Origin of the sequence: Paraburkholderia antibiotica (genome assembly GCF_012927125.1) — a bacterium.
GTDB classification, from domain to species: domain Bacteria; phylum Pseudomonadota; class Gammaproteobacteria; order Burkholderiales; family Burkholderiaceae; genus Paraburkholderia; species Paraburkholderia antibiotica.
Genome location: NZ_JABBFZ010000001.1, coordinates 859,966 through 917,636 on the forward strand (window position 1 = coordinate 859,966; position 57,671 = coordinate 917,636).

The window sequence follows — 57,671 nt, forward strand, 5'->3', positions numbered from 1 at the left end:
ATCGCGCCGGCTCGGAATCAGGATGCGCACGTCGACGCCGCGCAGCACCGCAAGCCGCAGCGCCGCGAACACGGCTTCGTCGGGCACGAGGTAGGGCGTCGTGATCCAGATGCGTTCGCGTGCCGCGTTGATCGCTTCGACGAAAAAGAGCGAGCAGGTTTCCTGCTTGTCGGCCGGGCCGCTCGGCAACACGAGGCAGTGCATGGTGCCGGTGGCGGTTTCGGTGGCTGATTGGGTGGCCGTGTGGGCGGACGCTTCGGCGGGCGCTTCTGCGGTGGTTTGGGCCGCGGCTTCGGCGCGAGCCTCTGCGGTGGTCTGGGCCGAGGCTTCGGTGAGCGTTTCGGCGGTGGTCCGGGTCGCTGCCTCGGCGGTGGTTTTCGCGAGCGGTTCCACGGCTACCTGGGCGGCTATTTCCGTGAGCGTTCTGGCCGCCGCTTCGGTGGCCGCTTCTGCGGATGCATCGGCCGTGACGCCGGCGCTGTGCGGGGCCGTCTGGTCGCCCGAAGCCGCCGCCACCGCCACGTCGAGCTCGGGCAACTGCTGCGTCGCCCAATACCAGTCCTCGATGAACACGAACTGGATGCTCGTGACCGCCGGGCCGCGCACCTCGATATGCGTATCGCGCCACGGCGACAGCGGCGGCTTCGCGCCCAGATATTCGACGCCGACGTTATGACCGCCGACGAACGCGCGCTCGCCGTCGACCGACACGATCTTGCGGTGATTGCGGAAGTTCAGCTGCAGGCGGTTGACGAAGCGGCGGTTGGTCGCGAACGGATGCACCTCGACGCCGGCCGTGCGTAGCGCCGCGATGTAGCGATGCGGCAGATCGAAGCTGCCGATGCTGTCGTACAGGAAGTACACGCGCACGCCCTCGCGTGCCTTCGCGATCAGCGCATCCTTCAGCATGTCGCCGAGCGCGTCGTCGCGCACGATAAAAAACTGCACGATCACGTAATGGCGTGCGTGTTCGATCGCGTCGAGGATCGCCGTGAAGGTCGCGGTGCCGTTGACCAGCGTGCGCACGGTATTGCCGGGCAGGAACGGCATGCCGCCGAGACGCGTCAGCGAGCGCACGAGGCGCGTGCCGAGCTGCTGCGTCGGCAGTCCCGCCGACGACGCCTGGGTGTCCCATTCGCGAGGATGCGCGCGCGAGCGCAGCAGATCGTTTTCGACGCGGCGCGCATCCGCGTAACCGGCGAACTTGCTGCGGCCGAGGAACAGGTAGGGGATCAGCGTCAGATAAGGCATCGCGACCAGCGACACGGCCCACGCAATCGCGCCCTGCGAGGTGCGGGTATGGAGAATCGCGTGGCCGGCCGCGACGATGCCGAGAATATGGACAAGGGCAACCAGCGGGCCGACATAAAGCAGGTCGAATTGCATAAGCTCGCGAAAGTTGGCGAAGCGCGGTGGTTCAGGATGCGTCGGCGCAGCGCGCGGGCGCGCCGTGTTCGAGGCGAACGCGCGGGTAGTCGGCCTGGAAACCCGCCGGGCAACCGCTTCGGGGCGCTGCCCTCAGGTTGCTACTTCAGGCCGCCGCCTCGGAGCAGACGGCACGCTGCCGCCCATCTGCCGCGCCTGTACTTATACCAGTCTGCCGGCCTGCGCGAGTTGTGCCGGACTTCGCGTCCGAAACCGTGCCCGCAACCCCACCTGAACCCGCGCTCCAGAACCGGACTTCAACCGCGTTTGAAGCCCGGTTTGAAATCATGCACGCGATCATGCCCGAGATCGCGTTTCAAGCCGCGTGCGCAACGGCACGCTTCGATACAGCACGTGGCGCTCGCGCAACCGGCCGGCTCCAGCGCCAACCGACCACGCGAGCGCCGCGCGATTCACCCAGACAGCATGGCAGACTCAGACCGGCAAGTCCCTGGCCTGGATCAGGAACACGTTGTCGTCGCCGGCGCTCGTCGGCAGCCAGATCAGATCGAGGCCGCCGAATGCCGCCTCGACGTGTTCGCGCTCGTTGCCGATCTCGACGACGAGCACGCCGTCGTCGGTCAACCAGTTGCGCGCGTCGGCGATGATCCGGCGCACGATGTCCATGCCGTCCGTGCCGCCCGCGAGCGCCATCTCCGGTTCGTGCTTGTATTCGGCCGGCAGCTCCTGCATCGACGTGGCGTTCACGTACGGCGGATTGCTGAGGATCACGTCGTAGCGACGCTCGGCGAGCGGCGCGTACAGATCGCCTTCGAACAGCGCGATCCGGTCGTCGAGGTGGTAGTCCATCACGTTGCGCGTCGCGACTTCGAGCGCGGGCGCGGACAGGTCGACCGCGTCGACGTCGGCGTTCTGGAACGCATGCGCGGCGAGAATCGCGAGGCAGCCGGAGCCGGTGCACAGTTCGAGCACCGCGCCGACCTGCTCGGGATCCTCGACGTACGGCTGCAGTCCGTCCTGCAGCAGTTCGCCGATGAACGAACGCGGCACGATCACGCGCTCGTCGACGTGGAAGCGATAGCCGTGCATCCACGCTTCCTGCGTGATGTACGCGGCCGGCACGCGCTCGGCCGCGCGTCGCTCGATCACCTTCAGCACCGCGTCGATTTCGGCGGCGGTGAGGCGCGCGTCGAGGAACGGGTCGAGCAGGTCGAGCGGCAGATGCAGCGTATGCAGGAGCAGATAGGCGGCTTCGTCGTAGGCATTGGCCGAGCCGTGGCCGAACGACAGTTTGGCTTCATTGAAGCGCGACACCGCGTAACGCAGCAGGTCGCGAACGGTGGAAAACGGAAGCGTCATTGCAAGGAGTCCCGGTCAGGCAATCAGTTGTTCGAGCACGCGGCGATACACGTTTTTCAGCGGCTCGATATGGGCGACTTCGATATGTTCGTCGATCTTGTGGATGCTCGCGTTCAGCGGACCGAACTCGATCACCTGTTCGCAGATGCGCGCGATAAAGCGGCCATCCGACGTGCCGCCGGTGGTCGACAGTTCGGTATCGACGCCGGTTTCGTCCTTGATCGCTTTCGCGAGCGCGCTCGACAGCTCGCCGCGCGGCGTCAGGAACGGCAGGCCACCGACGATCCACTTGAGATCGTATTCGAGGCCGTGTTTGTCGAGGATCGCATGCACGCGCTGCTGCAGGCCTTCCACCGTGCTCGCGGTCGAGAAGCGGAAGTTGAACATCACGTCCGCGTGGCCGGGGATCACGTTGGTCGCGCCGGTGCCGCTGTGGATGTTCGACACCTGCCAAGTGGTCGGCGGGAAGTATTCGTTGCCGTCGTCCCAGCGCTCGGCGACGAGTTCCGCGAGCGCGGGCGCGAGCAGATGCACCGGATTTTTCGCCAGATGCGGATACGCGATATGGCCTTGCACGCCCTTGACGATCAGCTTGCCCGTCAGCGAGCCGCGCCGGCCGTTCTTGACCATGTCGCCGAAACGCTCGCTCGACGTCGGTTCGCCGACGATGCAATAGTCCATCCGCTCGTTGCGCGCCTGTAGCGCTTCGACGACCTTGATGGTGCCGTCGGTCGCCGGGCCTTCCTCGTCGCTCGTGATCAGGAACGCGATCGAGCCGCGGTGTTCGGGGTGCGTGGCGACGAATTCCTCGCTCGCGACCACGAAGCCGGCGATCGATGCCTTCATGTCCGCCGCGCCGCGGCCGTACAGCTTGCCGTCGCGCTGGGTCGGCTCGAACGGCGCCGAGTGCCATTGTTCGAGCGGGCCGGTCGGCACCACGTCGGTGTGGCCGGCGAACGCGAGCAGCTTGCCGCGCGTGCCGTCGACGCCGCGCTTGACGGCCCACAGGTTGGTCACGCCGTTGGATTCGATCGTCTCGTGCTCGAAGCCGAGCGCGGCCAGGCGTGCGATCAGCAGATGCTGGCAATGCTGGTCGTCGGGCGTGACGGACGCGCGCGCGATCAGTTGTTCGGTAAGGGCGAGGGTGCCGGACATGGATTCAATACAAGCCACTTTGAAATGAAAAAATGCCGGCTCGCGGTGATGCACCGCAGCCGGCAACAGCCTTTGAACGACGCGGCGTGGGGCCGCGCGTCTTGCTACCTTTTTGTTACTTTCCTGCTGCCTGTTCGACGGCGCGGGTTCCGGCGCGCTAGTTACAGCATGCCGGACGGCCCGTGTCGCGGCCGGTCTTACGTGTCGTGCCGTCCTCGCCCCGAAGCGCGTGAACGGCGCGGCCTATTACGCAAACAGCGCCGCGTAGTCGTCCGCGGAAAAACCGAGCGACTTCACGCGGCCGTTGACCACCAGCACCGGCCGCTTGATCACCGACGGCTTGTGGATCATCAGCGCGATCGCGCCCGACTGCGTTTCGGCGGCCGCCTTCATGTCGTCGGACAGACCGCGCCACGTGGTGCCGCGGCGGTTCAGCAGCGCGTCGAGCTTCACGTCCTTCAGCCAGTCCTGCACCAGCGGCTCGGTCACGCCGGCCTTCTTGAAGTCATGAAACTCGAACTCGACGCCGTGCTCTTCCAGCCACACGCGCGCTTTCTTCACGGTGTCGCAGTTCGGGATGCCGTAGACGACGGTTTTGGTGCCGCGCGCCATCAGTCGCCTCGCAGCAGCTCGTTCAGGCCGACCTTCGCGCGGGTCCTGGCGTCGACCTTCTTGACGATGACCGCGCAGTACAGGCTGTGCGAGCCGTCCTTCGACGGCAGGTTGCCGGCCACCACGACCGAGCCCGCCGGAATGCGGCCGTACGTGACTTCGCCGGTTTCGCGATCGTAAATCCTGGTGCTCTGGCCGAGGTACACGCCCATCGAAATGACCGAGTTCTCTTCGACGATCACGCCTTCGACCACTTCCGAACGCGCGCCGATGAAGCAGTTGTCTTCGATGATGACCGGGTTCGCCTGCAGCGGCTCCAGCACGCCGCCGATGCCCACGCCGCCGGACAGGTGCACGTTCTTGCCGATCTGCGCGCACGAGCCGACGGTCGCCCACGTGTCGACCATCGTGCCTTCGTCGACGTAGGCGCCGATGTTGGTGTACGACGGCATCAGCACGACGTTCTTTGCGATGAACGAGCCGCGGCGCGCGATGGCCGGCGGCACCACGCGGAAACCGCCCGCGGCGAAGTCTTCAGCGGTGTAGTTCGCGAACTTCGACGGCACCTTGTCGTAGAACTGGCTGTAGCCGCCGGCCGGCATCGGCGCGTTGTCCTCGAGGCGGAACGACAGCAGCACGGCCTTCTTCAGCCACTGGTTGACGACCCAGTCGCCGTCCTTCTTTTCGGCGACGCGCAGCGCGCCTTTGTCGAGTTGCTCGATCGCGTGAGCGACGGCTTCGCGCACTTCGGCCGGTGCGGCCTTCGGCGACAGCTCGGCGCGGTTGTCCCAGGCGGTGTCGATGATGCTCTGAAGTTGTTGCGACATATGCGTGATTTTCTGAAGAGTTGAAGTCTGAAGAGGGAGTGCGGCGCGGCTCGATCGAGGTCCGGCCGCGTCCGCTTGAGCCCGTTTGATACTAGGCGCCGAGCGAGCGGCAAAAATCGACGATCCGCTGCGCGCCTTGCGTGCATTCGTCGACGTCGGCGACGAGCGCGAGGCGCACGAAATTGCGGCCGGGGTTCACGCCGTGCGCGGTGCGCGCGAGGAACGAGCCGGGCAGAACCGTCACATTATAGTCGGCGTAGAGGCGCTGGGCGAACTCGGTGTCCGTGAGGCCGGTGCGCTCGACGTTGGCCCACAGGTAGAACGCGGCGTCCGGCAGACGCACGTCGAGCACCTCCGCGAGCATCGGCGTGACGGTCGTGAACTTCTGCAGATACTTCGCGCGGTTCTCGCGCACGTGCGTCTCGTCGCTCCACGCGACGACGCTCGCGCCCTGGAATACGGTCGAGAGCGCCGTGCCATGGTACGTGCGATACAGGAGAAATGCCTTGAGGATCCCGGCGTCGCCGGCGACGAAGCCCGAGCGCATGCCCGGCACGTTCGAGCGCTTCGACAGGCTGGAGAGCATCACCAGACGCTCGAAGCCGCGGCCGAGTTTGTGCGCCGCTTCGAGGCCGCCGAGCGGGGGATTCGCTTCGTCGAAATAGATTTCCGAGTAGCACTCGTCCGACGCGATCACGAAGCCGTAGCGGTCCGACAGCGCGAACAGCTCGCGCCAGTCGTCGAGCGTGAGCACCGCGCCGGTCGGGTTGCCGGGCGAGCACACATACAGCAATTGGGTGCGTGCCCACACGTCGGCGGGCACCGCCGAGTAGTCGCACGCGAAGTTGCGCGCCGGGTCGCTGTTGACGAAGTACGGCTGGGCGCCGCCGAGCAGCGCCGCGCCTTCGTAGATTTGGTAGAACGGGTTCGGACAGAGTACGATCGCAGGCTGCCCGCTGGGGTTGGCCGCCGTGTTGCCGTCAGCATCGCGGCGCGGATTCAGCACCGTCTGCGCGAGCGCGAACAGCGCCTCGCGCGAGCCCGCGACCGGCAGCACCTCGGTGGCTGGATCGAGCGGCGGCAGGTTGTAGCGCCGCGACACCCACTTCGCGATCGACTCGCGCAGCGGCGCCGAGCCGAGCGTGGCCGGATAGGTGGCGAGGCCGCCGAGCGAATCGACGACGGCGTCGCGGATCAGCGGCGGGGTCGGATGTTTCGGCTCGCCGATGCCGAAGCTGATATGCGCAAGGCCGGCCGGCGGCGTGACGTCCTTGAAAAGCACGCGCAGCTTTTCGAACGGATAGGACTGAAGGGAGTCGAGTAGCGGATTCACGGACGAAATGGCCTGATCGGAATGGACGCGGACGGAGGTGGGACAGCGGGGCACGCGCGCTGGCGGGCTGCGTGAGACGGCGTTTGACGGTGTGTCTATAACGACGCTCATGCGCGCGACGCACAAACCGGCGACGGGCCGGCCAGCAGCGGCGAACGGACGATTATAGCGTGGCATGCCCGCCGCGCGGCGGCCAGCGGCGGAGGTCGGGGTTCCGGGCGGCGCGGCGGTGGGCGGCGTAGCAGAAAAAACGCGCAACCATCCGGTTCGAGACGCGCAGCCGTCCGCAACCACGCGGTTCGCACACAAAAATATTCAGGAGCAGCAATGTACGTAGTCGTGCCGGCGCTCGCCGGCCAGAACCGGCGCAAGCGCGCCGTCGATGTCGCCCCCCGGAGCCTCGCCCGATGACCCACTGGCTTCGCAACGGCTGGCCGACGCTCGCGATCATGCTGGGCGCGTCGGTGTGGGGGATCGTCTGGTATCCGCTGCGCATGCTCCACGCGCTCGGCGTGACCGGCACGGCGGCGAGCGCGCTCACGAGCGCCACCGGCTGCCTGTTCGTGCTGCTGGTGCGGCGCCGCGCTCTGAAGACCGTGCGCTGGCACTGGCTGCTGCCGGCGCTCGCCGTGGCCGCCGGCGTGACGAACCTCGGCTTCGTGTGGGGCGCGATTCACGGTCAGGTGATGCGCGTGCTGCTGCTGTTCTATCTGACGCCCGCGTGGACCGCGCTGTTCGCGCATTTCATCCTGCACGAGCGGCTCACGTGGTCGGGCGCGGCGCTTGCGGCGCTGTCGCTGGCCGGCGCGATGACGATGCTGTGGTCGCCGCAGCTCGGCATCCCGGTGCCCGGTAATCTGGCCGAATGGGCCGGGCTCGCCGGCGGCATGGGCTTCGCGATGAGCAACGTGCTGATCCTGAAGACGAGCCGCGTGCTGCCGGAGATGAGGCCGGAAATGCGCACCGCCACGGTGTTCGGCGGCGCGGCGCTGCTGGGCGGGCTTGCGTCGCTGTTCGAGCCGATGTCCGCGCCGCCCGTCGGCGCGCATCTGGGCACGGCGGCGCTGCTGGTGCTCGGCCTCGGGCTGCTGCTCGCGTCGAACAATATGCTGGTGCAGTACGGGCTCGCGCATGTGCCGGCCAATCGCGCGTCGATCATCATGCTGTTCGAGCTGGTGGTGACGGCGTTATCGGCGTGGCTGTTCGCCGGCGAGGTGCCGGGCCCGCGCGAATGGGCCGGCGGCGCGTGCATCGTGCTGGCGTCGGCGCTGTCGAGCTGGGTGCATCGTACGAAGACGGCGCCGCCCGATCCGGCCATCGAAGACCTCGGCGCGCCCGGCGGTCAGGGTGGTCAAGGCGATGATGATGGACGCGGGCGCGCAAACGGGCACGGCGGCGAGCGCCGCAACGATCGGGATGGCGACGACGGCGGCCACAGCAGCGGGGCTCCGCGTGGTGACCTGAGTGACCGCATGAACGATCGCCTGAGCGACACCATGAACGACCACCCGAACGACCACCCGAACGACCACCCGAACGACCACCCGAACGACCACCCGAACGACCACCCGAACGATGGCCTGACGGGCGACCCGAAGGGCGGCAAGAATCGCCCACGCGCGATGGTATGATTCCCCCTCATTAGCCGGCGCGCGCAGTTGCGTGTGCCTGGCGCCCCAAATCGCGAAGGCTCGCGAGGTTGCGTGGGGCCGTCCCGCCGCGGCGGAGAACGACTGGCGCAACCTCGCGAGCCACCTATCTCACTTTCTTTTCCAACAGCGAAATCGCCGTGCGTCTCACCTCGATCAAACTCGCTGGCTTCAAATCCTTCGTCGATCCCACGCATTTCCAGGTCCCCGGCCAGTTGGTCGGCGTGGTCGGACCGAACGGGTGCGGCAAATCCAACATCATCGACGCGGTGCGCTGGGTGCTCGGCGAATCGCGCGCCTCCGAGTTGCGCGGCGAGTCGATGCAGGACGTGATCTTCAACGGCTCGACCGCCCGCAAGCCGGGCAGCCGCGCGAGCGTCGAACTGGTGTTCGACAACGCGGACGGCCGCGCCGCCGGCCAGTGGGGCCAGTATGCGGAGATCGCCGTGAAGCGCGTGCTGACGCGCGACGGCACCTCCAGCTACTACATCAACAATCTGCCGGCGCGGCGCCGCGACATCCAGGACATCTTCCTCGGCACCGGTCTCGGGCCGCGCGCGTACGCGATCATCGGGCAGGGCATGATCGCGCGCCTGATCGAGGCGAAGCCGGAAGAGCTGCGCGTGTTCCTCGAAGAAGCCGCCGGCGTGTCGAAGTACAAGGAACGCCGTCGCGAGACCGAGAACCGTCTGCACGACACGCGCGAGAACCTGACGCGCGTCGAGGACATCGTCCGCGAACTCGGGGCGAATCTCGAAAAGCTGGAAGCGCAGGCGGTCGTCGCGACGCGTTATCGCGAGCTGCAGAGCGACGGCGAAGAGAAGCAGCGTCTGCTGTGGCTGTTGCGCAAGAACGAGGCGGGCAGCGAGCAGCAACGCCAGCAGCGCGCGATCGAACAGGCGCAGATCGACCTCGAAGCGCAGACCGCGAAGCTGCGCGAAGTCGAGGCGGAACTCGAAACGCTGCGGGTCGCGCATTACTCGGCCAGCGACGCCATGCAGGGCGCGCAAGGCGCGCTCTACGAGGCGAACGCGGAAGTGAGCCGGCTCGAGGCGGAGATCCGCTTCATCGTCGAATCGCGTAACCGCGTGCAGGCGCAGATCGCCGCGTTGACCGCGCAGCGCGAGCAGTGGCAATCGCAGGCCGACAAGGCACAGGACGATATCGCCGACGCCGAGGAGCAACTGGCGGTCGCTGAAGAAAAAGCCGTGCTGGCCGAAGAGGACGCGGCCGCGAAGCACGACGCGCTGCCCGCGCTCGAAGCGCGCTGGCGCGACGCGCAGGCCGAGCTGAACGCCGAGCGTGGCGGCATCGCGCAGACCGAGCAGGCGCTGAAGCTCGAAGCCGCGCATCAGCGCAATGCCGATCAGCAACTGCAGCAGCTGCAGCAGCGCCAGGAGCGGTTGAAATCGGAAGCGGGCGGGCTCGATGCGCCCGACGAAGCGCAGCTCGAAGAGTTGCGCATGCAGCTCGCCGAACACGAAGAGATTCTGCAGGACGCGCAGGGACGTCTCGCCGATGCGCAGGAAGCGTTGCCGCGGCTCGATGGCGAGCGCCGCGCCGCGCAGGAACGCGTGCAGGCGGAAAGCGCGCAGATCCATCAGCTCGACGCGCGTCTCGCCGCGTTGAAGCAGTTGCAGGAAAACGTCCAGACCGAGGGCAAGATCCAGCCGTGGCTCGACAAGCACGAACTGGGCAGCTTGCCGCGTCTGTGGAAGAAGCTGCACGTCGAGGCCGGTTGGGAAACCGCGCTCGAAGCGGTGCTGCGCGAGCGCCTTGCCGCGCTCGAAGTATCGAATCTCGACTGGGTCAAGGCATTCGCGACCGACGCGCCGCCCGCCAAGCTCGCGTTCTACGCGCCGCCGGCGGCCGGTCAGGCACCGGCCGCGGGTGCGCTGCGCTCGCTGCTGTCGCTGGTGCGCATCGAGGATGCGGGCATTCGCGCGGTGCTCAACGACTGGCTCGGCCTCGCGTTCGTCGCCGACGATCTGCAGCAGGCGCTGTCGATGCGCTCGCAGTTGCCCGAAGGCGGTGCGTTCGTGGTCAAGGCGGGCCACGTGGTCACGCGCGTCGGCGTGCAGCTGTATGCGGCCGATTCCGAGCAGGCCGGCATGCTCGCGCGTCAGCAGGAAATCGAAAACCTCGGCCGTCAGGTGCGCGCGCAGGCGTTGCTCGCCGACGAGGCGAAGGCCACGGCGATTCGCGCCGAAGCCGCGCATACGCAGGCCGCCCAGGCGCTCGCCGAAATGCGCCAGCAGGCCGAGCGCGCGACGCAGCGCGTACACGCCTTGCAGATGGACGTGCTGAAGCTGACCCAGGCGCACGAGCGTTACACGCAGCGCAGCACGCAGATTCGCGAGGAACTCGAAGAAATCGCCGCGCAGGTCGAGGAGCAGCGCGCGCTGCGCGCCGAATCGGAAGCGAATTTCGAGCGCCACGACGGCGAGCTCGCCGAATTGCAGGCGCGTTTCGAAGATCATCAACTGGCGTTCGAAGCGCTCGACGAAGAGCTGACGACCGCCCGCGGCGGCGCGCGCGATCTCGATCGCGCCGCCACCGACGCGCGTTTCGCCGCGCGCAACATGGCGAACCGCATCGACGAGCTGAAGCGCAGCATCCAGGTCGCGCACGAGCAGAGCGAGCGCGTCGCGGGCTCACTCGAAGACGCGCGCGCCGAACTCGAAACGATCAACGAGCAGACCGCGCACACGGGCCTGCAGGACGCGCTCGACATTCGCACCGCGAAGGAAGAAGCGCTGCGCGCCGCGCGCGTCGAACTCGACGACCTGACCGCGAAGCTGCGCTCGGCCGACGAAACGCGTCTGACCGCCGAGCGTGCGTTGCAGCCGTTGCGCGACCGCATCAACGAATTGCAGCTGAAGGAGCAGGCCGCGCGGTTGAGCGGCGAGCAGTTCATCGAGCAACTGGAAGCGGCGGGCATCGACGAAGCCGAATTGCAGGCGAAGCTGACGCCGGACATGAAGCCGTCGTACCTGCAAGGCGAAGTCACGCGCATCAACAACGCAATCGTCGCGCTCGGTCCGGTCAACATGGCCGCGCTCGACGAGTTGAAGGCCGCGACCGAGCGCAAGAGCTTCCTCGATGCGCAATCGGCCGACCTGACGAGCGCGATCGAAACGCTCGAAGACGCGATCCGCAAGATCGACGCCGAAACGCGCACGCTGCTGCAAAGCACGTTCGATGAAGTGAACCGTCATTTCGGCGAACTGTTCCCGCGTCTCTTTGGTGGCGGCCAGGCGAAGCTGATCATGACCGGCGAAGAAATCCTCGACGCCGGCGTGCAGGTGATGGCGCAGCCGCCGGGCAAGAAGAATTCGACGATTCACCTGTTGTCGGGCGGCGAAAAAGCGCTGACCGCGACCGCGCTGGTGTTCGCGATGTTCCAGCTGAATCCGGCGCCGTTCTGTCTGCTCGACGAAGTGGACGCGCCGCTCGACGACGCCAACACCGAACGTTTCGCGAATCTGGTTCGGGCGATGTCGGACAAAACCCAGTTCCTGTTCATCTCGCACAACAAGATCGCGATGGAAATGGCGCAGCAGCTGATCGGTGTGACGATGCAGGAGCAGGGCGTGTCGCGGATCGTCGCGGTCGACATGGAAACGGCGGCCGGTTTCGCCCAGAATATCGTTTAAGTTAAAGCCTTCGCGGGCGTCCGCGTTCAGCGCGGCGGCTTGAGTCGCAAGCCGCGCGATACGCGAAGCGGATGCAGGCCCGCGCGAATAGAAGAATTGCTGATGGAGCATGCATGGACGAGTTGACACTCGGTTTGATCGGCGCGGGTGCCGTGGTGGTCGGGGGCGTGGTCGTGTACAACGCGTGGCAGGGCGCGAAGGTGCGCCGCAAGATGCCACGGCCCATGCCGGCCGAGACCGCTGAAAGCTTTGCGCGGGACGAGCATGAGGAGCAGAGCCCATTCATCGAACCGGCTCGCCCGACTCCGCGGCGCGAGCCGACCGTGAACGCCGACGCGGCGGCCGAGCAGAGCGCCGCGCGGGTCGAGCCGACCTTCGGCGCTGCCGCGCCGCTCGATACGCCGGCCGATATCCAGGCCGAGACGACCACGCCGAACGGCTATCCGGTTGGCGAAGAAGTGCCGCAGAGCCACGCGGGGGCTGCGGGCGAGGGCGAACCGGAACACGTCACCGCGCACGAGGGCGACGGTGAGCGGCCGGCCGCTGAGGCTGCAGACAAGGCCACGAACAAACCGGCGTCCGTCGAGCAGGAGCGCGTCGAGCCGATTCTGCCGGCCGCGACGACGATTTCGTCGGCGCCGCCGGCCATCGTCGATCGTCGTATCGACTGCATCGTGCCGGTTCGGTTGAACGGCCCGGTAGCCGGCGACAAGGTGATTCCGCTCGCGCAGCGGCTGCGTCGCGCGGGCAGCAAGCCGGTGCATATCGAAGGCAAGCCGGAGGGCGGCGGCGCGTGGGAGTTGCTGCAGAACGGCACGCGCTACGAGGAGCTCCGCGCGGCCGCGCAGCTCGCGAACCGCAGCGGCGCGTTGAACGAGCTCGAATTCTCCGAATTCGTGACCGGCGTGCAGCAGTTCGCCGACGCGCTCGACGCGGCGCCCGAGTTTCCCGACATGCTCGAAACCGTCGCGATGGCGCGCGAACTCGACGGCTTTGCCGCGCAGTGCGACGCGCAACTGTCGATCAACGTGCTGTCCGACGGCGCGCCGTGGTCGGCCAATTACGTGCAGGCGATCGCGTCGCAGGACGGCCTGCTGCTGTCGCGCGACGGCACGCGCTTCGTCAAGCTCGACTCGCGCCAGAGCCCGGTATTCATGCTGCAGTTCGGCGACACCAACTTCCTGCGCGACGACCTCACGTACAAGGGCGGCGAAATGATTACGCTGGTGCTCGATGTGCCGGTCGCCGACGAAGACATCCTGCCGTTCCGCCTGATGTGCGATTACGCAAAGTCGCTCGCCGAGCGCATCGGCGGACGCGTGGTCGACGACGGCCGTCGGCCGCTGCCGGAAAGCGCGCTGCTCGCGATCGAAAAACAGTTGATGACGCTGTACGCGAAGCTCGAACAGGCCGGCATTCCGGCGGGCTCGCCGGCCACGCGGCGCCTGTTCAGCCAGTAAGTTTTTTCGGCGTTCAACGCGTTCTGTCGACGGCCGCACGATGTGCGGCCGTCGTCGTTTCCGGCATTGCATGGCGTTGCCTCGCCGCCGCGCGCGGATGAGTCGGGAGCGAGTTGAAGCATCTCCGAAGCCCCCGAAGTCTCCCCCAAAGCCCCCATTCGGCCGATGTAAAGGGGCACGCTTCCTGCGATAATCCGATGTCTGACTTTTACCTTGAAGAAGCTTCCGACAGCATGGCCCGAACCCCCGTCCCTCCTTCCGAAACCAGCGCGCCGGCCGAGCGGGCCGTGTGGCTGCGCGCGGAACTCGAACGCGCGAACTACGCGTATTACGTGCTCGATCAGCCGGACCTGCCGGATGCCGAATACGACAAGCTGTTCAAGGAGCTGGAGCGCATCGAGGCCGAGCATCCGGACCTGATCGTGCCGGATTCGCCGACCCAGCGCGTCGGCGGCGAAGCGGCGAGCGGTTTCGAGCCGGTCGTGCACGATCAGCCGATGCTGTCGCTGAACAACGGTTTCGCCGATGAAGACATCGTCGCGTTCGACAAGCGCGTCGGCGACGCGCTCGGCAAGAACGCGAGCGAGCCGGCGGAGCCGGTTGCGCATGCACCCGTTGAATACGCGGCCGAGCTCAAGTTCGACGGCCTCGCGATCTCGCTGCGCTACGTCGACGGCGTGTTCGTGCAGGCGTCCACGCGCGGCGACGGTACGACCGGCGAGAACGTCACCGAAAACGTCCGCACCATCCGTTCGATTCCGCTGAAACTGAAGGGTAAGCGTGTGCCGCACGTGCTCGACGTGCGTGGCGAAGTGCTGATGTTCAAGCGTGATTTCGAGCGCCTGAATGAACGCCAGCGCGCCGCCGAGCAACGCGAATTCGCGAATCCGCGTAACGCGGCGGCCGGCAGCCTGCGCCAGCTCGATTCGAAGATCACCGCGCAGCGGCCGCTGTCGTTTTTCGCGTATGGAATCGGCGTGCTCGAAGGCATCGAGATGCCCGCCACGCATAGCGAACTGCTCGACTGGTACAAGGAGATGGGCTTGCCGGTCAACGGCGAGCGGGCGGTTGTGCAGGGCGCCGAAGGGCTGCTCGGCTTTTTCCGCGCGGTCGGCGAGAAACGCGACGCGCTGCCGTACGACATCGACGGCGTGGTCTACAAGGTCAACCGGCGCGACGAGCAGGAGACGCTCGGCTTCGTGTCGCGCGCGCCGCGCTTTGCGCTCGCGCACAAATTCCCCGCCCAGGAAGCGCTGACGAAGCTCATCGCGATCGACGTGCAGGTCGGGCGCACCGGCGCGATCACGCCGGTTGCGCGGCTCGAGCCGGTGTTCGTCGGCGGCGCGACGGTCACGAACGCGACGCTGCATAACGAAGACGAAGTGCGCCGCAAGGACATCCGCATCGGCGATACGGTAATCGTGCGGCGCGCCGGCGACGTGATTCCCGAGGTGGTCGGCGCACTGCTCGACCGCCGTCCGGCCGATGCGCGCGAATTCGTGATGCCGACGCAATGCCCGGTGTGCGGCTCGTCGATCGAACGTTTGCCCGATGAGGCGATCGCGCGCTGTACCGGCGGCCTCTTCTGTCCGGCGCAGCGCAAGCAGGCGCTGTGGCACTTCGCGCAGCGGCGCGCGCTCGATATCGACGGCCTCGGCGAAAAGATTATCGATCAACTGGTCGAGCAGAATCTGGTGCGCACGCCGGCCGATCTGTTCAACCTCGGTTTCGCGACGCTCGCGGAACTCGACCGCTTCGCCGACAAGTCCGCGCAAAATCTGCTCGATTCGCTCGAAAAGGCCAAGCACACCACGCTCGGGCGTTTCATTTACGCGCTCGGCATCCGTCATGTCGGCGAGTCGACCGCGAAGGATCTGGCGAAGCATTTCGGTTCGCTGACGCCGATCATGGACGCGTCGATCGAGGAACTGCTGGAGGTCAACGACGTCGGGCCGGTGGTCGCCGAATCGCTCCATCAGTTCTTCGCGGAAGAGCACAACCGCACGGTGATCGAGCAACTGCGCGCGCCGGGCAAGGTCACGTGGCCGGAAGGACCGCCCGCGCCGAAGGCGCCGCAGGGCGTGCTGGCCGGTCAGACGGTGGTGCTGACCGGCACGCTGCCGAACCTGTCGCGCGACGACGCGAAGGCGATGCTCGAGGCGGCCGGCGCCAAGGTCGCGGGGTCGGTATCGAAGAAAACCAGCTACGTGGTGGCCGGCGCCGACGCGGGCAGCAAGCTCGCGAAGGCCGAGGAACTCGGCATCCCCGTACTCGACGAAGATGGTATGCGCAAGCTCCTGGAGGGGCATTCATGATTCACGACATTCTGAAGATGGGCGATCCGCGCCTTTTGCGAATCGCCGAGCCGGTCGATCACTTCGACACTCCCGAGCTGCACGAGCTCGTGAAGGATATGTTCGAGACGATGCATCACGCGAACGGCGCGGGGCTCGCGGCGCCGCAGATCGGCGTCGATCTGCAGGTGGTGATCTTCGGTTTCGGTGCGAACGAGCGCTATCCGGATGCGCCGCCGGTGCCGGAAACGGTGCTGATCAACCCGACCATCACGCCGGTGTCGCAGGACATGGAAGAGGGCTGGGAGGGCTGTCTGTCGGTGCCGGGACTGCGCGGCGCGGTCAGCCGTTTTTCGATGATCCGCTATCACGGCTTCGATCAGTTCGGCAATCCGATCGAGCGGGTCGCCGAGGGTTTTCATGCGCGCGTCGTGCAGCATGAATGCGATCACCTGATCGGCAAGCTGTACCCGATGCGGATCACGGATTTTTCGACGTTCGGCTTTACCGAGATCCTGTTCCCGGACCTCGATCCGAATAGCGACGATTGAGCGGATCACGTGTGCGCTCGACGCTGGCTGAAGGTAGCCGCGTCGGGTGGCTCCCGGCGGCTCCGGCGACGTTGCCAGCTTCCGCGGCCAATAAAAAACCCACGCCTGTGCGTGGGTTTTTTATTTCCTCGCTGCGCCGGCTGATGACGAGCCGGCGCGGCAAGCGGCATCAGAACGCTTCGTCTTCCGACAGATAGCGCCACTGGCCCGGCGGCAGCGCGCCGAGCGCGATGCGGCCCATGCGCACGCGCTTCAGACCCACCACTTCGAGGCCGACCAGTTCGCACATGCGGCGAATCTGGCGCTTGCGGCCTTCGCGCAGCACGAAACGCAACTGCTCGCCGTTCTGCCAGTTGACCTGGGCGGGCTTGAGCTGGACGTCGTCGAGCATCAGGCCGTGACACAGCAACGCGAGCTTTTCGGCCGGGAAATGGCTTTCGACGTCGACGTTGTGCTCGCCATAGGCGACCCGCACCAGGTATTCCTTGTCGACTTCCGAATGGCCGCCGATCAGCTGCTTCGCGATGCGGCCGTCCTGCGTGAGTACCAGCAGGCCCGTCGAATCGATGTCCAGACGTCCGGCCGGTGCGAGTTGACGCAGATGCGAGACCGCGAAGCGGATGCCCGAGTGGTCGCCTTCCCAGCGGTTTTCCGGCGTGACGAGCGTGATGGCCGGCTGATAGCCGTCTTCCGCCTGGCCCGACACGAGACCGACCGGCTTGTGGATCAGCACCGTCACCTGGCTCGACTGCGCCGCTTCGGCGGCGGGATCGATGTCGATGCGCTGGTCCGGGAAGACCTTGGTGCCGAGCGTATCGACGCGCTCGCCGTCGACCATCACCCAGCCTTTTTCGATCCACTCGTCGGCTTCGCGGCGCGAGCACAGGCCGAGCTTGGACATCAGCTTCGACAGACGCAGCATGCCGGGCGCGTCTTCGTGGTCGCGGCGCGGACGCGGGGTGTCTAGCGTCGTATCGGACGCTTCGTCGCGTGCCGAGGCGGCGTGCGGTTTGGCGGCGCGGGCCGGACGGTCGTCGCCGAAGCGGCGGGCGTTGGCCGACGGTGCCTTGTCGAAGCTACGGGCCTGGCGTTCGGCGCGGTCGCTGCGATCGGTGCCGCGTGCTGTGCGTTCGCTGCGTTCGTCGCGCGGTGCGCGTGCTGGACGCTCGGAGCGCTCGGCGTAGCCGCCCTTTACCGGCTTCGAGAAGCTGCGTTCGCCACGCTCGCCTTCGAAACGGCGCGGACCGCCTTCGCTGCGTGCGCCTCGGTCGGCACCGAACGGGCGACGTTCGCCGTCGTCGCGGCGCGGCGGGCGGTCACCAAAGCTACGCGGTGCGCGTTCGCCACGCTCCGAATTGCCTTCGAAGCGACGCGGTGCGCGTTCCGAGCGTTCGCCGTCGTCGCGGCGCGGCGGGCGGTCACCAAAGCTACGCGGTGCGCGTTCGCCACGCTCCGAATTGCCTTCGAAACGGCGGGGCGCGCGTTCCGAGCGCTCGCCGGTTTCACGGCGCGGAGGGCGGTCACCCAAACTGCGCGGTGCGCGTTCGCCGCGTTCTGAATTGCCTTCGAAACGGCGGGGCGCGCGTTCCGAGCGTTCGCCGGTTTCACGGCGCGGAGGGCGGTCACCAAAGCTGCGCGGTGCACGCTCGCCGCGCTCCGAATTGCCTTCGAAACGACGCGGTGCACGCTCCGAGCGCTCGCCGTCGTCGCGACGCGGCGGGCGGTCACCAAAGCTGCGCGGTGCACGTTCGCCGCGTTCCGAATTGCCTTCGAAACGACGCGGTGCGCGTTCCGAGCGCTCGCCGTCGTCACGGCGCGGCGGACGGTCGCCGAAACTGCGCGGTGCACGCTCGCCACGTTCCGAATTACCTTCGAAACGACGGGGTGCGCGTTCCGAGCGTTCGCCGTCGTCGCGACGCGGCGGGCGGTCACCAAAGCTACGCGGTGCGCGTTCGCCACGCTCCGAATTGCCTTCGAAGCGACGCGGCGCGCGCTGCTCCGACCGTTCACCGTCATCTCGACGCGGCGGGCGGTCACCAAAACTACGCGGTGCACGTTCGCCACGCTCCGCATTCCCTTCAAACCGACGCGGCGCACGCTCCGACCGCTCGCCGGTTTCACGACGCGGCGGCCGATCACCAAAACTGCGCGGAGCCCGTTCGTCGCCATCGCGCCGGAAACCGCGTTCGCCACGCTCGCCCGCACCTTCGACGCGACGGGGCGCGCCCGAGGCGCCCGCGCCCCGTTCGCGCCCGAACGTCCCTTCGGCACGCGGCGCACGCGTACCCGCGCCCGCCGGTTTCGTGCCGGCCGGCCGCTTCGCGCCACCTCCACGCGCCGCTCCGGACTCCGCCGCGGGCTTCGGGCGCGTCGGCTTACGCGCGGACGCGCTGCCGGAGCGGACAGGGGCGCGTTCGGACGATGCCGGCCGCGGATGCTTGGCTGTTAATTTGATTCGCATGAAATCTCACACTGCGATCGCGCGCAGCAGTTCCGTTTCGACCTGAATTTGCAGGCGATTGTCCGACAGGCTGTGTCCCTCGAGCAGGAACACGTCCTCGACGCGTTCGCCGAGCGTATTGATCCGCGCCGAAGCGACGCCGACCCGATGCTCGGCCAGCACGCGCGCGATCGAATAAAGAAGGCCCGGCCGGTCGTTCGCCGACACGGACAGGATGTAGTATTGGCCGCGCTCGTCGGCCCGCAGGTCGACGCGCGGCGTAATCGGGAAGGTGCGCGACAGCCGCGACAGCCGGCCCTTCGACGGACCCGGCAGCAGCGTGCCGTGGCCCGTGAGCCGCGCGGTCAGCTCCTGCTCGACCAGATTGGCGATGTCGCGGTAGTGCACGTCCTCTTCGGTATGCGTGACGAGGAAGTTGTCGAGCGCGTAGCCGTGACGCGTCGTGCTGACGCGCGCATCGAGCACCGACAGCCCGTTGCGATCGAAATACGCGCAGATGCCCGCGAACAGATCCGGTTGATCCTTCACGTAGACGAGCACCTGCAACGCCTCGCCGATCGGCGACGGCCGCGCGCGCACGAGCGGCGTGGGCGTTTCGACGTGGCGGTACAGCACGCGCGTCTGCCACGCGATATCCGCCGCGTCGTGGCGCAGGAAGTAGCCGACGTCGAGCTTGTCCCACAGCGCCTGCTGCGCGCCTTCCGGCACGGTTTCCAGCCGCAGTAGCGCGAGCGCTTCTTCCTGGCGGGTTTTCAGCTCCGAATGGGCATCGGGCCGTGCGCCGCCGAGCACGGCGAGCGTCGCGCGGTACAGGTCTTCGAGCAGCTTGCCTTTCCACGTGTTCCAGACCTTCGGGCTGGTACCGCGGATGTCGGCCACCGTCAGCAGGTAGAGCGCGGTCAGGCGACGCTCGGTGCCGACCAGCTCGGCAAAGCGCTTGATCACTTCGGGGTCGCTCGTGTCCTGCTTTTGCGCGACCTGGCTCATGGTCAGATGCTGCTGCACGAGCCACACGACCAGATCGCCGTCCTCGCCGTCGATACCATGCTGCCGGCAGAAACGGCGCGCGTCGGCCATGCCCAGCGTGGAATGATCGCCGCCGCGGCCTTTCGCGATGTCGTGAAACAGCGCGGCCACGTAGAGCACCCACGGCCGGTCGAAATTCACGATCAGCTGGCTGCAGAACGGATATTCGTGCGTGTGCTCGGCGACCGCGAAGCGGCGCAGATTGCGCAGCACCATCAGGATGTGCTGGTCGACCGTGTAGACGTGATACAGGTCGTGCTGCATCTGCCCGACGATGCGCCGGAAATTCAGCAGATAACGCCCGAGCACGCTCGTCTGGTTCATCAGCCGGAAGGCGTGCGTGATGCCGGCCGGCTGCTTCAGGATTTCCATGAAGAGCCGACGGTTTTCCGGATCGCGGCGCCAGTGCTGGTCCATCACGTCGCGCGCGTTGTAGATCGCCCGCAGCGTGCGCGCCGACAACCCCTTCACGCCGGGCGTGCGCTCGTACAGCAGGAACGCTTCGAGGATCGCATTCGGCTCGCGCTGGAACACGTCGTCGGAGGCGATTTCGAGCATGCCCTGTTTTTCGACGAAGCGGTCCGACAGCACGCGCGTGATGCCGCTCGTGTTCGGAAAGAGCTGCGCCTCGATGTTCTGGATCAGGATCGTCGCGAGTTGCGTGACGGCCTTCGCGGACCAGTAGTAGCGGCGCATCAGCTGCTCGCTCGCGCGCTTCGTCGCGGTGGGCTTGTAGCCGAAGCTCTCGGCGACCGGCGTCTGCAGGTCGAACACCAGAATGTCCTGGCGCCGGCCCGCGAGCACGTGCAGCCGCGCGCGCAGCGACTTCAGGAAGCCTTCGTTGCGGCGCAGCTCGCTCGCCTCACGCTCGGTGATGAGCCCGCGCGCCTCGAGTTCGCGCCAGCTGCTGCCGAAATCGGCCGCCTGGGTGATCCACAGGATCAGCTGCAAGTCGCGCAGCCCGCCCGGGCTTTCCTTGATGTTCGGTTCGAGCGCGTACGGCGTGTCCTGAAACTTCGCGTGGCGTTGGCGCATTTCGAGCACCTTCGCCTGGAAGAACGCTTTCGGATCGAGCGCGTCGCGGTAGCGTCGCTCGAAATCGTCGAACAGCGCGGCGCTGCCGGTGATGCGCCGCGCTTCGAGCAGCGAGGTGCGCACGGTGACGTCGTTGGCCGCTTCCTCGAGGCATTGCGACACGCTGCGCACGCTGCTGCCGAGTTCCAGCCCGAGATCCCACGCGAGGCTGATGAAGCGCTCGATGCGCGCCTCCAGATGCTCGAGCCGCGCGTCGGGCAGCAGCACCAGAATGTCGATGTCGGAGTGCGGCGCGAGTTCGCCGCGCCCATAGCCGCCGACCGCGACGAGTGCCAGCTCGTCGGGCAGCTCGCAGGTGTCCCACGCGGCGCGCAGCGAATGATCGGTGGCGCGCGCGAGCGCGCCCATCAGCCCGTCGACGTTGGTGGCGGTGCGAAAGCGTTCCAGCAACTGGGCTTTGGCCACTTTGTAGTCCGCCTTGAGCGACGTGGCGTGGGATGGGGCGACGGCTGGAACGCTACTCATTGGCGGGCGCGGGCGGGCGATGAAGTCGGAGTGGGCTCAGGCGGTGACCGCGCCAGTAGGCAGATGCGCGGCCGGACGCGCGGGCGTGCCGGCCGAGACGGTCAGCACGTCGTAGCCGGTTTCCGTGACGAGCACCGTGTGCTCCCACTGCGCGGACAGGCTGCGGTCCCTGGTCTTGACGGTCCACTGGTCGGGCATCGTGCGGATGTCGCGGCGGCCGGCGTTGATCATCGGCTCGATCGTGAAGATCATGCCGGCCTGCAGTTCGAGCCCGGTGCCGGGGCGGCCGTAGTGCAGGATCTGCGGGTCTTCGTGGAACACGGTGCCGATGCCGTGGCCGCAATACTCGCGCACCACGCTGTAGCCGAGGCCTTCGGCATGCTTCTGGATCGCATAGCCGATGTCGCCGAGATGCGCGCCGGGGCGCACCTGGTCGATGCCGAGCCACATGCATTCGAAGGTGGCCTGCACGAGGCGCTTCGCCATGATCGAGCCTTCGCCGACGATGAACATGCGGCTCGTGTCGCCGAAATAGCCTTCCTTGATGACGGTGATGTCGATATTCAGCGCGTCGCCGTTTTTCAGCGCCTTGTCGCCGGGAATACCGTGGCAGATCACGTCGTTGACGGAAATGCAGGTTGCCTTCGGGTAGGGCGGGTAGCCGGGCGGCTGATAATTGAGCGGCGCCGGGACCGTGCCCTGTTCCTTGAGCATGTACTCGTGGCACAGGCGGTCGAGTTCGCCGGTCGTGACGCCGGCCTTGACGAACGGCGTGATGTAGTCGAGCACCTCGCTCGCGAGCCGGCAGGCGACGCGCATCATCGCGATGTCGTGGTCGTTTTTGATCGTGATAGCCATGGTTTCCTCAGAAGCCTCGCTGGATAAGGCTTTCAGGGTGGTGCGGTGGCCGCGCGGATGGGTCTGGCCGGGCAGTTTGCCGGCAATTTCGCTGGCGACTCCGTCCCGTGCGGCGGAATCGTGACATTTTACAGCAGCGGGGCCGGAGTCGTTGGGTTGGATAGGGTGCTGGCAGGCCAAAAGACGCCAAAGCCGCGACTTCGCGGCTGCATTGGCGAGCTTAAGGTCGGTGGGGGCGATAGTCCGGGCAGGTTGAGTCACGCGGTAGTCACGTGCTATACTCTTCGGCTAAGTCGATCTTGTCCGCTTTTTATTGCGCAAATGCATGAAGAGCGGGGCAAAGCGGCTTCTCGCGGCCCTTCGGTTGTCTGGTCGCGAGGTGGAAAGCAGTTCAGGCAGCCAATTCGCAAGCCGGCGCACCCAGGGTGTCGACACGCTCCAGTCAGTAATGCGGCTGGGAGCGGCCGATACGGCAGCCGGCTTAAGACCCAACCCTCGTGGAGAATTTCATGGCAGTTACGATGCGTCAAATGCTGGAAGCAGGTGTCCACTTCGGTCACCAGACCCGCTTCTGGAACCCGAAGATGGCTCCGTTCATTTTCGGTCACCGCAACAAGATTCACATCATCAACCTCGAAAAGACGCTGCCGATGTACAACGACGCGCTGAAGTACGCGCGTCAGCTGGCATCGAACCGTGGCACGATCCTGTTCGTCGGCACGAAGCGTCAGTCGCGTGACACGATCGCCCAGGAAGCGCAGCGCGCCGGTATGCCGTTCGTGAACGCACGCTGGCTCGGCGGCATGCTGACCAACTTCAAGACGCTGAAGGTTTCGATCAAGCGCCTGAAGGACATGGAAGCAGCGCTGGAAGCCGGTGAAACCGAGCGCATGAGCAAGAAGGAAGCGCTGCTGTTCGAACGCGAAATGGCCAAGCTGCAGAAGTCGATCGGCGGCGTGAAGGACATGGGCGGCATTCCGGACGCAATCTTCGTCGTCGACGTCGGCTACCACAAGATTGCCGTGACCGAAGCGAACAAGCTCGGCATTCCGGTCATCGCCGTGGTCGATACGAACCACTCGCCGGAAGGTGTGGACTACGTGATCCCGGGTAACGATGACGCCAGCAAGGCCGTCGCTCTGTACGCGGCTGGCGTGGCCGACGCGATCCTCGAAGGCCGTGCGAACGCGGTCAACGAAGTGGTCCAGGCTGCACGCGGCGGCGACGGCGACGAGTTCGTCGAGGTCAACTCGGAAGCGTAAGGCTGCCCAGTGTCCGGCATAAAAGGGGGCTTTCTACAGGCCCCCTTTTTTTAAGTCGCGACGCTTGTAGCAGCAAATGGTGTAACAGGCATCTGGCAAGGTGCTTGCCGGGCGGCGCCAGCAGGGTCGTCCGCAAAAAATACGCGAAAACGCTGAAACGAATTCCTGCCGCCGGCATCGAAGTGCGGGCGGCGTGTGACAGACAGAACCCAAGGAGCAAATGATGGCGGCAATTACCGCAAGCATGGTTGCAGAACTGCGCGCGAAGACCGACGCGCCGATGATGGAATGCAAGAAGGCGCTGACGGAAGCCGACGGCGATCTGGCGCGCGCTGAAGAACTGCTGCGCGTGAAGCTCGGCAACAAGGCGAGCAAGGCGGCATCGCGCGTGACGGCTGAAGGCGTCGTCGCATCGTTCATCGGCGGCAACGCTGGTTCGCTCGTCGAACTGAACTGCGAAACCGACTTCGTTTCGAAGAACGACGACTTCCTCGCATTTTCGAAGACGGTCGCCGAACTCGTCGCGACGCAAAACCCGGCTGACGTCGCCGCGCTGTCGGCACTGCCGCTCGACGGTTCGACCGTCGACGCAGTGCGTCTCGCGCTGGTCGGCAAGATCGGTGAAAACATCTCGATCCGCCGTTTCGAGCGCTTCGAGACCGCGAACAAGCTGGCAGCGTACCTGCACGGCACGCGTATCGGCGTGCTGGTCGAGTACACCGGCGCGGACGAGCAGGTCGGCAAGGACGTGGCGATGCACATCGCTGCAATGAAGCCGGTTTCGCTGTCGTCGAACGACGTGCCGGCGGACCTGATCGCCAAGGAACGCAGCATCGCTGAACAGAAGGCTGCCGAATCGGGCAAGCCGGCTGAAATCGTCGCGAAGATGGTCGACGGCAGCGTGCAGAAGTACCTGAAGGAAGTGTCGCTGCTGAATCAGACGTTCGTTAAGAACGACAAGCAGACGATCGAACAGATGCTGAAGGCGGCGAACTCGAGCGTGCAGAAGTTCGCACTGTTCGTGGTCGGCGAAGGCATCGAGAAGAAGCAGGACGACTTCGCAGCGGAAGTGGCCGCCCAGGTCGCTGCTGCAAAGCAACAATAAGCATTACCTAAGCTTCATAGCCGTACCGTTGCACCCGCGGCGAGGCAAGACCTCGCCGCGCTCGGCAGCACCGCAAGGCCGCGCACGGGTTGACCCTCGCCGCGCGGCCGCCGTTGGCGGACCCCGAGGGTTCGCCAATCTGGCGGCGCTTGCCCGAATCAGCATTTCACCCCTACATTAGTCCCTTGTTGTTGCCCTGTTCTGCGCGATCTGGATACCCCTATGCCCACTGCCTATAAACGCGTCCTGCTCAAACTCTCCGGTGAAGCTCTGATGGGCGACGATGCCTTCGGCATCAATCGCGCGACCATCGAACGAATGGTGGCGGACGTGGCCGAAGTGGTCCGTCTTGGAACGCAGCTGGCCGTGGTGATCGGCGGCGGCAATATTTTCCGCGGCGTCGCGGGCGGCGCAGCGGGTATGGACCGCGCGACGGCCGACTACATGGGCATGCTGGCCACGATGATGAACGCGCTGGCGCTGCAGGACGCGATGCGCCACGCCGGCATCGAGGCGCGCGTGCAATCGGCGCTGCGCATGGACCAGGTGGTCGAGCCGTACATCCGGCCCCGCGCGATCCGCCAGCTCGAGGAAGGCAAGGTCGTGATTTTCGCGGCCGGCACCGGCAACCCGTTCTTCACGACCGACACCGCAGCCGCGTTGCGCGGCTCGGAAATCGGCGCGGAAGTGGTGCTGAAGGCGACCAAGGTGGACGGCGTCTATTCGGCCGATCCGAAGAAGGATCCGAGCGCGACCCGTTACACCACGATCAGCTTCGACGAGGCGATCGGTCGCAATCTGCAGGTGATGGACGCGACGGCTTTCGCGCTGTGCCGCGACCAGAAGCTGCCGATCCGCGTGTTTTCGATCGTCAAGCCGGGTGCGCTCAAGCGCATCGTGCAAGGTGAGGACGAGGGCACCCTCGTCCACGTGTAAACTGTCGTTTGCATTACGTGGGCTTTGACGCGAGCCCCGGGTCGCCGCATTGCGCGTGCCGGGCGGCTCGCACCGTTTAGAAGGTTCGGAGGTTAAAAAATGTCTGTGGCTGATATCAGGAAGGGCGCTGAGCAGAAAATGCAGCGCTCGATCGACGCGTTCAAGAACGACCTGTCGAAGATCCGTACGGGCCGTGCTCATACGGGCCTGCTCGACCATATCCAGTGCGACTACTACGGTTCGCCGGTGCCGATTTCGCAGGTCGCGAACCTCACGCTGATCGACGCGCGCACGATCGGCGTGCAGCCGTGGGAAAAGAAGATGGTCCAGGTCGTCGAAAAGGCGATCCGCGAGTCGGACCTCGGTCTGAACCCGGCCACCCACGGCGACGTGATCCGCGTGCCGATGCCCGCGCTGACCGAAGAACGCCGCCGCGAGCTGACCAAGGTCGTGCGCAGCGAAGCCGAAACGGCGAAGGTGGCCGTGCGCAATCTGCGCCGCGACGCCAACGAGCAACTGAAGAAGCTCGTCAAGGACAAGGAAATTTCGGAAGACGACGAGCGCCGTGCCGGTGACGACGTCCAGAAGCTGACGGACAAGTTCGTCGCCGAAATCGACAAGCTCGTCGTGACGAAAGAAGCCGAGATCATGACGGTCTGAGGCCGTTTGGCTCAGCCCTTTCGGATTTCCACTTCTTTACTGGCATTACTGTCCCGACGGCCATGACCTATACCAGCTCAACCGTGCGCGTGCCTGAAGTCGCCGCGGTGCCGCGACATATCGCGATCATCATGGACGGCAACGGCCGTTGGGCCACCCAGCGGCGTCTGCCGCGCGTGGCGGGCCATACGCGCGGCGTCGACGCGGTGCGGGCGGCCGTCGAGGCGTGCGCGCGGCGCGGCGTCGAATATCTGACGCTGTTTGCGTTCAGCTCGGAAAACTGGCGCCGTCCGAACGAGGAGGTGTCGTTCCTGATGCGCCTCTTCGTTACCGCGCTCGAGCGCGAGATCGGCAAGCTCCACGCGAACGGCATCCGTTTGCGCGTGGTCGGCGATCTCGAGCGCTTCGACGCGAAGATCCGCGACCTGATCAAGCGCGCGGAAACCAAGACCGCGCGCAACACCCGTCTCACGCTGACCATCGCCGCGAACTACGGCGGTCGCTGGGACATCATGCAGGCTACCCGCAAGCTCGTCGAACAGTCGGTGGCGGCCGGCAAGCCGGTCGAAGTCAATGAGGACGCGTTCGCCGAGCATCTGTCGATGGCCTACGCGCCCGAGCCGGATCTGTTCATCCGCACCGGCGGCGAGCGGCGCGTCAGCAACTTCCTGCTGTGGCAGCTCGCTTACACCGAGTTCTATTTCACCGACACGTTCTGGCCGGATTTCGACGCCGACGCGCTCGGTCATGCCATCGCTTCGTACGCCGAGCGGGAACGCCGTTTCGGCCGCACCAGTGCTCAGCTCGAGCCGCAATCGCAAAACGTCGATTCGCTTCCATGCTAAAGACCCGTGTCATCACGGCGATCGTCCTGTTGGCAGTGCTGCTGCCTGTCACGCTGTTCGCGCCGATCGGCGGGTTCGGCGCGCTGATCGCTTTCGTCGTCGTGTTCGCCGCGTGGGAGTGGGCGCGCCTGCTCAAGCTGGGCGGCGCCGGTCCGGTGGTGTACGCGCTCGTCGCGGCGCTCGCGCTGGTCGCCAGCACGCGCGTGGGCATCGGCACCGCGTCGGCCCGGCCGTTCTTTCAGGCGGCGGCGATTTTCTGGGTGATCGCCGGTCCGTTCGTGCTGCTGCGCAAGCCCGTGCTCGCGCAAGGCGCGTGGCGCGCCTTTCTGTTTCTTGCCGGCATCGTCGGTTTCGTCGCCTGCTGGCATGCTCTCGTTGCCGCGCGCATGCAGGGTGTGCCGTTCGTGCTGTCGCTGCTCCTGTTGGTATGGCTCGCCGATATCGGCGCATACTTCTCGGGGAAAGCGTTTGGCAAGCACAAGCTGGCGCCCGCCATCAGTCCGGGTAAAACCTGGGAAGGCGCGGTCGGCGGCTGGCTGCTGGTGATGATCGTCGCGGCGGCGGCGGTCTTTTTGCACGCGTTCGAGCCAACCCTGTATTCTGCGCTGCTAGCGCAACTGGGCGCGGCGCGCACGGTGCTCGCGCTGACCCTGCTGGTGGCCTTCAGCGTGGTCGGCGATCTGTTCGAATCGATGTTGAAACGCCAGGCCGGCGTCAAAGACTCGAGCGGCCTGTTGCCGGGACACGGCGGCGTGCTCGACCGCATCGACGCATTGTTGCCGGTGCTGCCGCTCGCGATGCTGCTGCTCGGCTAGAGAAAGAGATATGCAAAAACGTCTGACATTGCTCGGTTCCACGGGCTCGATTGGAGACAGCACGCTCGACGTCGTCGCGCGCCATCCCGAGCGTTTCTCAATTTACGCGCTGACCGCGCATCGCAACGGCGAGAAACTCGTCGAGCAATGCCTGCGCTTCGCCCCCGAAGTGGCGGTGGTCGGCGACGCCGACACGGCCGCGCAGGTCGCCGCGAAGCTGCGCGAAGCCGGTAGCCGGACCGAGGTCACGTACGGGCCGCAAGCGCTGGTTGACGTCGCAAAGAGCGACGGCTGCGACACGGTGGTCGCGGCGATCGTCGGCGCGGCAGGCCTGGCGCCGAGTCTCGCCGCCGCGCGCGCGGGCAAGCGTATTCTGCTCGCGAACAAGGAAGCGCTGGTGATGTCCGGCGCGATCTTCATGGACGCGGTGCGCGACCACGACGCGGTACTGCTGCCGGTCGACAGCGAACACAACGCGATTTTCCAGTGCCTGCCGCGCGAAGCGTCGCTGCACGGCGGTGTGTCGAAGATCATCCTGACCGCGTCGGGCGGCCCGTTCCGCACTCGCGAACCGGCCACGCTCGTCGACGTGACGCCGGAAGAGGCCTGCAAGCATCCGAACTGGGTGATGGGCCGCAAGATTTCGGTCGACTCGGCGACGATGATGAACAAGGGCCTCGAGGTGATCGAGGCGCACTGGCTCTTCGATCTGCCCGGCGAGCGCATCGACGTGCTGATTCATCCGCAGAGCGTGATCCATTCGCTGGTGTCGTACGCGGACGGCTCGGTGCTCGCGCAGCTCGGCAATCCCGACATGCGCACGCCGATCGCGCACGCGCTTGCGTTCCCGGATCGTGTCGATTCCGGCGTCGCGCAGCTCGATCTTGCCGAGATCGCGTCGCTGTCGTTCGAGAAACCCGATTACGCGCGCTTCCCGTGCCTCGCGCTCGCGATGAAGGCGCTCGCCGAAGGCGGCGTCGCCAGCGCGGCGCTCAATGCCGCGAACGAAATCGCGGTTGAGGCGTTCCTCTCCCGGCGCATTGGCTTCATGGCGATCGCCGAGGTAGTCGACTCGGTGCTCAACGCATTGCCGAACCGTAGCGCGCATGCGCTCGACGATGTCATCGAGGCGGACGCCGCCGCGCGCCGTGCCGCGACCGAGTTGATCGCGCGTCTGCCCGACGGCGCCCGTCGCACGGAACGCGCCGTCCAGTGAGGCGCCTATGAACCTGCTGATCGAACTGCTCGCTTTCGCGGTTGCGATTGGAGTGCTCGTGGTGGTCCACGAGTACGGGCACTATAGCGTCGCGCGTCTGTGCGGCGTGAAGGTGCTGCGCTTTTCGATCGGCTTCGGCAAGCCGCTCCTGCAATGGGTCAGCCCGAAAACGGGCACCGAGTGGACGGTTGCGGCGCTGCCACTCGGCGGCTACGTGAAGATGCTCGACGAGCGCGAGACCGGCACGGGGTCGATTCCGGCCGCGGATCTGCCGCATGCGTTCAACCGTCAGTCGGTGTGGCGGCGCTTCGCGATCGTCGCGGCCGGCCCGGTCGCCAACTTCCTGCTTGCTATCGTGCTGTTCGCGCTCGTGTTCGCGACCGGCGTGAGCGAGCCGGCAGCCGTGATCGCGACGCCGGCGCCGAACACGCCGGCCGCCCAGGCTGGCTTCGAGGGCGGCGAGACGATCGTCGGCGTGCGCACTGGCCATAGCGATGAGACCGAGCCGGTGCGCTCGTGGTCGGATCTGCGCTGGAAGCTGCTCGGCGCCACGTTCGATCAGCAACGCGTCGTGCTCGCCGCGAAGGACGCGCACGGCATCTCCGATTTCCCGATGGACCTGCGCGGCCTCGCCGAGAAGGACGTCGACGACGACCTGATGGCGCGCCTCGGCTTCGAGCCCGGTGGCGGCAAGCTGACGGTGGCGGGCGTGCAGGCGGGCAGCGCGGCGCAGCAGGCGGGTCTCGTCGCGGGTGACCGGCTGCGCGCGATCAACGGTACGCCGACCGATAATGCCGCGGCCTTCATCAGCTATGTAAAATCGCACGCCGGCGTGCCGGTCACGCTGCAGGTGGAGCGCGGCGGTCGCGGCGGCCATACGGCGGGCGCGCTCGAACAGATCACGCTCGTGCCGCAATTGCAGCGCGACGCGGCAACCGGCCAGCAGATTGGCCGTATCGGTGCGGAGCTGGCGACCCAGGTGCCATCGATCGATGTGCGCTACGGGCCGATCGAAAGCCTGCGGCTGGGCGCGCGCCGCACGTGGGATCTGGCGGTGTACTCGGTACGCATGTTCGGCCGGATGATCGTCGGCGAGGCATCGCTGAAGAATCTGTCCGGTCCGGTGACCATCGCCGACTACGCGGGAAAGAGCGCACGTCTGGGTCCCGCGGCGTTCCTGTCGTTCCTGGCCCTTGTCAGCATTAGCCTCGGCGTGCTGAACCTCTTACCAATTCCGGTATTGGACGGGGGTCATCTGTTATATTATTTGGTTGAAGCTGTGACCGGTAAGGTTGTCTCCGATCGCTGGCAACTTGTTTTTCAGAGGGCGGGTCTCGCCTGCATCGTCGCGTTGTCGGCGATTGCGCTGTTCAACGATCTGGCTCGTTTAATCCATTTTTAAAGTGTCCGGCGGCGTTCACGAGGGCGACCGCCTGGCCTGATGCAGCTATACACACTGGGGAAGCACGTTGTTCAAACCTCATCGCTTTGGTCCAAAGACGGTTATAGCCGCGGCGTTCGCCGCGCATGGGCTGGTTGCTCACGCAACGACGCCCTTCGTGGTGCAAGACATTCGCATTGAGGGATTGCAACGCGTCGAACCGGGCACCGTGTTCGCGTATCTGCCCATCAAGCAAGGCGACACCTTTTCCGACGACAAGGCGTCCGAAGCGATTCGCGCGCTGTATGCGACGGGCTTCTTCAACGACGTCAAGATCGCGACCGAAGGCAGCGTGGTCGTCGTGCAGGTGCAGGAGCGTCCGGCCATCGGCACGATCGACTTCTCCGGCATCCACGAATTCGACAAGGACAACCTGACCAAGGCGCTGCGCGCGGTCGGGCTGTCGCAAGGCCGTTATTACGACAAGGCGCTCGTCGACAAGGCCGAGCAGGAACTGAAACGTCAGTACCTGACGCGCGGCTACTACGCGGCCGAAGTCACCACGACCATCACGCCGATCGACCGTAACCGCGTCGGTATCCTGTTCTCGGTGGCCGAAGGTCCGAGCGCGAAGATTCGCCAGATCAACTTCATCGGCAACAAGACCTTCAGCACCGGCACGCTGCGCGACGAAATGCAGCTGTCCACGCCGAACTGGTTCTCGTGGTACACGAAGAACGACCTGTACGCGAAAGACAAGCTCACCGGCGACCTCGAGAACGTCCGCTCGTACTACCTGAATCGCGGCTACCTCGAGTTCAACATCGAGTCGACCCAGGTGTCGATCTCGCCGGACAAGAAGGACATGTACCTGACGGTCACGCTGCATGAAGGCGAGCCGTACACAATTTCTAACATCCGTCTCGCCGGCAATCTGCTCGACCGCGAAGCGGAGCTGAAGAAGCTCGTCAAGATCAAGCCGGGCGATCGTTTCTCGGCCGAAAAGCTGCAGGCCACAACGAAGGCGATCGTCGACAAGCTCGGCGAATACGGCTATGCGTTCGCGACCGTCAACGCGCAGCCGCAGATCGACCAGAACAACCACACGGTCGACCTCACGCTGCAGGTCGATCCGAGCCGGCGCGTCTATGTGCGCCGCATCAACGTGGTCGGCAATACGCGTACGCGCGACGAAGTGGTGCGCCGCGAAATGCGCCAGCTCGAAAGCTCGTGGTTCGACTCGAACCGCCTGTCGCTGTCGAAGGACCGTATCAACCGTCTCGGCTACTTCACCGACGTCGACGTGACCACCATCCCGGTGGAAGGCACGCCCGACCAGGTCGACATCGACGTGAAGGTCGCGGAAAAGCCGACCGGCGCGATCACGCTGGGCGCCGGTTTCTCGTCGACGGACAAGGTGGTGCTGTCCGCGGGTATTTCGCAGGACAACGTGTTCGGTTCGGGCACGAGCCTCGCGGTGAACATCAATACCGCGAAGACGTACCGCACGCTGACGGTCACCCAGGTCGACCCGTACTTCACGGTGGACGGCATCAAGCGGATTACCGACGTCTACTACCGTACATACCAGCCGCTGTATTACTCGACGGATTCGAGCTTCAAGATCGTCACGCTGGGCGCCGACCTGAAGTTCGGCATCCCGTTCTCCGAAGTCGACACGGTGTTTTTTGGCGTGGGCTTCGAGCAGAACCAGCTGGACGTCGATGCGAACACGCCGGCAAGCTACATCGACTACGTGCACGAGTTCGGCCGCATCTCGAACAACGTGCCGCTGACGGTGGGCTGGTCGCGCGACGCGCGTGACAGCGCGCTGGTGCCGAGCCGCGGTTACTTCACGCAGGCGAACGCCGAATACGGCACGCCGATCGGCGGCACGCAGTACTACAAGGCCGACATCAACGCGCAGTACTATTATTCGTTCGCGCGCGGCTTCGTGCTGGGCTTCAACTTCCAGGGCGGCTACGGTAACGGCCTAGGCGGCAAACCGTATCCGATCTTCAAGAACTACTTCGCCGGCGGTATCGGCTCGGTGCGTGGCTATGAACCGAGCTCGCTGGGTCCGCGCGACGCGAAGACGGGCGACCCGATCGGCGGTTCGAAGCTGCTGGTTGGTAACATCGAGCTCACGTTCCCGCTGCCGGGCACCGGCTACGACCGCACGCTGCGTGTGTTCACGTTCCTCGACGCCGGTAACGTGTGGGGTACGGAAGGTAACAGCATCGGCGCGAACGGCCTGCGTTACGGCTACGGTGTCGGTCTCGCGTGGATTTCGCCGATCGGCCCGCTCAAGCTGAGCCTTGGTTTCCCGCTCGTCAAGCACACCGGCGACCAGTATCAGAAGTTCCAGTTCCAGATCGGGACGGCGTTCTGATCGGGGCGGCCGGCTGCGGCACAGAGCCCGGCCAAACTACAGTATCGAGAGGATGACTTTGCTAACCGGTATGTTTTCGAAACGTGTAGCGTGCGCATTGGCGCTGGCAATGACTCTGGGAGTCGGGGTGGCGCATGCGCAGGAGGCGAGAATCGCCGCGGTGAATTCCGACCGCATCCTGCGCGAATCGGCCGCGGCGAAGGCCGCGCAGCTGAAGCTCGAGGCCGAATTCGCGAAGCGCGACAAGGACCTCGCGGACATGGCGCAGAAGCTCAAGTCGATGTCCGATGGGCTCGACAAGAGCGGTGCGTCGCTGTCGGCGGCGGATCGCGCGCAGAAGCAGCGCGACCTGTCGCAGCTCGATTCGGACTTCCAGCGCAAGCAGCGCGAGTTTCGCGAAGACCTGAACCAGCGCCGCAACGAGGAACTGGCCGCGGTGCTCGATCGCGCGAACAAGGTCATCAAGCAGATCGCGGAAACGCAGCACTATGACCTGATCGTGCAGGAAGCCGTGTACGTGAGTCCGCGCATCGACATCACCGATCAGGTGTTGAAGGCGCTGGCGGCTTCGGGTAACTGATTCGCGTAACTAAGGCAGCGCACCAAGGCGGCGCACGGTCGCCCGCCGCGCGTGGGCGCGCCCTCGCAACGATTGAATGGGACCGGAGCCCGTGCTTTGCACTCGTTCCGGTCGACATGGGAGACAGGATAGGCATGGCATTTACGCTCGAGGACATCGTTCAGCGGTTCGGCGGTGAAGTAGTCGGTGACGGTTCGCAGCGCGTGGGCAGTCTCGCGCCGCTCGACCAGGCAGGCCCGGACCAGTTGGCGTTCCTCGCCAATCCGAAGTATCTGTCGCAGGTCGAAACGACCCGCGCGGGCGCGGTGCTGATCAGCGCCGCCGACCTCGCCAAGCTTGCCTCGCGCGAAGGTCGCAATTTCATCGTCACGCCGAATCCCTACGCTTACTTTGCGCGCATCGCGCAAACCTTCATCGATCTCGCCGCGCCGAAAGCCGTGCCCGGCGTGCATCCGAGCGCAACCATCGACCCGTCCGCGCAGATCGCCGCGAGCGCGGTGATCGGCCCGCGCGTCACCGTCGAGGCGGGCGCCGTGATCGGCGAACACGTGCGGCTCGACGCTAACGTGGTGATTGGCCGCGGCACGCGCGTCGGCGCGAACGCGCATCTGTATCCGAACGTTACCGTGTATCACGGCTGCAAGCTCGGCGAACGCGTGATCGTGCATGCGGGCGCCGTGATCGGCTCGGACGGCTTCGGCTTTGCGCCGGATTTCGTCGGCGAAGGCGACGCGCGCACCGGCAGCTGGGTGAAGATTCCGCAGGTCGGCGGCGTGTCGATCGCGAACGACGTCGAGATCGGCGCGAACACCACGATCGATCGCGGCGCGATGGCCGACACGATCATCGAGGAGTGCGTGAAGATCGACAACCTCGTGCAGATCGGCCACAACTGCAAGGTCGGCGCGTACACGGTGATCGCCGGTTGCGCGGGGATCGCGGGCAGCACGACGATCGGCCGTCACTGCATGATCGGTGGCGCGGTCGGCATCGCCGGACACGTGACGCTTGCCGATTACGTGATCGTCACCGCGAAGTCGGGCGTATCGAAATCGCTGCTGAAGCCCGGCATGTACACGAGCGCGTTCCCGGCCGTGAACCACGCGGACTGGAACAAAAGCGCCGCGCTGCTGCGCAATATCGACAAGCTGCGCGACCGCATCAAGGCGCTTGAAGCAGCCTCGGCGGACAAGGGCGGCAATGCGGTCGACGGCGCCGCCGGCCAATCCGCAAGCAACAAGATCTGACAGTTCTTACGGCGGCCCGCCGGCACCGCGTAAAATAGCGGGCGAGCATCATGAAGCAAGGCCGGTTGCCGTGACCGGGTGGCACGGCCGCCGGTCACGACGGGCGCCGGCCGTGCGCGTTTTCAACCCACCTGCACCAGCATCCGCAGTCATCATCGCGCAGTCAATGCGTGAGCAGAAACACCATGAGCACCGAAAAAATCAATCTCGACATTCATAAGATTCTCACGCTGCTGCCGCATCGTTATCCGATCCTGCTGGTCGACCGGGTGCTCGAACTCGAGCCGCACAAGAGCATCAAAGCGTTGAAGAACGTGTCGATCAATGAGCCGTATTTCCAGGGACACTTCCCGACGCGGCCGGTGATGCCTGGCGTGCTGATCCTCGAAGCGCTCGCGCAGACGGCGGCGCTGCTGACGTTCTCGGAAGAGCCGAGCGATCCGTCCAACACGCTGTACCTGTTCGTCGGTATCGACAATGCGCGCTTCAAGCGCGTGGTGGAGCCGGGCGACCAGCTGATCCTGAACTGCACGTTCGAGCGCCACATGCGCGGCATCTGGAAATTCAAGGCGCGCGCCGAAGTGGATGGCGTCGTCGCGGCGGAAGCCGATCTGATGTGCGCGGTGCGTCACACGGACAAAGACGCGTAAAGCCGACGTCCCGGCCACTTGCAGCGGCATGACGCGCGCGGTGAGCCCAGGCGCCGGGTCCAATCAGACAACGCAACAGAATCAGAAGCGAGGACGCATGAGCAGGATCCATCCCACTGCGATCATCGAACCGGGCGCGCAACTCGACGAATCCGTCGAAGTCGGACCGTACGCCGTGATCGGCGCACACGTGACGATCGGCGCGCGCAGCACGGTCGGGTCGCACAGCGTGATCGAAGGTCACACCACGATCGGCGAAGACAACCGCATCGGCCACTACGCATCGGTCGGCGGCCGTCCGCAGGACATGAAGTACAAGGACGAGCCGACCCGGCTCGTCATCGGCAGCCGCAACACGATCCGCGAGTTCACGACGATCCACACCGGCACGGTGCAGGACGCGGGCGTGACCACGCTCGGCGACGACAACTGGATCATGGCCTACGTGCACATCGGCCATGACTGCCACGTCGGCAACAACGTGATCCTGTCGAGCAACGCGCAGATGGCCGGCCACGTGACGATCGGCGACTACGCGATCGTCGGCGGCATGTCGGGCGTGCACCAGTTCGTGCGCATCGGCGCGCACTCGATGCTCGGCGGCGCATCGGCGCTCGTGCAGGACGTGCCGCCGTACGTGATCGCGGCGGGCAACAAGGCCGAGCCGCACGGTATCAACGTCGAGGGGTTGCGTCGCCGCGGCTTCTCGGCCGATGCGATCTCGGTGCTGCGCACCGCGTATCGCGTGCTGTACAAGAACGGCCTGTCGCTGGAAGAAGCGAAGGTGCAGCTGAAGGAACTCGGTGTGGCCGGCGGCGACGGCGACGCGCCGGTGCAGACGCTGCTCGCGTTCGTCGAAGCGTCGCAGCGCGGCATCATCCGCTAACCGATGACGTTGCAACCCAGTCCGCTGCGCGTCGCGATGGTGGCCGGCGAGCCGTCCGGCGACCTGCTCGCCGCGTCGCTGCTCGACGGCCTTGCCAGCCGGCTGCCGGCCGCCACGCAGTACTACGGCATCGGTGGTCCGCGCATGATCGCCACCGGCTTCGACGCCCACTGGCCGATGGACAAGCTCACGGTGCGCGGCTACGTCGAAGCGCTGCGGCACATTCCCGAAATCCTCGGCATTCGCAACGAACTGAAGCGCCAGCTGCTCGCGGAGCCGCCGTCGGTGTTCGTCGGCGTCGATGCGCCGGATTTCAACTTCGGCCTCGAGCACGCGCTGCGCGACGCCGGCATTCCGACCGTGCACTTCGTTTGCCCGTCCATCTGGGCGTGGCGCGGCGGCCGCATCAAGAAGATCGCGAAGGCGGTCGACCACATGCTGTGCGTGTTCCCGTTCGAAACCGAGCTGCTCGAAAAGGCGGGCGTCGCGGCGTCGTATGTCGGTCACCCCCTCGCCGATCAGATTCCGCTCGAACCCGACACGCTCGGCGCGCGCCGCACGCTCGGTCTCGCGGAAAGCGGTCCCGTGATCGCGGTGCTGCCGGGTAGCCGGCGTTCGGAGATCGATCTGATCGGCCCGACGTTTTTCGCGGCGATGGAAATGATGCAGCACCAGGAGCCGGGCGTGCGCTTCGTGATGCCGGCGGCGACGCCCGCGTTGCGCGCGCTGCTGCAGCCGCTCGTCGATGCGCATCCGGGACTCGCGCTGACCATCACCGAAGGCCAGTCGCAACTCGCGATGACCGCCGCCGACGCGATTCTCGTGAAGAGCGGCACCGTCACACTCGAAGCCGCGCTGCTGAAAAAGCCGATGGTGATCTCGTACAAGGTGCCCTGGCTGACCGGCCAGATCATGCGCCGCCAGGGCTATCTGCCGTACGTCGGTCTGCCGAATATTCTGGCTGGGCGTTTCGTGGTGCCGGAAATCCTGCAGCACTTCGCGACGCCGCAAGCGCTCGCCGAGGCGACGTTGAAACAGTTGCGCGACGAAGCGAACCGGCGCACGCTGAAGGAAATCTTCACGGAGATGCATCACGTGCTGAAGCAGAACACCGCACGGCGCGCGGCCGAAGTCGTGGCGAGCGTCGTCGAGCAGCGGGCGGGGCGGCCATGACCGCTGCGCGCGCACCGCGCCGCAAGACCGCGGCCGTGGTTCAGGTGACGACTCAGGCCGGCCTCGACTTCGAGAGCGCGGCCGACATCGTATGCGGCGTCGACGAAGCAGGGCGCGGGCCGTTGGCCGGCCCGGTGGTCGCGGCGGCGGTGATCTTCGATCCGACCAAACCGATGATTCGCGGTCTCGACGACTCGAAGGCGCTGAGCGCGAAAAAGCGCGAGGAGCTGTACGACAAGATTGTCGAGCGCGCGCTCGCGTACTGCATCGCGTCGGCGACCGTCGAGGAAATCGATTCGCTAAACATCCTGCACGCAACGATGCTCGCGATGAAACGCGCGGTCGAAGGTCTATCGGTCGTGCCGACGCTCGTGAAGGTCGACGGCAACCGCTGCCCGACGCTCAGCATCCGCAGCGAGGCGGTGATCGGCGGCGATGCGCTCGTGAAGAGCATCTCGGCAGCATCGATTCTCGCGAAGGTCACGCGTGACCGCATGCTGGTCGACCTGCATCAGGCCTTCCCGATGTACGGCTTCGATGCGCATTCCGGCTACGGCACGCCGCAGCACTTGGCGGCGCTGCGCGAGCATGGGCCGTGCGAGCATCATCGGCGCTCGTTCGCGCCGGTGCGTGAAGCGCATCTGCGCTTCGGCACAAGCGTGGTGCGGCCGGCGGCTGCGGCGATCGTCGTGGCCGATGCGCTGGTGGTCGAAGGCGCGGACGCGCTGCCCGACGCGCACGTATCGGGCGCAATCGACGCAACCGGTCTCGCGTAACGGGACCGCATGAGCGCGGTGCCCGCACGGTCCGCGCTCAGGTCTTGAAGCACCGCTCATTTCTTTTCCATTCTCATTGCCTTCGCTGCCTGTGAAAGCCATCACCTCGCGGGACAATCCGCTCTACAAGCGTCTGAAGGCACTGGCCGGCTCGACGCATCAACAGCGCCGCAGCGGTCATGCGTTGCTCGAAGGCTTTCACCTCGCGAGCGCGTATCTCGAGGTCGCCGGTCAGCCGGAATTGTGCGTCGTTACCGAGGGCGCGCTGCGCCATGACGAAGCACAGGCGATCGTCGCGCGGATCGACGCGCATCGACTCGTGACGTTGCCGGATGCGTTGTTCGGCCAGTTATCGAACGTCGTGCACGGGGTCGGCATTCTGCTGCTGGTCGAGAAGCTCGACGCCGCCTTGCCGGATCGAATCGCGCAAAACTGCCTCGTGCTCGACGGCGTGCAGGATGCGGGCAACGTCGGTTCGATTCTGCGCAGCGCGGCCGCCGCGGGTATCCAGCAGGTGTTCTGCGCGCCGGGCACCGCGTACGCGTGGTCGTCGAAGGTGCTGCGCTCGGGGATGGGCGCGCATTTCCTGCTGCAGATTCATGAGGATGTCGAGGCGGGCGCGTTGATCGAACGTCTCGCGGTGCCGATCGTCATCACCGATTCGCACGGCGCCGAGGCGATCTACGACTGCGACCTGAGCAGGCCGCTCGCGTGGGTGTTCGGCAATGAAGGGGCGGGGGTGTCGCAGATCTGGCGCGACGCGGTGTCGTTGCGGGTGACGATTCCGCAGCCGGGCGGCATGGAGTCGCTGAACGTGGCAGCCGCGGCGGCGGTCTGCGTGTTCGAACAGTGCCGGCAGCAGCGCGGGCGCAACGGTTAAAAACAGTCGAGGCGGTTGGCGTTGCGGACCCGCTGCGGGTCCGGCAACGCCTGGGGCGCTTCCCTCTGCGCCTCGCGCAGTGCTCATGCACTGCTCACGCAGAGCTCAATAAGACGGCCGGTCCAGCCTGATCTCCTGCAGGATCGTCGTCGCGATTTCTTCGATCGACTTGTGTGTCGACGACAGCCACTTGATCCCCTCGCGCCGCATCATCGTTTCCGCTTCGTTGATCTCATAGCGACAGTTTTCCGGCGCCGCGTATTTGCTGCCCGGGCGCCGCTCGTTGCGGATCTCCGAGAGCCGTTGCGGATCGATCGACAGGCCGAACATCTTCTGCCGGTGTTCGAGCAGCGGCGTCGGCAGCTTGCCGCGTTCGAAGTCCTCGGGAATCAACGGATAGTTCGCGGCCTTCACGCCGTACTGCATCGCCAGATAGAGGCTCGTCGGCGTCTTGCCGCTGCGCGACACGCCGACGAGGATCACGTCGGCATCCGCCAGATTGCGGTTCGACTGGCCATCGTCGTGCGCGAGCGAGAAATTGATCGCCTCGATCCGGTTCTTGTACTCCTCGGTGTCGGCGTTCTGGTGGCCGCGACCCATCGCGTGGCTCGACTTCAGTTCGAGCTCCTGCTCGAGCGGCTCGACGAAGGTCTGGAACATGTCGAGCACGAGCGCATTCGAGCCCTTGACGATCTGATTCGACGAACTATCGACGAGCGTCGTGAACACGATCGGGCGACGGCCGTCCTGGATGACCGACTCGTTGATCTTTTCGAGCGTCGCATAGGCCTTTTCGGTCGAGTCGACGAAAGGCACGCGAACCAGACGGAATTTCTGGTCGAACTGGGAGAGGATCGAGTGCGCGAAGGTTTCGGCAGTAATCCCGGTACCGTCGGAGACGATGAATACGGTGGGCGGCATCAGTGGGGCTGGAAACGTGAGCGCTGCCGTGCGCGTCAATCGACGCTTGAGCAAGGCAGGCTCGAATCAAACAGCGCTGCGGCGCTGCCGCGGTCCCGGAGTCTGACCGGAGACGGGCGGCGTCGACGCAGCGCGCCGTGCGCGCCACGTTCGCACCCGGAGGCGGCCGCGCCTCGCAAAAGCCCGCTGGCTGGGTCCGGGGCGCGATTCGAGGCGCAATTCTCGTCCGACTGCCACATTTCAGGAGTCGGCACGGTAGAATAGCGGCAACCTGTTGGATAAGCAATTGCAGGCGATTGGCGGCTAACTTGCCGCGAACGATCGTTCAACACCATGCTATTGGCCGCCAAAGTGCGCTGAATGTGGGGGATCGAACGGTAAATCCGGCCAATCGCATGATTTGTCCGGTGATTTACCGCGAGGCCGAAGCAGCGTGAGGCGGCCCGCCGCACGCGGCTTGCGGCTACGGCGATTGCTTATCTAACAGGTTGTGCAAGACACGGGGTCGAGCTTCCAATGGGCTGCCCGTGTTCAAGCCCACTTGCACAGTCGTGAATTTCTTTCACACTTAGGGGCTTGTATGACTAACGCAGTTACCGTCGCAAAGGACAAGGCGTATGTAGTTCCGTTCGAGCAGTTGCGGATGACCGACGTGGAAATCGTCGGCGGCAAGAACGCGTCGCTGGGCGAGATGATCAGCCAGCTCGCCGAAGCCGGCGTGCGCGTGCCGACCGGTTTCGCCACCACGGCGCTCGCTTTCCGCGACTTCCTGCAGCACAACAATTTGACCGAACGCATCGCCAAACGTCTCGAGACGCTCGACGTCGACGACGTGAAGGCGCTCGCCGAAGCGGGCAAGGAGATCCGTCAATGGATCGTCGACGCACCGATGCAGCCGCAGCTCGAGGCTGACATTCGTGCGGGTTTCGACACGCTGCAAAAGAGCTCGCCCGAAGAGCTGTCGTTTGCCGTGCGTTCGTCCGCGACCGCGGAAGACCTGCCCGACGCATCGTTCGCCGGTCAGCAGGAAAGCTATCTGAACGTGGTCGGCATCGAGGACGTGCTCGATCGCATGAAGCACGTGTTCGCGTCGCTGTACAACGACCGCGCTATCTCCTATCGCGTCCACAAGGGCTTCACGCATGCTGAAGTCGCGTTGTCGGCGGGCGTGCAGCGCATGGTGCGCTCGGACGTCGGCGCGGCAGGCGTGATGTTCACGCTGGACACCGAATCGGGCTTCAAGGACGCCGTCTTCATCACGTCGAGCTACGGCCTCGGCGAGACCGTCGTGCAGGGCGCGGTGAATCCGGACGAGTTCTACGTCTTCAAGACCACGCTCGCGCAGGGCAAGTACCCGATCATCCGCCGCTCGATCGGCTCGAAGCTGATCAAGATGGAATTCACGAAGGCCGGCGAGCAAGGCCGCGTGAAGACCGTCGACGTGCCGCACGAACAGCGCAACCGCTTCTCGATCACCGACGAAGACGTGATCGAACTGGCGAAGTACGCGGTCATCATCGAGAAGCACTACGAGCGTCCGATGGACATCGAGTGGGGCAAGGACGGCCGCGACGGCAAGATCTTCATCCTGCAGGCGCGTCCGGAAACCGTGAAGAGCCAGGGTGCGGGCAAGGCCGAGCAGCGCTTCAAGCTGAAGGGCCAGTCGAACGTGCTGACCACGGGCCGCGCGATCGGCCAGAAGATCGGCGCGGGTCCGGTGCGCGTGATTCACGATCCGTCGGAAATGGACCGTGTGCAGCCGGGCGACGTGCTGGTCGCCGACATGACCGACCCGAACTGGGAGCCGGTCATGAAGCGTGCGTCGGCGATCGTCACGAACCGTGGCGGCCGGACCTGCCACGCGGCGATCATCGCGCGTGAGCTGGGCGTGCCGGCGGTGGTCGGCTGCGGCGACGCGACCGACGTGCTGAAGGACGGCGCGCTCGTCACCGTGTCGTGCGCGGAAGGCGACGAAGGCAAGATCTACGACGGCCTGCTCGAAACCGAAGTCACCGAAGTGCAGCGCGGCGAACTGCCGCCGATTCCGGTGAAGATCATGATGAACGTCGGCAACCCGCAGCTCGCATTCGACTTCTCGCAACTGCCGAACGCAGGCGTGGGTCTCGCGCGTCTCGAGTTCATCATCAACAACAACATCGGCGTGCACCCGAAGGCGATTCTCGAGTACCCGAACATCGATCAGGACCTGAAGAAGGCAGTCGAAAGCGTTGCGCGCGGTCACGCGTCGCCGCGTGCGTTCTACGTCGACAAGCTGACCGAAGGGATCGCGACGATCGCGGCGGCGTTCTATCCGAAGCCCGTCATCGTGCGTCTGTCGGACTTCAAGTCGAACGAGTACAAGAAGCTGATCGGCGGTTCGCGCTATGAGCCGGACGAAGAAAACCCGATGCTCGGCTTCCGCGGCGCGTCGCGCTATATCGCGGAAGACTTCGCCGAGGCGTTCCAGATGGAATGCGTCGCGCTGAAGAAGGTGCGTGAAGAGATGGGCCTCGACAACGTCGAGATCATGGTGCCGTTCGTGCGTACGCTGAAGCAGGCGGAGCGCGTGGTCGGTCTGCTCGAGAAGTTCGGCCTGAAGCGCGGCGAGAAGGGCCTGCGCCTGATCATGATGTGCGAAGTGCCGTCGAACGCGATCCTTGCCGAAGAGTTCCTGCAATTCTTCGACGGCTTCTCGATCGGCTCGAACGACCTGACGCAGCTCACGCTGGGTCTGGACCGCGACTCGGGTATGGAACTGCTCGCCGTCGACTTCGACGAACGCGACCCGGCGGTCAAGTTCATGCTGAAGCGCGCGATCGAAACCTGCCTGCGCCTGGACAAGTACGTCGGTATCTGCGGCCAGGGCCCGTCCGATCATCCGGACTTCGCGCAATGGCTGACGGACGAAGGCATCAAGTCGATCTCGCTGAACCCCGACACGATCATCGAGACGTGGCAGCAACTGGCGAAGAAGCAGTAATCCACGAAGCCGTGCAGGCCGCGTTTCAGGCGGCATGCATAACGCGCAGTGCCGCAGGCGGGAAGTTCGTTGGAGCTTGCCGCATCGCGAGTTAAATGCACGGCTGCTTCGTGTCGTTGCTTCGTGCTATAAACACCCCGGTAGATCCGGGGTGTTTTGCTTTGTGGAGGTCGATGTGGCGCCTGGTGGACTGTTCTGGTGGATCGGGGCGGGTGTGCTTGTCGTGCTGGAGCTGATGAGCGGCACCTTCTATCTGTTGATGGTCGCGATCGGCTTCGTCGCGGCCGCGTTCGCACACATTGCCGGGGCCGCCGCCGACGTGCAGTTCGCGCTCGCGGCGGTAGTCGCGCTCGCGGCGGTCGTGCTGTTGCGGCGTTCGCGTTTCGGGCGCCGCAAGCGCGAGCAGGCGTCGCGCAATCCGGACGTCAATCTCGACATCGGCCAGACACTGAACGTGCCGGCCTGGCAGGAGCGCAAGGCGCGCGTCACCTATCGCGGCGCGGCGTGGGACGTCGAGCTGGCCGCGGGCGAACCCGAAGACGCGCAGCGTTACGAGATCAGGGAGTTGCGCGGCAGTTGCCTCGTGGTGGTCGCGAGCCGGCAGCCGAAGGCCGATGCGACCGCGATCTGACGATCCTGCCGTGGGGCGCAGGGCAATCTTCATGCATCTTCACGCACCTGCGCGCACCTTCATGCACTCGCGGCCCGGTCGTGCTTGCGCAAAGCGAAGCACAACGAAGCAAAAAGACTTAAGCTGAACAACGCAGGTCCGACCCACCTGTGCACAACTATTCGAATCAGAACCGGAGGGTAGCGTCATGGATTCAACCATCGTCGGGGCAGTGCTGCTGATCGTCGTGATCGTGCTGGCGGCGCAGACCATCAAGATCGTGCCGCAGCAGCATGCGTGGGTGCTCGAGCGGCTCGGTCGCTATCACGCGACGCTGACGCCGGGTTTGAGCTTCGCGTTTCCGTTCGTCGATCGGATCGCGTACAAGCATGTGCTGAAGGAAATTCCGCTCGAAGTGCCGAGCCAGGTCTGTATCACGCGCGACAACACGCAACTGCAGGTCGACGGCGTGCTGTACTTTCAGGTCACCGATCCGATGAAAGCGTCGTATGGGTCGAGCAACTTCGTGTTCGCGATCACGCAGCTGTCGCAGACCACGCTGCGCTCGGTGATCGGCAAACTGGAGCTGGACCGCACCTTCGAGGAGCGCGATTTCATCAACCACAGCATCGTGTCGGCGCTCGACGAAGCGGCCGCGAACTGGGGCGTGAAAGTGCTGCGCTACGAGATCAAGGACCTGACGCCGCCGAAAGAAATTCTCCACGCGATGCAGGCACAGATCACTGCCGAGCGCGAAAAACGCGCGCTGATCGCGGCGTCGGAAGGGCGCAAGCAGGAGCAGATCAATATCGCGTCGGGCGGCCGCGAGGCGGCGATCCAGAAGTCCGAAGGCGAGCGGCAGGCGGCGATCAACCAGGCGCAGGGGCAGGCCGCGGCGATTCTGGCGGTGGCCGAAGCCAACGCGCAGGCGATCCAGAAGATTGCGGCGGCGATCCAGTCGAACGGTGGGATGGACGCGGTGAACCTGAAAGTGGCCGAGCAATACGTGAATGCGTTCTCGAATCTGGCGAAGCAGGGCACGACGCTGATCGTGCCGGGCAATATGTCGGACCTGAGTTCGATGATCGCGTCGGCGCTGACGATCGTGAACAAAGGCAAGCCGGGGGCCGAAATCGTTCGAAGCGAGTCGCGCTAACCGGTCCGGTCGGGCGCAAGCGGCGCGCAGTCATGGCGCGCGCCGACGACACGTCTGAAAACGCGCGCCGAAGAGACGCACAAAATGCAATGGCCCGCACGTCATCAACGTGCGGGCCATTTTTTCTTGGCTGGACGAAGTCGGCCGCCGGGCGCGATGCGGGCTTACGTCGGCGAGCGCATCAGGCGCGCTTTCTCGCGCTCCCAGTCGCGTTTCTTCTCGGTCTCGCGCTTGTCGTGCATCTTCTTGCCCTTCGCGAGGCCGATCTCGCATTTGACGCGGCCGTTCTTGTAGTGAAAGTTCAGCGGCACGAGCGTATAGCCGCGCTGCTCGACCTTGCCGATCAGCTTGCTGATTTCCTCGCTATGCAGCAGCAGCTTGCGCGTGCGCACCGGGTCGGGATGGATGTGGGTCGACGCTTCGGGCAGCGGGCTGATGTGCGTGCCGATCAGGAACAGCTCGCCGTTGCGGATTACGACGTAGCCTTCCTTGATCTGGCCGCGCCCCGCGCGCAACGCCTTGACCTCCCATCCTTCGAGCACAAGTCCGGCTTCGTAGCGCTCCTCGACCGAGTAGTCGTAGAAGGCTTTTCTGTTGTCGATGATGCTCATGAATGGAAAGTGCCCGACTCGTTTAAAATCACGATTTTAGCAAAGCGGGCCAAGGAAAGCCCGTGGCGCTCGTCCACCCTCGCCACGCGCTGTTCAATTTATGGCAGATGTCCAGAAAACCGTGTTGATTCGCCATTCGGCGGAACAGATGTTCGACCTCGTCACCGACGTCGCTGATTATCCCAACTTCCTGCCGTGGTGCGGGGGCATCGACATTCGCCACCGGGACGACACCAGCATGGAGGCAAGGATCGATATCAACTTCAAGGGCATCAAGCAGCACTTCGCGACCCGAAACTCGATGGAGCGTCCCACGCGCATCGACATGGAATTCGCCGACGGCCCGTTCCGCAAATTCACCGGTTTCTGGCGCTTCACACCGCTGCGTGCCGACGCGTGCAAGATCGAATTCGCGCTGCACTACGAATTCACCAACATTCTGCTCGAGAAGATCATCGGGCCGGTGTTCAATCACATCGCCAACACCTTCGTCGAATCCTTCGTGAAGCGCGCCGATCAGCGCTATGGCAAAGCATGAGCGCGCGTCTGTCGGTTGAAGTCTGTTATGCGTTGCCCGACGGGCAGACGCTGATCGAGGTCGAATTGCCCGCCGGCGCGACGCTGCAACAGGCGCTCGACGCGAGCGGCATCCTGCAGCGCTTCCCGTCGATCGATCTGGCGGCGCAGAAAGTCGGCATCTTCGGCAAGCTGAAGCCGCTCGATACGGTGCTGGCCGATCATGACCGCGTCGAAATTTACCGGCCGCTGCTGGTGGACCCGAAGCTGTCGCGGCAGCGCCGCGTCGAGAAGACGCGCAAGGCGGGGTCGATCGAAGGGCGCCGCTGGCTGAACAAGGATTCACGCTAGGCGGCGCGACGAGGGCCGCGGCGGGGGGATTGCCGGCTAGCCGGAGCGTTTTGCCGCTACCGCACGCCACTCATGGCCGCATGCCAGGCCGCTCCGCACCCGCATTTGCCCCGCTTCCTGCATTTGATATCCCGCCCGCACTCCACGCCCCATCAAGGCGCCGGCACCTGCGCCTTATTCCCGATCGACGCCGCGCCCGACGAATCGTTGTCGGAATGCCGGCGCACCGACCAGCAAACGCCCGCCACCAGCAGCAGAATCGCCGCGAACTCCAGCGGACGCGGCAGGCGCTGGTCGTAAATGAACGCATAAAGCAGCGCGAACAGCGTTTCGAACACGATCATCTGACCGGACAGCGTGAGCGGCAGCCGCTTCGACGCGGCGTTCCACAGGCCGTTGCCGAGCCACGACGCGCCGATCGCGAGCACCAGGTTGAGCAGCCAGAACGTGTGCCAGCGCGCCTCGGCCAGCTCGCCCTGCGGGCCGCTCGCAGGCAGCAGCGCGATCACGAGCCACAGGGCGCCGCCGAGCGCGCCGGTGACGACGCCCCACAGCACTGACCACTCGTTGCCGCTGAAATGCGTCTGCCGCTGCAGGTAGCGCGCATTTTCGACTGCGAACCAGGTCCAGCAGATCAGCGCGCCGACCGCGCAGGCAACGCCGACCAGTCGCGTCGCGATGCTGACGGGCGTCGTGCCCGTCACGGTGAACACGTCGATATTGATGCAGACGATGCCCGCCATCACGGTGACGAGTGGCCACACGAGACGCGCGAGCGGCACTGCGCCGTGATCGCGTCGGCCGACGAGGGTAACCGTGACCGGCAGCACGCCGACGATCAGCGACGTGGGCGCGATGCCGATCAGGTGCACCGAGGCCGTCAGCAGCAGGTAATAGACGATGTTGCCGGCAAGCGCGAGCTTGACCAGCGCGATCAGATCCGCGCGGGTCAGCCGTCTGAGCAGCGAGCGGGCGATCGGCAGCGCGGCGACGAGCGACACGACGCCGTACATCGAGTAGCGGCCGGCGCTCATCAGCAGCGGCGAGAAGTCCGCCAGCACGCGCGGCACCAGAAAAACCATGCCCCACAAGGCCCCGGCCATTACCCCATATGCGACACCGCGCTGCATCGACTGCCCCTGCTGGAAAACTGGAATGGTCCGCACGATAGCGGTTTGCGGGCGGGGCGTCTTGTTCGATCCTGCATTCTGGCGGGGGAGGTGGGCGTGGGGTAAAGCGGTTGAGGGGCGGGCGGTTAGAGCGGTTTAGAGCGGTTTTGGTCAGGGTTTGGCGGGACTGCCGTGGCCAACCCAAGGCCGACAGCCTGTCACACCACCACGCCCGCCCCGCTTTTTGCCCACTTTCCGCGCCTTTGCCTGCGAACGCGCAAACGAAACCCGATCGAACCCGGCGCGAACAGGCAAGCGAAATCGGCGGCTGCGGAAACCCGAAAAAAATCGCCTGAAATTCGCTAAGCTGCTGTTCGTGCAGTGAAAACCGGGGTGGTATCGCGTATAATTCGCTTTTGCGCCTATAGGATTTGCCATGCGTCTGATCCAAACAGCACTCACGTTCGATGACGTGCTCCTCGTCCCGGCCTTCTCCGATGTTCTGCCGCGCGACACCAGCCTCAAGACCCGGCTGACCCGCAACATTTCCCTCAACATGCCGCTCGTGTCCGCCGCGATGGATACGGTGACGGAAGCACGTCTGGCCATCGCCATGGCGCAAATGGGCGGCGTCGGCATCATCCACAAGAACCTCACGCCGGCCGAGCAGGCGCGTGAAGTCGCGAAGGTCAAGCGTTTCGAGTCGGGCGTCGTGCGCGATCCGATCACGGTGCCGCCGCAAATGAAGGTGCGCGACGTGATCGCGCTGTCGCAGCAGCATGGCATTTCGGGCTTTCCGGTCGTCGAGGGCTCGCAGCTCGTCGGTATCGTGACGAACCGCGACCTGCGCTTCGAAGAGCGTCTGGACGAGCCGGTGCGCAGCATCATGACGCCGCGCGAGCGCCTCGTCACCGTCAAGGAAGGCACGCCGCTCGCCGAAGCGAAGGCGCTGATGCACAGCCACCGCCTCGAGCGCGTGCTGGTCGTCAACGACGCATTCGAACTGCGCGGCCTGATGACCGTTAAAGACATCACCAAGCAGACCGAGCACCCGGACGCGTGCAAGGACGAGCACGGCAAGCTGCGCGCGGGTGCGGCGGTCGGCGTCGGCGCGGACAACGAAGAGCGCGTCGAGCTGCTGGTGCAGGCGGGCGTGGACGTGATCGTCGTCGATACCGCGCACGGTCATAGCAAGGGCGTGCTCGAGCGCGTCAAGTGGGTCAAGCAGAACTTCCCGCACGTCGAAGTGATTGGCGGCAACATCGCCACGGCGGCTGCCGCCAAGGCGCTCGTCGAATACGGCGCGGATGGCGTCAAGGTCGGTATCGGCCCGGGCTCGATCTGCACGACGCGGATCGTCGCCGGCGTCGGCGTGCCGCAGGTCACCGCGATCTCCAACGTTTCCGACGCGCTGCGCGGCACCGGCGTGCCGGTGGTCGCCGACGGCGGCGTGCGCTTCTCGGGCGACGTCAGCAAGGCGCTGGCGGCAGGCGCGAGCGCGGTCATGATGGGCAGCATGTTCGCCGGCACCGAAGAGGCACCGGGCGAGGTGTTCCTGTACCAGGGCCGCCAGTACAAGTCGTACCGCGGCATGGGCTCGGTCGGCGCGATGAAGGACGGCGCCGCGGACCGCTACTTCCAGGACAACTCGGCGAATATCGACAAGCTGGTGCCGGAAGGCATCGAAGGTCGCGTCGCGTACAAGGGTTCGGTCAACGCGATCCTGTTCCAGCTGATCGGCGGTGTGCGCGCGAGCATGGGCTACTGCGGTTGCCGCACGATCGCCGAAATGAACGAGAAGGCCGAATTCGTGCAGATCACCGGTGCCGGCCTGCGCGAGTCGCACGTGCACGACGTGCAGATCACCAAGGAAGCACCCAACTACCACGTGGACTAAACGCCGATGAAGCCACTGCTGCGCGTTGTACTGATCCTGGATGCGTTGTTACTGCTGGCGTTCGGCCTGCTGTTCCTGCTGACGCCATGGACTTCGCTGTACGACGGGCTGCAGTTGGTGCAGACGCAGCCGGCGCTGGTCGGCCAGGCGTTCGGCGTCGCGCTGATAGGGCTCGCGTGGCTGGCGGTGCACGCGTCGTTCGACGGCGCGATGACCTCGACGGTCGCGAAGGTCGTCGGTCACGTGCACTGGCTGATCGGCGTGCTGATGCTGGTCTGGCTGCTTGGGCTGCGCACGCCGTCGCTGACCGGCTTCGGGCAGATCGTCTCGGTACTGGCCGGCGTCGTGCTGGTGGTGGTCGGGCTCGGCGGCGTGAGGCTGTCGGGCGCGGTGCGGCGGCGCGAGAAGGGGATCGTGGTCGATAAATCTTCTTCGAAAGCCGACAGGCAGGCTGACAAGCGTGCCGCGAAAGAAGCGCAGAAGGCGGCTGAAAAGCAGGCCGAGCAGGATAGGGCGCGCGAGCCGCGCGTCACGGCGGGCTTTCCGGTCTATCGCGCCGAGCCTGTGGTCGAGCCAGTCGTGCCGGTTGTACCGGTCACGCGGCCAGTCGATCCGGCTGCGAGCGCATCTGCTGCCTCTGCTTCCACCGTGCCGCATCATCCCGTCGCCGGCGAATCCGGTCTGAGCGAGTCGGAACGTGCCGCGCGCGCCGCGGCTGCTTCCGGCGATGTCCGCAACGACCCGTCCCGGCCGCCGTTTCATGGCTGACGCGTCGCGCGCCACGCCATCTGCCGAAGCTACCGGGTTTCGTTCGTGCGCGCCGCAGGCGGCTGGCCTGGGCGCCGACCACGCCCATCGCTTTACCGTGTTTGAGGTCGATGCCGCGCCGCGTTCGGCGCCGCTGACCGTTTTGAATTCAACGCCGCGCTTCGTGCGCGGCATTCCGTATCCGCTCACTTCTGATTCCGTCCGCTGCCATGCATGACAAGATCCTGATTCTCGACTTCGGTTCGCAAGTCACCCAACTGATTGCACGTCGCGTTCGCGAAGCCAACGTGTACTCGGAAATCCATCCGTACGACGTCGACGCGTCGTTCATTCGCGACTTCGCGCCGAAGGGCGTGATCCTCTCCGGCGGCCCGAGCTCGGTCACCGAAGAAGACACCCCGCGCGTGCCGCAGGCCGTGTTCGAACTCGGCGTGCCGGTGCTCGGCATCTGCTACGGCATGCAGGCGATGGCCCAGCAGCTCGGCGGCAAGGTCGACATCGGCCATCTGCGCGAATTCGGCTACGCCGAAGTGCGCGCGCGCAACCACACGAGCCTGCTCGAAGGCATCAGCGACTTCACCACGGCCGAAGGCCACGGCATGCTGAAGGTGTGGATGAGCCACGGCGACAAGGTGCTGGAAATGCCGCCCGGCTTTGCGCTGATGGCATCGACGGACGCGTGCCCGATCGCGGCGATGGCCGACGAACAGCGCCGCTTCTACGGCCTGCAATGGCACCCGGAAGTCACGCACACCGTGCAGGGCCGTGCGATGCTCGAGCGCTTCGTGCTGCAGATCTGCGGTGCGAAGGCCGACTGGGAAATGGGCCACTACATCGACGAAGCCGTCGCGAAGATTCGCGAGCAGGTCGGTAACGAGCACGTGATTCTGGGCCTGTCGGGCGGCGTGGATTCGTCGGTGGCGGCGGCGCTGCTGCATCGCGCGATTGGCGATCAGCTGACCTGCGTGTTCGTCGATCACGGCCTGCTGCGCCTGAACGAAGCCGAGCAGGTGATGTCGATGTTCGCGGATAACCTCGGCGTGAAGGTGATTCACGTCGACGCGAGCGAAGCGTTCATGTCGAAGCTCGCGGGCGTGACCGATCCGGAAGCGAAGCGCAAGATCATCGGCGCGGAATTCGTCGAAGTGTTCCAGACCGAAGCGGGCAAGCTGACCGATGCGAAGTGGCTTGCGCAAGGCACGATCTATCCGGACGTGATCGAATCGGCGGGCAAGGGCAAGAAGGCCGCGCAGACGATCAAGAGCCACCACAACGTCGGCGGCCTGCCGGAAACGCTGAACCTGAAGCTGCTCGAGCCGCTGCGCGAGCTGTTCAAGGACGAAGTGCGCGAACTCGGCGTGAAGCTCGGTCTGCCGCACTCGATGGTGTATCGCCATCCGTTCCCGGGCCCGGGTCTCGGCGTACGGATTCTCGGCGAAGTGAAGAGCGATTTCGCGGATCTGCTGCGTCGCGCGGATGCGATTTTCATCGAGACGCTGCGCGACACGATCGACAAGGAAACCGGCAAGTCGTGGTACGACCTGACGAGCCAGGCGTTCGCGGTGTTCCTGCCGGTGAAGAGCGTCGGCGTGATGGGCGATGGCCGCACCTACGAGTACGTCGTCGCGCTGCGCGCGGTGCAGACGCTCGACTTCATGACCGCGCATTGGGCGCATCTGCCGCATGAACTGCTGGGGCATGTGTCGAATCGGATCATTAACGAAGTGCGCGGCATCAATCGTGTCGTGTACGACATTTCGGGGAAGCCGCCGGCGACGATTGAGTGGGAGTGATCCGGCATAGCCTCATGCCGGCTCATGCGGAATCAAAAATCTTATAAAAACAAGGATATACGAGGATTTTTGTGGTTGTTTAGACTCACCCGATATCGCTGAATCTCAGAAGATTTGGTGGCACGGGTGAGGGCATGTTTTTCAGGGTGGCGCTGTCACGTTAAATTGGTTGAGACGCAATAGCGGAGAGGGCGCACGCCTGCTCAGAAAACGGACGGAACCTGGGTGGCCTCACTGAAACGATGCCCGTCGGCGAAGCGTGCGGCGAGCTGTTTGCGATAGAGTGAGGCGCGTAGCAGGCGTCGCTTGAGCGCGAAGTGCTGGCGGATCGGACCGGACCGAAGCTCGATAAGAAGACCGGCATGCGTTCGGGATCACGGAAGCCACGCATGCGTCGCTCGCGTTCGCGCGTGGGCTGATGACAGCAACGTGACAGTGCCCAACGCACAACAAGCTTGACCCGCACGTGCGAATGGCCACGTACGGGGCGAACGGCTTATCAGGCTGGGTAAGCCATATGTTTCTTCAAGATATTTGTCAGCCCTTCGTTCGGCGTGCATTGCTCACACGAGAAAGACGCGAGGATATGGTCGATCTGACTTTCCGGGAGCCCCTTGAACAGCTTCGCGTAAGCCGGCTGCATCAGGCCGCCCACGAAGAAGCACATCAGATTCTGGCTGAGGCAACGACGGGTGTAGGCCTGCGACTGCTCTTCATCACCAATCACGGCCTGAATCTGGTCGGCGAGTTGAACGGCGGCATCCTTGACGGGTGTCATTGGTAGCCAGTGCATCCAGTCGTCGGTCCCGAGCATTTCCTTCTTGCGGATCAGATCGCCAACGAGTTGCATGTATGGAGACGCCTGATCGAGCGTGAGCATGCCCATCACGCCGACGTCCTTGTAGTTCCATGTCGTCCAATGCGCGCCATGGCGTTCAAGAATCGCGATCTGGTCATCCATCGCGCGTAGCCGGTCAGGAATTTCGTGCGTTGCGCCGTTGTACGCGGAGCCGAATTCTCCTACCCATAGCGGCACACCGTGCCGTTGCGTGAAAACCGTGCCCTCGTGATCGAGGAATGCCCGCTCCTGGCGCGCGAGATCCCAATACTCTTCCGATTCTTCCGTCTTCGCGGACTGTGAGCGGATGACGCCAGGGTAGGAGCCGGGTCCGAACCCGCACGATGTGTAGTTGTGGCTGCTATAGACGAGATTGTCGGCAAACGGTGCGTCCATGCCCGCGAACAACAGTGAGTAGCAGTCGCCCTCGAGGAAGATGATGTGCTTCGGATCGATCTCGCGCACCGCGGTAACTGCCCGCCTGTAAAGCGCATTGAAACGCGGCCAGTCCGGTTGATAGTTCCTGTATATGTTCCACGGCACGTCTCCCCGGTAATTATTGACACAGGGTTCATTCATCAGGTTGTAGCCGGCGACTACGGCTTCGTCCCGATAGCGGCGCGCGAACTCCTGCCACAGCGCGACGAAGCGGTCCTGATAATGCGCGCTTTCCCAGAACAGGTTGATGCGCGAGGCGTTATCCGAGTGCCAATGGACGTTTTGCCAGCCCGCGACTGCGTGCAGATCCAGGATCACGTAAAGCCCGTGCCTCTCGCACCATTTGAGCACCTGATTCAGGCGGGCAAAGCCCTTTTCATTGTATTGAAAGGGTGCGCTCTCATCCTCGAAATGACGGAAGTTCAGCGGCAGGCGGACCACCGTCGCGCCCATACGCTTCAGGTAAATGACGTCGCTCTCGTTGAAGAAATGATCGAGCAGACGATCAAAAAAGAATTCCGCCCTGGCGGCGCCCAACACCGACTTCATCTCGGCACGGAGCGTATGTTCCGCCCCCGGGTAGCCGTTGATGAAGTCCTCCATATTCATCCAGCCGCCTGGACAGGTTCCGCGGAGGCGAACCTTGTCTCCGTTGGCATCGACGATCTGATTTCCGGTGACACTCAAAAACTGCATGTTCATTCTTTCCGTCAAGATGATGGGTGTAACTCCAAACGCTTACTGATCGATCGCTCTGACCGCGTCAGGCACGCCGCCCAGGTTTCCGAGGCGCACGCTGGAGGAATCGTTCTCGTCTTTTTTCATGCGAACGAGCGTCCACAGCACCGTGGCGCCAATCAGATCGAATACGGCCAGAAGAATGAAAATCGGTTTGTAGCCGACATGGCTGACCATCGCGCCAACGACCAACGTAAAACACAATTGCCCGATGGTGCTGACAGTGCCCGCACAACCCGCCACAGTAGCGACCTCGCTCTTGCGAAATAGATCGGTCGACATGGTGATAACCGTCACCGATAACGTCTGATGAGCGAAGCCACCCAGACAGAGCAGTGCGATGGCCGTCAGCGGGTGATCGACAAAGCCGACCAATGGCACCGGCAACATCATCAAGGCGCCGAAGGTGAACACGCAGCGCCGGGCGTTCACCACACTGATGCTGGTGTATTTGAGCAGTGCGCCGACGAGCATCCCGCCGAAAACGCTGCCGATATCTGCCGCGAGGAAGGGCAACCAGGCGAACAAGGCAATCTGCTTCAGATCCATATGCCGGACCGTGCTCAGATAGAGCGGCAGCCAGAAACTCAGCGTCACCCACGTCGGATCGGCGAGGAACCGCGGCAAGGCGATGCCCCAGAAATTGCGCCGGGTGATGATCGAGCGGATGGACGGTCGCGCGCCGCTCTCCTGGATATGCTCCTCCTGACCCGAACGGATGTAGTCCTTTTCGCGGGCGGAAAGAGCGCGATGCTTCTCGGGCGTGTCGTAGATCCACCACCAGAGGGCCAACCATGCGAAGCCGACACCCCCCGTGACCACGAACGCGAATTGCCAGTTCCAGAACAGGGTCGCCCAGACCACGAGCGGCGGCGCGAGCATCGAACCCAGCGATGCGCCAATGTTGTAGATGCCGCCGGCGAGACCGCGTTCCCGCGCGGGGAACCATTGCGAGGTCGCCTTCATGCCCGCAGGATGGATGGCCCCCTCGGGCAAGCCGAGAAGCCCTCGCATCAACGCGAGACCCTGCCAGGAATGGACCAGACCATGCCCCATCGTGATGACCGACCACGCGAGGCAGAACAGCGCAAAGCCCGTCTTCAGGCCGATCACGTCGATGACATAGCCGGTGAGTGGCTGAAGCGCATTCGTTGCGGTAAATGCGCTGAGCACATACGAGTATTGCTGCGCAGTCAGGTGCAACTGCGTGGTGAGCGTGGGCGCAGTGACCGCAAGCGTGCTTCGGGTCAGGAAATTCAGGCACGAACCTAACATGATGGTGCCGATGATCCACCATCTCAGACCGTAGATTTTTCGTGTCATATCGTCTCCGTCATTGTTTTCTAAACGTTACTGCACGGGCGCCGCGAAAGTTACGGCGCCTCCGATGCGACCGTCGACCCGAGGCTGCGACGCACTACGCGGGCAGCTGGCGATACGAGAAGTTCCGGAAGTCAGCGGGCTCGCGAAAGCCGAGCATGTCGTTGACCGAGATCCCGACAAACGCCCCCGTGAAACCGATCGGCGTCGCGTACTCGTCGCTCAGTTTGGTGAAGTCCTTTTCCACGCCGAGGTCGATCCATTCACTCTGCGTCGAGCGGTAGGAGAAGCGCAGTTTCCTGTCCTCGACACGAACCCGCAAACCGGTTTCGCCGCCCTCAGGCAGTACGGCAAGCCGGTTGTTGTACGCAAAGCTGCCGGCATCCATCTCCATGAAGGAGAGTATGTTTGTGCCGTCGTCGTCACGGGTGATGAACAGGTAGTAGAACGTGTTCTCGTCGTAACGGGCCATGAGTCCGGCCATATGCAAGTAAGACGTCGGCGAGAATTCGAGCGCCGTTTCGACTTCGAATTGCCAGTCACGAACGCGGCAAGCCAACAGGCTTTGATGGAATCGCGACGTGGGCGACTCCTGGCCCCGTATCCGCAGATAACCGGGGCGTTCGGCCAGACTGCACCAGGCGTCGCTGATCGGGGCGCGCAGACTCTGCAGTTCGAGCGGCAACGTCGCGTCCTGGTCGAAATCGGCACGCCAACTGCTATCGAGGTTTTGCTCGACGTCGGAGTCGATCGTGAAGGATTCGGGCGGCACCACACCTGCGCCGCTCAGGAAAGGCCAGCCGTCCCGCCAATCGATTCGCGCGATGCAGGTCTCCCGACCCAGCGGTGAACGTTTCGTCTGTGTATCGATTGGCCGGGAACCGAGGTACGTCATGAACCACTGGCCATTGGGCCCTTCGACCAGATTGCCGTGACCCGTTCGCTGGATGCGGCGATTCACGTCGCGCGAAGTCAGCATCGGCGTTTCGGGATGCAGCTCGTACGGACCGAAAATGTCGCGAGATCTGGACACGCAGGTGGCATGTGTATACCCCGTCCCGCCTTCCGCGGTGATGAGGTAATACCAGCCATCCTTTTTCAGCAAATGGGGCGCTTCGTAGATCTGACATTTCATGAAGTAATCGGTCTTCAGATTCGCGCCTCGATAGATCACGCGCTCTTCACCGATCAGTCTTCCCTGCTCCGCCGAGTACTCGCGCAAGATGATGCCCGCGAAGAGATCCTCGTGGATTCCCCGGAAATCGCGGCGAATGTACGCGAGCCACTTCTTGCCCGATTCGTCGTGAAACAGCGACGGGTCGTATCCGCCGGAGACCAGATGCGTCGGTTCCGACCACGGGCCGGTGATGTCCGGGGCGGTCACGACGTAGTTGTGCATGTCGCGCAGCGGCGAAATCTTCTGCTCGCCTTTCCACGCCTTCGTGTCGGTGTAGACGAGCCAGTAGAGGCCATCGTGATAAGACAAGGCCGGAGCCCAGATGCCGCCAGACGGCTGTTCCCCGATCAGGTTCAGTTGCGAAAGACGGTCGAGCGGGGTGGCCTTCAGTTCCCAATTGACGAAGTCTTTCGATTCGTAGATGAGAACGCCCGGATACCATTCGAACGTCGATACAGCGATGTACCACGCATCGTTGCCGCGACATATACAAGGGTCTGGATTGAAGCCGCGCAGAACGGGATTAAGAATAGTGCTCATTGATAGGATCTATTTCGACTGGCAGACGAGCTATTCGCGATTTCGGCCAGGTGTTGTTCCTGCGGCATCGCTTCGCTGGCTGCTTCGACGAACCGCGATTTTCAGCTCATCGATATTTTGTTATCGGTAACATTTCGAATTTAGCATGTCGGCCGGCGGCTGTTCAAGCACGAAGATGGGAGGGTATTCCCTTGGGGTGGCAGTTAGTTATGCTGCGTTTTCGGGTTCGCGCTGTGTCGACACAATGCGCAAGGCCCGTAGTGGTCTAATTTCCTCGGACAGGTCGATAGGGGGGCAATCCTGAATTGACGAGGAAAAGATGACAAGAAGCGCCGACAATTTGGGCAGTGTCGCAGCAAGGCACTGCGGTAGGATTCGCCTCTCCAACTACATGAAGACCGGAATGTGGAAGTCGAAGACGTCGTTGCCGCCCGGAATCGGCAAGGTACTCAAGCGCCTTCACTATCCGCTTGATGTAGTTTTGGTAGCCAACACCAATAAACGGCCTGTGGTCCACTCTGATCGCGGTGCGCACTATCGCTGGCCCGGATGGCTCTTACGGATGCGCGAGGCCAGCCTGGTTCGCTCGATGTCACGCAAAGGATGCTTCCACGCGACAGCGCTATCGCCACAGAACCGTCAAGGACATCCATGCGTCACATCGCCTCGAGGCACATCACTCAGCCTGCAATTCGCCCGACGCCTCCAGAATGCATTCCACAAAAAGCTGCGTGGCGGCCTCGCTCCTATCTGCCCGCCAGTGCGCGATGACTTCACCGAGCGGCTCAACCGCAGGCAAGGGCAGTATCCGCATGGTTCCGCGGACCGCATGACTCCTCGCGATCGAGATGGGCAGGACGGAAACGAAATCGCCGCGTTGCAGCAGCGACAGATTGAGCGTAAGCGAACTCGACTCG

The 57,671-nt window shown here is 64.7% G+C and carries 45 protein-coding genes and 3 pseudogenes (2 of these 48 only partly in view); 31 read left to right on the forward strand and 17 right to left on the reverse strand.

The window, feature by feature from the left end; translation table 11 throughout:
* The 6 genes from HHL14_RS33055 to dapC form a co-directional block, all read right to left on the reverse strand.
* A protein-coding gene (locus HHL14_RS33055) for a cardiolipin synthase (protein ID WP_230412899.1) crosses the window boundary here: on the reverse strand, positions 1-1,386 show its 5' portion. The gene continues 342 nt to the left of window position 1, outside the view; 1,386 of the gene's 1,728 nt are visible here — the first part of the coding sequence; the start codon lies at positions 1,384-1,386; its stop codon lies beyond the left edge, outside the window.
* Between the two features lie 474 nt (positions 1,387-1,860).
* A complete protein-coding gene (gene prmB, locus HHL14_RS03815) occupies positions 1,861-2,745 on the reverse strand; it encodes a 50S ribosomal protein L3 N(5)-glutamine methyltransferase (RefSeq protein WP_169496217.1) in 885 nt (294 codons plus the stop codon).
* A gap of 15 nt (positions 2,746-2,760) precedes the next feature.
* Positions 2,761-3,900, reverse strand: a complete 1,140-nt coding sequence (dapE, locus tag HHL14_RS03820) for a succinyl-diaminopimelate desuccinylase (RefSeq protein WP_169496218.1) — start codon at positions 3,898-3,900, stop codon at positions 2,761-2,763.
* Positions 3,901-4,146: 246 nt separating this feature from the next.
* Positions 4,147-4,512: an ArsC family reductase gene (locus tag HHL14_RS03825; protein WP_169496219.1), complete on the reverse strand. Its 366-nt coding sequence runs from the start codon at positions 4,510-4,512 to the stop codon at positions 4,147-4,149.
* On the reverse strand, positions 4,512-5,339 hold the full coding sequence (gene dapD / locus HHL14_RS03830) for a 2,3,4,5-tetrahydropyridine-2,6-dicarboxylate N-succinyltransferase (RefSeq protein WP_169496220.1): 828 nt from the start codon (positions 5,337-5,339) through the stop codon (positions 4,512-4,514). Before dapD ends, HHL14_RS03825 begins: the two co-directional genes overlap by 1 nt.
* A 91-nt stretch (positions 5,340-5,430) precedes the next feature.
* On the reverse strand, positions 5,431-6,672 hold the full coding sequence (gene dapC / locus HHL14_RS03835; protein WP_169496221.1) for a succinyldiaminopimelate transaminase: 1,242 nt from the start codon (positions 6,670-6,672) through the stop codon (positions 5,431-5,433).
* Between the two features lie 407 nt (positions 6,673-7,079).
* Between dapC and HHL14_RS03840 the strand changes: the two are divergent.
* The 5 genes and pseudogenes from HHL14_RS03840 to def all read left to right on the forward strand — a co-directional run.
* Positions 7,080-8,051 (forward strand): annotated as a pseudogene (locus HHL14_RS03840) (DMT family transporter); the annotation flags it as partial.
* 410 nt (positions 8,052-8,461) lie between these two features.
* A complete protein-coding gene (gene smc, locus HHL14_RS03845; RefSeq protein ID WP_169496223.1) occupies positions 8,462-11,977 on the forward strand; it encodes a chromosome segregation protein SMC in 3,516 nt (1,171 codons plus the stop codon).
* Between the two features lie 113 nt (positions 11,978-12,090).
* Positions 12,091-13,437 (forward strand): cell division protein ZipA C-terminal FtsZ-binding domain-containing protein, encoded by a 1,347-nt coding sequence (locus HHL14_RS03850; RefSeq protein WP_169496224.1) that lies wholly within the window; start codon positions 12,091-12,093, stop codon positions 13,435-13,437.
* A 233-nt stretch (positions 13,438-13,670) separates the two neighbouring features.
* Positions 13,671-15,752, forward strand: a complete 2,082-nt coding sequence (gene ligA, locus HHL14_RS03855) for an NAD-dependent DNA ligase LigA (protein WP_169496225.1) — start codon at positions 13,671-13,673, stop codon at positions 15,750-15,752.
* On the forward strand, positions 15,749-16,282 hold the full coding sequence (gene def / locus HHL14_RS03860; protein ID WP_169496226.1) for a peptide deformylase: 534 nt from the start codon (positions 15,749-15,751) through the stop codon (positions 16,280-16,282). The genes ligA and def overlap by 4 nt, the downstream gene beginning before the upstream one ends.
* Positions 16,283-16,451: 169 nt before the next feature.
* Here def and HHL14_RS34080 read toward each other — a convergent pair whose 3' ends face one another.
* The 3 genes from HHL14_RS34080 to map form a co-directional block, all read right to left on the reverse strand.
* Positions 16,452-17,810 carry a pseudouridine synthase gene (locus tag HHL14_RS34080; RefSeq protein ID WP_456238708.1) on the reverse strand — a complete coding sequence of 453 codons (1,359 nt, stop codon included), beginning with the start codon at positions 17,808-17,810 and terminating at the stop codon, positions 16,452-16,454.
* Positions 17,811-18,749: 939 nt separating this feature from the next.
* On the reverse strand, positions 18,750-21,329 hold the full coding sequence (locus tag HHL14_RS03870; protein WP_169496228.1) for a [protein-PII] uridylyltransferase: 2,580 nt from the start codon (positions 21,327-21,329) through the stop codon (positions 18,750-18,752).
* Positions 21,330-21,365: 36 nt separating this feature from the next.
* The gene (gene map / locus HHL14_RS03875; protein WP_169496229.1) at positions 21,366-22,187 is read right to left on the reverse strand and encodes a type I methionyl aminopeptidase; all 822 of its coding nucleotides are present in this window, start codon (positions 22,185-22,187) and stop codon (positions 21,366-21,368) included.
* Positions 22,188-22,696: 509 nt separating this feature from the next.
* On the opposite strand from map, the gene rpsB reads away from it, so the two are divergent.
* From rpsB to HHL14_RS03955, 16 genes are all read left to right on the forward strand, one after another.
* The gene (rpsB, locus tag HHL14_RS03880) at positions 22,697-23,449 is read left to right on the forward strand and encodes a 30S ribosomal protein S2 (RefSeq protein ID WP_018417646.1); all 753 of its coding nucleotides are present in this window, start codon (positions 22,697-22,699) and stop codon (positions 23,447-23,449) included.
* 223 nt (positions 23,450-23,672) lie between these two features.
* Complete coding sequence (gene tsf, locus HHL14_RS03885) at positions 23,673-24,554, forward strand: translation elongation factor Ts (RefSeq protein ID WP_169496301.1); 882 nt, start codon at positions 23,673-23,675, stop codon at positions 24,552-24,554.
* Positions 24,555-24,776: 222 nt separating this feature from the next.
* On the forward strand, positions 24,777-25,490 hold the full coding sequence (gene pyrH / locus HHL14_RS03890; protein WP_011488865.1) for a UMP kinase: 714 nt from the start codon (positions 24,777-24,779) through the stop codon (positions 25,488-25,490).
* Between the two features lie 99 nt (positions 25,491-25,589).
* Positions 25,590-26,150, forward strand: a complete 561-nt coding sequence (frr, locus tag HHL14_RS03895; protein WP_169496230.1) for a ribosome recycling factor — start codon at positions 25,590-25,592, stop codon at positions 26,148-26,150.
* 62 nt (positions 26,151-26,212) lie between these two features.
* Entirely contained in the window at positions 26,213-26,995 is a 783-nt protein-coding gene (gene uppS, locus HHL14_RS03900) for a polyprenyl diphosphate synthase (RefSeq protein ID WP_169496231.1), read from the forward strand.
* Positions 26,989-27,810: a phosphatidate cytidylyltransferase gene (locus tag HHL14_RS03905; RefSeq protein ID WP_169496232.1), complete on the forward strand. Its 822-nt coding sequence runs from the start codon at positions 26,989-26,991 to the stop codon at positions 27,808-27,810. Before uppS ends, HHL14_RS03905 begins: the two co-directional genes overlap by 7 nt.
* Before the next feature lie 10 nt (positions 27,811-27,820).
* Positions 27,821-29,026 carry a 1-deoxy-D-xylulose-5-phosphate reductoisomerase gene (locus HHL14_RS03910; protein ID WP_169496233.1) on the forward strand — a complete coding sequence of 402 codons (1,206 nt, stop codon included), beginning with the start codon at positions 27,821-27,823 and terminating at the stop codon, positions 29,024-29,026.
* Positions 29,027-29,033: 7 nt separating this feature from the next.
* Positions 29,034-30,428 carry an RIP metalloprotease RseP gene (rseP, locus tag HHL14_RS03915; RefSeq protein ID WP_169496234.1) on the forward strand — a complete coding sequence of 465 codons (1,395 nt, stop codon included), beginning with the start codon at positions 29,034-29,036 and terminating at the stop codon, positions 30,426-30,428.
* Positions 30,429-30,495: 67 nt separating this feature from the next.
* Positions 30,496-32,799, forward strand: coding sequence for an outer membrane protein assembly factor BamA (bamA, locus tag HHL14_RS03920; RefSeq protein ID WP_169496235.1), 2,304 nt, complete (start codon positions 30,496-30,498; stop codon positions 32,797-32,799).
* A 58-nt stretch (positions 32,800-32,857) separates the two neighbouring features.
* Positions 32,858-33,379, forward strand: a complete 522-nt coding sequence (locus HHL14_RS03925; protein ID WP_206002201.1) for an OmpH family outer membrane protein — start codon at positions 32,858-32,860, stop codon at positions 33,377-33,379.
* Between the two features lie 134 nt (positions 33,380-33,513).
* Positions 33,514-34,626 carry a UDP-3-O-(3-hydroxymyristoyl)glucosamine N-acyltransferase gene (gene lpxD / locus HHL14_RS03930; protein WP_169496237.1) on the forward strand — a complete coding sequence of 371 codons (1,113 nt, stop codon included), beginning with the start codon at positions 33,514-33,516 and terminating at the stop codon, positions 34,624-34,626.
* A gap of 185 nt (positions 34,627-34,811) precedes the next feature.
* The gene (gene fabZ, locus HHL14_RS03935; RefSeq protein ID WP_006048683.1) at positions 34,812-35,276 is read left to right on the forward strand and encodes a 3-hydroxyacyl-ACP dehydratase FabZ; all 465 of its coding nucleotides are present in this window, start codon (positions 34,812-34,814) and stop codon (positions 35,274-35,276) included.
* 97 nt (positions 35,277-35,373) lie between these two features.
* Positions 35,374-36,162: an acyl-ACP--UDP-N-acetylglucosamine O-acyltransferase gene (lpxA, locus tag HHL14_RS03940; protein WP_169496238.1), complete on the forward strand. Its 789-nt coding sequence runs from the start codon at positions 35,374-35,376 to the stop codon at positions 36,160-36,162.
* Positions 36,163-36,165: 3 nt separating this feature from the next.
* Entirely contained in the window at positions 36,166-37,335 is a 1,170-nt protein-coding gene (lpxB, locus tag HHL14_RS03945) for a lipid-A-disaccharide synthase (RefSeq protein ID WP_169496239.1), read from the forward strand.
* Positions 37,332-38,111, forward strand: a complete 780-nt coding sequence (gene rnhB, locus HHL14_RS03950; RefSeq protein WP_169496240.1) for a ribonuclease HII — start codon at positions 37,332-37,334, stop codon at positions 38,109-38,111. Before lpxB ends, rnhB begins: the two co-directional genes overlap by 4 nt.
* A gap of 91 nt (positions 38,112-38,202) precedes the next feature.
* The gene (locus HHL14_RS03955) at positions 38,203-38,991 is read left to right on the forward strand and encodes a TrmH family RNA methyltransferase (protein ID WP_169496241.1); all 789 of its coding nucleotides are present in this window, start codon (positions 38,203-38,205) and stop codon (positions 38,989-38,991) included.
* Positions 38,992-39,096: 105 nt separating this feature from the next.
* Here the strand turns inward: HHL14_RS03955 and ppsR are convergent, their stop codons facing one another.
* Positions 39,097-39,912, reverse strand: a complete 816-nt coding sequence (gene ppsR, locus HHL14_RS03960) for a posphoenolpyruvate synthetase regulatory kinase/phosphorylase PpsR (protein ID WP_169496242.1) — start codon at positions 39,910-39,912, stop codon at positions 39,097-39,099.
* 580 nt (positions 39,913-40,492) lie between these two features.
* Here ppsR and ppsA point away from each other — a divergent pair.
* From ppsA to HHL14_RS03975, 3 genes are all read left to right on the forward strand, one after another.
* The gene (gene ppsA / locus HHL14_RS03965) at positions 40,493-42,892 is read left to right on the forward strand and encodes a phosphoenolpyruvate synthase (RefSeq protein WP_169496243.1); all 2,400 of its coding nucleotides are present in this window, start codon (positions 40,493-40,495) and stop codon (positions 42,890-42,892) included.
* A gap of 175 nt (positions 42,893-43,067) precedes the next feature.
* Positions 43,068-43,523, forward strand: a complete 456-nt coding sequence (locus tag HHL14_RS03970; protein ID WP_169496244.1) for an NfeD family protein — start codon at positions 43,068-43,070, stop codon at positions 43,521-43,523.
* Positions 43,524-43,710: 187 nt separating this feature from the next.
* Complete coding sequence (locus HHL14_RS03975; RefSeq protein WP_169496245.1) at positions 43,711-44,658, forward strand: SPFH domain-containing protein; 948 nt, start codon at positions 43,711-43,713, stop codon at positions 44,656-44,658.
* A gap of 164 nt (positions 44,659-44,822) precedes the next feature.
* Here HHL14_RS03975 and smpB read toward each other — a convergent pair whose 3' ends face one another.
* On the reverse strand, positions 44,823-45,269 hold the full coding sequence (gene smpB, locus HHL14_RS03980) for an SsrA-binding protein SmpB (RefSeq protein WP_013089686.1): 447 nt from the start codon (positions 45,267-45,269) through the stop codon (positions 44,823-44,825).
* 100 nt (positions 45,270-45,369) lie between these two features.
* On the opposite strand from smpB, the gene HHL14_RS03985 reads away from it, so the two are divergent.
* Both HHL14_RS03985 and HHL14_RS03990 read left to right on the forward strand, forming a co-directional pair.
* Positions 45,370-45,807, forward strand: coding sequence for a type II toxin-antitoxin system RatA family toxin (locus HHL14_RS03985; protein ID WP_169496246.1), 438 nt, complete (start codon positions 45,370-45,372; stop codon positions 45,805-45,807).
* Positions 45,804-46,136 (forward strand): RnfH family protein, encoded by a 333-nt coding sequence (locus tag HHL14_RS03990; protein WP_169496247.1) that lies wholly within the window; start codon positions 45,804-45,806, stop codon positions 46,134-46,136. The genes HHL14_RS03985 and HHL14_RS03990 overlap by 4 nt, the downstream gene beginning before the upstream one ends.
* Positions 46,137-46,288: 152 nt before the next feature.
* On the opposite strand, the gene HHL14_RS03995 is transcribed toward HHL14_RS03990, so the two are convergent.
* A complete protein-coding gene (locus HHL14_RS03995) occupies positions 46,289-47,266 on the reverse strand; it encodes a DMT family transporter (protein ID WP_169496302.1) in 978 nt (325 codons plus the stop codon).
* A gap of 415 nt (positions 47,267-47,681) precedes the next feature.
* On the opposite strand from HHL14_RS03995, the gene guaB reads away from it, so the two are divergent.
* The 4 genes from guaB to guaA are packed head-to-tail and all read left to right on the forward strand — an operon-like array spanning position 47,682 to position 51,703.
* A complete protein-coding gene (gene guaB / locus HHL14_RS04000; RefSeq protein WP_169496248.1) occupies positions 47,682-49,142 on the forward strand; it encodes an IMP dehydrogenase in 1,461 nt (486 codons plus the stop codon).
* A 6-nt stretch (positions 49,143-49,148) separates the two neighbouring features.
* Entirely contained in the window at positions 49,149-49,910 is a 762-nt protein-coding gene (locus HHL14_RS04005; protein ID WP_169496249.1) for a hypothetical protein, read from the forward strand.
* The gene (locus tag HHL14_RS04010; protein ID WP_169496250.1) at positions 49,903-50,127 is read left to right on the forward strand and encodes a hypothetical protein; all 225 of its coding nucleotides are present in this window, start codon (positions 49,903-49,905) and stop codon (positions 50,125-50,127) included. The genes HHL14_RS04005 and HHL14_RS04010 overlap by 8 nt, the downstream gene beginning before the upstream one ends.
* The gene (gene guaA / locus HHL14_RS04015; RefSeq protein ID WP_169496251.1) at positions 50,120-51,703 is read left to right on the forward strand and encodes a glutamine-hydrolyzing GMP synthase; all 1,584 of its coding nucleotides are present in this window, start codon (positions 50,120-50,122) and stop codon (positions 51,701-51,703) included. The genes HHL14_RS04010 and guaA overlap by 8 nt, the downstream gene beginning before the upstream one ends.
* A gap of 203 nt (positions 51,704-51,906) precedes the next feature.
* On the opposite strand, the pseudogene HHL14_RS33060 reads toward guaA, so the two are convergent.
* From HHL14_RS33060 to HHL14_RS04030, 4 genes and pseudogenes are all read right to left on the reverse strand, one after another.
* A pseudogene (locus tag HHL14_RS33060) lies at positions 51,907-52,124 on the reverse strand (IS6 family transposase); the annotation flags it as partial.
* 78 nt (positions 52,125-52,202) lie between these two features.
* The gene (locus HHL14_RS33065; protein ID WP_407945254.1) at positions 52,203-53,681 is read right to left on the reverse strand and encodes a glycoside hydrolase family 5 protein; all 1,479 of its coding nucleotides are present in this window, start codon (positions 53,679-53,681) and stop codon (positions 52,203-52,205) included.
* Positions 53,682-53,717: 36 nt separating this feature from the next.
* Positions 53,718-55,040 carry an MFS transporter gene (locus HHL14_RS04025; protein WP_169496252.1) on the reverse strand — a complete coding sequence of 441 codons (1,323 nt, stop codon included), beginning with the start codon at positions 55,038-55,040 and terminating at the stop codon, positions 53,718-53,720.
* A gap of 94 nt (positions 55,041-55,134) precedes the next feature.
* On the reverse strand, positions 55,135-56,754 hold the full coding sequence (locus HHL14_RS04030; RefSeq protein ID WP_169496253.1) for a glycoside hydrolase family 43 protein: 1,620 nt from the start codon (positions 56,752-56,754) through the stop codon (positions 55,135-55,137).
* Positions 56,755-57,145: 391 nt separating this feature from the next.
* Here HHL14_RS04030 and HHL14_RS04035 point away from each other — a divergent pair.
* Positions 57,146-57,241 (forward strand): annotated as a pseudogene (locus HHL14_RS04035) (IS6 family transposase); the annotation flags it as partial.
* 189 nt (positions 57,242-57,430) lie between these two features.
* Here the strand turns inward: HHL14_RS04035 and HHL14_RS04040 are convergent.
* On the reverse strand, positions 57,431-57,671 hold the 3' end of the coding sequence (locus tag HHL14_RS04040) for a LysR family transcriptional regulator (protein ID WP_169496254.1). Its footprint extends 710 nt past the window's final position; only the last 241 of its 951 coding nucleotides appear in the window; its start codon lies beyond the right edge, outside the window; it ends in the stop codon at positions 57,431-57,433.

Excerpts from the sequence above, each read along its gene's own strand:
- prmB (WP_169496217.1), bottom strand. The coding sequence starts at position 2,745 with ATGACGCTTCCGTTTTCCACCGTTCGCGACCTGCTGCGTTACGCGGTG.
- dapE (WP_169496218.1), bottom strand. The coding sequence starts at position 3,900 with ATGTCCGGCACCCTCGCCCTTACCGAACAACTGATCGCGCGCGCGTCC.
- HHL14_RS03825 (WP_169496219.1), bottom strand. The coding sequence starts at position 4,512 with ATGGCGCGCGGCACCAAAACCGTCGTCTACGGCATCCCGAACTGCGAC.
- dapD (WP_169496220.1), bottom strand. The coding sequence starts at position 5,339 with ATGTCGCAACAACTTCAGAGCATCATCGACACCGCCTGGGACAACCGC.
- HHL14_RS03850 (WP_169496224.1), top strand. The coding sequence starts at position 12,091 with ATGGACGAGTTGACACTCGGTTTGATCGGCGCGGGTGCCGTGGTGGTC.
- ligA (WP_169496225.1), top strand. The coding sequence starts at position 13,671 with ATGGCCCGAACCCCCGTCCCTCCTTCCGAAACCAGCGCGCCGGCCGAG.
- def (WP_169496226.1), top strand. The coding sequence starts at position 15,749 with ATGATTCACGACATTCTGAAGATGGGCGATCCGCGCCTTTTGCGAATC.
- HHL14_RS03870 (WP_169496228.1), bottom strand. The coding sequence starts at position 21,329 with ATGAGTAGCGTTCCAGCCGTCGCCCCATCCCACGCCACGTCGCTCAAG.
- map (WP_169496229.1), bottom strand. The coding sequence starts at position 22,187 with ATGGCTATCACGATCAAAAACGACCACGACATCGCGATGATGCGCGTC.
- rpsB (WP_018417646.1), top strand. The coding sequence starts at position 22,697 with ATGGCAGTTACGATGCGTCAAATGCTGGAAGCAGGTGTCCACTTCGGT.
- tsf (WP_169496301.1), top strand. The coding sequence starts at position 23,673 with ATGGCGGCAATTACCGCAAGCATGGTTGCAGAACTGCGCGCGAAGACC.
- pyrH (WP_011488865.1), top strand. The coding sequence starts at position 24,777 with ATGCCCACTGCCTATAAACGCGTCCTGCTCAAACTCTCCGGTGAAGCT.
- frr (WP_169496230.1), top strand. The coding sequence starts at position 25,590 with ATGTCTGTGGCTGATATCAGGAAGGGCGCTGAGCAGAAAATGCAGCGC.
- uppS (WP_169496231.1), top strand. The coding sequence starts at position 26,213 with ATGACCTATACCAGCTCAACCGTGCGCGTGCCTGAAGTCGCCGCGGTG.
- HHL14_RS03905 (WP_169496232.1), top strand. The coding sequence starts at position 26,989 with ATGCTAAAGACCCGTGTCATCACGGCGATCGTCCTGTTGGCAGTGCTG.
- HHL14_RS03910 (WP_169496233.1), top strand. The coding sequence starts at position 27,821 with ATGCAAAAACGTCTGACATTGCTCGGTTCCACGGGCTCGATTGGAGAC.
- rseP (WP_169496234.1), top strand. The coding sequence starts at position 29,034 with ATGAACCTGCTGATCGAACTGCTCGCTTTCGCGGTTGCGATTGGAGTG.
- lpxD (WP_169496237.1), top strand. The coding sequence starts at position 33,514 with ATGGCATTTACGCTCGAGGACATCGTTCAGCGGTTCGGCGGTGAAGTA.
- fabZ (WP_006048683.1), top strand. The coding sequence starts at position 34,812 with ATGAGCACCGAAAAAATCAATCTCGACATTCATAAGATTCTCACGCTG.
- lpxA (WP_169496238.1), top strand. The coding sequence starts at position 35,374 with ATGAGCAGGATCCATCCCACTGCGATCATCGAACCGGGCGCGCAACTC.
- lpxB (WP_169496239.1), top strand. The coding sequence starts at position 36,166 with ATGACGTTGCAACCCAGTCCGCTGCGCGTCGCGATGGTGGCCGGCGAG.
- rnhB (WP_169496240.1), top strand. The coding sequence starts at position 37,332 with ATGACCGCTGCGCGCGCACCGCGCCGCAAGACCGCGGCCGTGGTTCAG.
- ppsR (WP_169496242.1), bottom strand. The coding sequence starts at position 39,912 with ATGCCGCCCACCGTATTCATCGTCTCCGACGGTACCGGGATTACTGCC.
- ppsA (WP_169496243.1), top strand. The coding sequence starts at position 40,493 with ATGACTAACGCAGTTACCGTCGCAAAGGACAAGGCGTATGTAGTTCCG.
- HHL14_RS03975 (WP_169496245.1), top strand. The coding sequence starts at position 43,711 with ATGGATTCAACCATCGTCGGGGCAGTGCTGCTGATCGTCGTGATCGTG.
- smpB (WP_013089686.1), bottom strand. The coding sequence starts at position 45,269 with ATGAGCATCATCGACAACAGAAAAGCCTTCTACGACTACTCGGTCGAG.
- HHL14_RS03985 (WP_169496246.1), top strand. The coding sequence starts at position 45,370 with ATGGCAGATGTCCAGAAAACCGTGTTGATTCGCCATTCGGCGGAACAG.
- HHL14_RS03990 (WP_169496247.1), top strand. The coding sequence starts at position 45,804 with ATGAGCGCGCGTCTGTCGGTTGAAGTCTGTTATGCGTTGCCCGACGGG.
- HHL14_RS03995 (WP_169496302.1), bottom strand. The coding sequence starts at position 47,266 with ATGCAGCGCGGTGTCGCATATGGGGTAATGGCCGGGGCCTTGTGGGGC.
- guaB (WP_169496248.1), top strand. The coding sequence starts at position 47,682 with ATGCGTCTGATCCAAACAGCACTCACGTTCGATGACGTGCTCCTCGTC.
- HHL14_RS04005 (WP_169496249.1), top strand. The coding sequence starts at position 49,149 with ATGAAGCCACTGCTGCGCGTTGTACTGATCCTGGATGCGTTGTTACTG.
- HHL14_RS04010 (WP_169496250.1), top strand. The coding sequence starts at position 49,903 with ATGGCTGACGCGTCGCGCGCCACGCCATCTGCCGAAGCTACCGGGTTT.
- guaA (WP_169496251.1), top strand. The coding sequence starts at position 50,120 with ATGCATGACAAGATCCTGATTCTCGACTTCGGTTCGCAAGTCACCCAA.
- HHL14_RS33065 (WP_407945254.1), bottom strand. The coding sequence starts at position 53,681 with ATGAACATGCAGTTTTTGAGTGTCACCGGAAATCAGATCGTCGATGCC.
- HHL14_RS04025 (WP_169496252.1), bottom strand. The coding sequence starts at position 55,040 with ATGACACGAAAAATCTACGGTCTGAGATGGTGGATCATCGGCACCATC.
- HHL14_RS04030 (WP_169496253.1), bottom strand. The coding sequence starts at position 56,754 with ATGAGCACTATTCTTAATCCCGTTCTGCGCGGCTTCAATCCAGACCCT.